Source organism: Enterococcus ureasiticus (genome assembly GCF_001730285.1).
GTDB lineage: Bacteria > Bacillota > Bacilli > Lactobacillales > Enterococcaceae > Enterococcus_L > Enterococcus_L ureasiticus.
Map to the genome: position 1 here is coordinate 115,343 of NZ_MIJZ01000013.1, position 57,671 is coordinate 173,013.

The window sequence follows — 57,671 nt, forward strand, 5'->3', positions numbered from 1 at the left end:
TCAATTTCTATTCTAACATTGATTCCTAAAAAAATCATGAATCTTTTTCTTTTTTGCGACAAAGATTTGAACTTTTAGCGACTTTTAGGCGAAGAAAATTTGTACTTACAAAACTGTTCGTAAAATCGTATACGATCGTCTTGTTTTTCTATACGATATGAGTAAAATAAGGACTAATCGGAGGTGCTCAATCCATGCATCAAAAAAGACACCATAAAAAAAGCAATCCCTTGGTTCCTCTTACAGTTGTATTCATTCTGATGATTCTTGTGGGGCTAGAAATATATCTTTTATTTTTTAATAATAATACTGCCCTTCTTTCTCAAAAACACGAAAAAAATTCTACAGTTAGAACAGGCCAACAGACCACTAAACTCACCAATGACGCTCAACAAGTGAAAAATTTTAATCAAGAGGTTCAACCCACTTCAAATTTAGCGAAACAATTGAATCAAAAGCTAGAAGATGGGCAATTTATTGGCACTGCTTTAATGATTAAAAACGGACAGATCATTCTTCAAAAAGGCTTTGGCTATGCAAATTTCGAAAAAAAACAACCGAATACCTACCAATCTCTTTTTCAGATTGGTTCAATTCAAAAATCTATGACAGCAACTCTCATTTTACAACAAGTTCAATCCGGAAAACTTTCGCTAGATGAGACCTTAGAACGCTTTTATCCAAACATTCAGGACAGTCAGGAAATCACCATTAGGCAATTACTTTCAATGTGTTCTGGTTTATACCAAAAAAGTAAACCTGAAACTATGATGACTGATGAGGCTTTCCTCCAATATGGGATTTCTAATGCGATCATGGGTACTTATGGCAAATTTAGATACGATGCGACTAATTACTATCTCTTAGTAGGTATCTTAGAACAATTAACAGGTACTTCATACCATACATTGTTCAATCAAACATTCATTCAAAAGCTGCAATTATCACATACTTGTTTTTACAACGATTTCTTGCATTCAAATGAACGTACTTTTCCTTACGAAAAAAAGGAAGACAACAATTATAAAACTAAAGTTGCAGATAAACCAATACTATTTAATCGAGAAATTGGCACAGGCAGCATTGGTATGACTGTCGGTGATTTATATCTATTTTTCTCCCATTTTTTATCAGGAAGTATGATCAATAAAAATACATTTGACTCGTTTTGGACGCCAAAGACACTAGAGAAATTTGCTGGTGGTATTTATATGTATCAAGACTACATTCGGGCTCATGGGGTCGAAGAAGGGTTTGAAACAAATAGTTATATTTCAAAAGATAAACAAAACGCTGTCATCTTATTTACAAACCAATATCCTAAAAATCAATCTTATACTCTTCTAGGGAAAGAAGTGTTTGATTTATTAGTGACTTAATTAAAATAGAACGAGCTAAACTAATTATCTAGAAAACAAACCAATGTTTTCTAGATAATTAGTTTTTTTAGGCTAACCTAAAAAATGGATTGATTTTAATTCAAGTTTATCTTATACTAATTTTATGGCAAACCTAAAAAGGAGGTTTTTTTATGTCTATAAATAATAATAACATTACAATCGAACATTTAACCGTTAGTTATCAAGGGCAAAAAGCCTTAATCGATATTTCTTTACAAATTCCTGCTGGAAAAATCACTGGGATCATCGGTCCAAATGGTGCAGGTAAGTCCACTTTTCTAAAAGGAATGCTGGGATTGATTAAAGCAGACTCTAAAACGGTGGTTATAGGGGAAGACTCTATTGACACTCAAAAGAAAAGAATCGCTTACGTAGAACAACGTAGCGCATTAGACCTATCTTTTCCAATCAATGTTATGGAGGTTGTTCTTTTAGGAACTTATCCGAAACTAGGATTGATGAAACGTCCTAAAAAACAAGAAAAAGAACAAGCATTAGCAGCTCTTAAAACCGTTCAATTAGAAGAATTTGCTAAGCGTCAAATCGGTGAATTATCTGGTGGACAACTGCAGCGTGTCTTCATCGCTCGCGTTCTCGCTCAAAAAGCAGATATTATCATCTTAGATGAACCATTTGTAGGAATCGATATGACAAGCGAAAAAGTCATCATGGACATTTTAAAACAATTAAAAGAAGCAGGAAAAACCATTTTGATCGTCCATCATGATCTTCACAAAGTCGCTCATTATTTTGATGATGTGATCATTTTGAAAAGAAAATTGATTGCAAGTGGTCCTGTCGCAACAACGTTTACCAACAAAAATATTCAATTGGCCTATGGTGACACAATGGGCGATATCATTATTAAAGGAGTGGCTGACGCATGATTGCAAATTTTATTGATGGTTTAGTTCGTTACCAATTTTTACAAAACGCTTTGATCACTTCGATCATTGTTGGATTGGTTTCAGGAATTATTGGATCATTTATTGTTTTACGAGGAATGTCCTTGATGGGGGATGCGATTTCACATGCAGTACTTCCAGGGGTAGCCGCTTCTTATATGTTTGGCGTCAATTATATCTTTGGCGCATCGATTTTTGGTATTTTAGCTGCCTTATTGATTGGGTTTATTACGCAAAAAAGTCAGTTAAAAAATGATACAGCGATTGGTGTCGTTTTCAGTTCATTTTTTGCTTTAGGAATCATTATGATCTCTTTCGCTAAAAGTTCGACTGACCTTTATCACATTCTCTTTGGAAATGTTTTGGCTGTTCGAGATTCTGATATTATGATCACGGCAATCGTCGGAATCATCGTGTTGATCTTTGTTGGATTATTCTATAAAGAATTGCAAATTACCTCTTTTGATCCAACCATGGCACAAGCTTATGGATTAAATGTTCAATTTTTTCATTATGCTTTGATGTTTCTATTAACGTTAGTTGCTGTTTCATCTTTACAAACCGTTGGAACGATTTTAGTGATTGCTATGTTGATCACTCCTGCTGCTACTGCTTACTTGTTAACGAATCACTTGCCTACAATGATTACCTTAGCTTCTCTTTTTGGAATACTAAGTTCGATCATCGGCTTATTCTTTAGCTATTCGTATAATTTAGCTTCCGGCGCTACGATCGTTTTAACTGCTGCAGCATTTTTCGTTGTCGCATTTCTATTTTCACCTAAAAAAGGACTATTTTTTGTCAATAAACAGAAAACGGAGGAACAAATTTTATGAGAAAAAAAATACTTTTTATCACAGCACTAGCCAGTTTATTTTTACTTGCCGCTTGTCAATCTAAGTCTGCAGATACCTCAGATAAAGAAAAGATCAACGTTGTTGCAACTAACTCGATTCTTGCCGATATGATCGACAATGTAGGGAAAGATTTAGTTAATTTACACAGTATCGTCCCTGTTGGAACAGACCCACATGAATATGAACCACTGCCGGAAGATGTTGCAAAAGCCTCTGAAGCGGACGTTTTATTCTTCAATGGACTGAACTTAGAAACAGGTGGAAACGGTTGGTTCAATAAGCTAATGGAAACAGCTAAGAAAAAAGAAGATCAAGACTTTTTCTCCGTAAGTAAAAAAGTCGAACCCATGTACCTAACCAGTGCTGGACAAGAAAACGAACAAGATCCACATGCTTGGTTAGACATTCAAAATGGGATTTCTTATGTAGAAGCAATTAGAGATACATTGAGTGAAAAAGACCCCAAAAATAAAGAAACTTACGAAAAAAATGCCAAAGAATACATTGAAAAGCTCTCCGCTTTAGACAAAGAAGCCAAAGAAAAATTCGCAGATATTCCAGAAAATAAAAAACTACTAGTCACAAGTGAAGGTGCTTTTAAATATTTTTCTAAAGCATATGGATTGACCGCTGCCTATATTTGGGAAATCAACACAGAAAGCCAAGGAACACCTGACCAAATGAAGCAAATCATCGATCAAATCCACAAAACAAAAGTCCCTGCTTTATTTGTTGAAACCAGTGTAGACAAACGTAGTATGGAACGTGTATCAAAAGAAACAGATCTACCAATTTACAGTACTATTTTTACCGATTCCATTGCTAAAAAAGGAGAAGATGGCGATAGCTATTATGCCATGATGAAGTGGAATTTAGATAAAATCCATGATGGATTAATGAATTAAATAAAAACGGCTTCTGACACTTTAAATAATGTCAGAAGCCGTTTTTTTATTGGATCATTTCTTCAATATTGATTACACGGTCTGTAATATCCGTATAAAATTCTTCTTCATGGGAAACAATGATGACTGTTCCTTGGAATTGCTGAATTGCTTGCCGCAAGCTCTCTTTCGCTGCTGCATCAATATGATTCGTAGGTTCATCTAAGAAAATAATATTACTTGAGTCCATCGTCAACGCACTTAGTTTTACCTTGGTCTGCTCCCCTCCACTTAATAAACGCAATTGCTGATTGACTAACTTATCAGGTAATCCGCATTTTGCTAAGTACGTACGAATTTCCTTTACCGTTTTTTTAGGAAAGCAATCACTTAAATAAGCTAACGGAGTCAAATAATCGTTTTCCCACGTCAAATCTTGCGAGAAATAAGCAATTTTTGTATTTGCGGGATACTGATATTCACCACTGATCGGTTCGATTTTTCCCGTTAATGTTTTGATTAATGTCGATTTCCCAATTCCATTAAAGCCTTTGATTGCCACTTTTTCTCCACTATGAACAGATAGATTGATCGGCGCTAAAAGTGGATTAGTGTAGCCAATCGTCAATTCATCTGTGATCAACGCTAAACTTGCGACGATCGGTTGATAGGGAAACTGAATTTGTGGTTTTACTAAACTCCCTGGTGGTGCCATGCGTTCCACTCGGTCTAATTGTTTTTGACGACTTTTCGCCATAGTCGCACGATTTCCTGCTTTGTATTTACGAATATAAGCTTCTGCCTTTTCGATTTTTGCTTGTTGGGCATGGTACTGTTTTAAGTAACTTTCTTTGTTTTGTTCTTTTTGGGCAAATGATTTTTCCACATTCCCAGTATATTTCGTTAATTTACCAAATTCAATGTCACAAATACAATTAGTCACGGCATTTAGGAAATGGTAATCATGAGAAACTAGAATAAACGTGCCAGCAAAATCATTTAAGTAATTGACCAGCCATTGAATATGGGTGTCATCTAAATAGTTGGTTGGTTCATCCAGTAGTAAAACATCGGGTTCCTCCAAAAGAAGCTTCGCTAAAATAACTTTGGATCGTTGTCCACCACTTAATTCGTTCATCGGTCGATCTAATCCAATTGCTTCGATTCCTAGACCATTGGCAAGGTCGTTGATGATCATATCGATTTGATAAAAATCACTTTCATCTAGCTGTGTTTGTAAATTTCCCGCTCGTTCTAATAATTTGTCTGCACCAGTTTCGCCATATTCTCCGTATAGTTCATTGATTTTGTCTTCGATTTCATATAATGGTTTGTATGCTTGGTGTAAAAATTCATTGATCGTACTATTTCCGATAATTTCAACGTATTGATCCAAATAACCGATTTTAGTATTATTTTGCCATGTGATCGTTCCATCATCTGCCAAAATTTCACCTGTTAAGATCTTAACTAAGGTAGATTTCCCCACTCCATTTTGACCCGTTAACCCCATATGGTCCTCTTTATTGACACGAAGAGATGCATCTTCATAAAGAATTTTTTCGCCAAAGCGTTGGGTTAAGTGTTCGATTGTTAATAAACTCATTTTTCTTCCTCTTTTCCATTTTCACAAAGAATTTTCTGATATCTTTGTTATTATTCGTTGTAAATTGTAGTAAGTTTCTGTTTTATCTATTCAACATTTAAAGTTGCTTAAACAACGATTTCATACATTTAATCGAAAGGTCATTTGCTTAATCAAGACAAAAAAACAAGCGATCAAATAGGCCCAACCTATCTTATCCCTTGTCATTATCAACAAAGGACAACGTACGAAACACGTTGTCCTTTCATCAGCACTATAAAAATCAAGATCATCGTCAAAAGCAACACTAAATAAGACTACAGCTTAGTCTCAAAAATTCAGTATTTGTTTAGACGATGAAGCATTCATTTTATTAAGCTCCACAACAATGCTTCATCACATTCATTTGTCGGGAGCTGCTTCTTTTCACAAATTTATCTGAAAGAAAAAACATTCTTAATCACCTTTCTTTACAAAAATAGTTTAACATAATTGTTTTGAAAAGCAAGAATATTGCTAAATTCTCTATCCTCTTTGTACAATATGTTGAATTGTTTTATTTTTATCTTTAGTCAACTCTTTTAAAAATGCTGGCCTGATATCCGCTTGTGGAAGTTGTTCAAAAGGTACCCACCTCAACTGTTCTTGCTTATCAAATTCATTATATGAATGGCATGAAACTATGCTATTTTCAAGTTCTACATAATAATAAAACGAGATTTCATGGTAGTTTTCGCCAGTTAAATCAGATGTAAAAAAATTTTCATGAATAAAACATAACGTTTTTGCTTCTATTTTATTACCTGTTTCTTCAATAACCTCTCTTTCAATAGCATCATCTACTGTTTCATGCATCTTCACTCGGCCGCCGACTGAATAAAAGTAAGGTTCTTTTGAATTCGATACTACTAATAAACCTAAATCACTCATAATAATCGCACCTACACGATAATTGAACCTGCCTTCTTTGGTTTTAAATGTACAATCCATTTTGCCAACTCCTTATCTTTAGGTTTTTCTTTTATTATAATTGACCATTCTACTCTTACCAAGTGGAAATAAAAAAGCATAAGGATTGAAATCTGTTTCTCTTCAATCCCTATGCTTTTACACATAACTATTCAATTGAATTTAGATACGTTAATGCGTAGCGAACATGAAATTCTGTAGCCAACGCCAAGCCTGCTTCATCGATATCAAATTTTTCATGATGATGCCCATATTGTGTATCAGGATTATCTAAATTACGAGTTCCCACTCGTCCATAAACACCAGGTGCTTTTAGTAAAAAATCAGCAAAATCATCTGCACCTAAACTTTTAGTATGATCTGTGACGACATTCTCACTTCCAACTATTCCAGCTGCTATTTTTTGTGCTAATTCAGTTGCAGTATCATCATTGATCAGCGGTCCTGCTGCATCATGAATATGGAAAGACGAAATTTTGGTCCGATGAGCTTCAGCAATTTGATTTGCTATCTCCTCAACACGTTTTAAAACAAAGGCTCGTGTTTCATGACTGAATGCCCGAACTGTCCCTTCGATTGCAGCATGATTAGCCACAATATTATATCTGGTGCCTGCATCGAGCACGCCAATACCAACGACTACAGGATCTAACGGGCTAACTTCTCGTGCTGCTATTTTTTGTAATTCTACGACGATGCTTGCCGCCGCTAATACAGCATCCCGACCAACATTTGGTTGCGCCACATGACTGCTTAATCCTTCAACTTCAATTTTAAAAATATCACAAGAAGCATTAGTAGCCCCTTTAGTTGCAACTAATTTTCCCACAGGAACACTTGAATCTAAATGGATCCCGAAAACTTGATCGATGTTTTCTACGAAACCGCCATCGACAAACTGACAAGCGCCAGCTCCGATTTCTTCCGCTGGTTGAAACGCTAATTTGATCGTTCCAACAAAATCGTCTTTATGGTTTTTCAAGACTTTTGCAGCACCTAACAATGCTGCCGCATGACCATCATGGCCACATGCATGATTTAATCCAGGATTTTTAGATTGGTACTCTTTTCCTGTCGCATCTTCTAATTCTAGCGCATCGATATCTGCTCTTAAAATAATTGTTTTACCAGGTTTTCCTCCAACGATTGTGCCAAGTACTCCTGTTTCTCCTACTTCTTCAAATGGAATATCCAGCTTTTTTAGCTCTTCTTTGATTCGTTTGATTGTTTCAAATTCCTTTAAACTGGCTTCTGGATACTGATGAAAATGCCGTCTTAAAGCGATCACTTCATCTGCATTTTGCTGAATTTCTTCTTTGATCGATTGCTTTGTTAATGTAGTCATTTTATCGTCCTCCTTTTATTTTCTGCCAAATGTTTCCCAAGCTGGAATACTTGAACCTTTTGATGTTTCCTCGATGACTTTTTTAGTCTCTTCTTGTTGATAAGTGTCGACTACTTTATTATACGTTTTATTATCTTCATCAGCTTTACGAGCAACGATGATATTCACATAAGGTTTAGATGTTTCGTCTACGGGTTCTAAGAAAATCGCATCTTTTGTCGGGACAAAACCAGCATCTACAGCCATTCCGCTATTGATCACGGATGCATCGATATCTTGGAGTGCTCTAGCCGTTTGTGATGCATCTAATTCTGTTATTTTTAAATCTAATTTGTTTTCTGTCACATCACTTACGGTTGGTGTTTGCTTCTTGGCAGGATCTACTTTGATCAACCCAGCACTTTGTAATAACAATAACGCACGGCCACCATTTGTTGCGTCATTTGGAATTGCGATTTCAGCACCTTTTTTTAACTCTTTGATATCTTTGATTTTAGATGAATAAATACCTAATGGCGCGCTGACCGTATTACCGATTGAAACAAGATCCGTTTTGTGTTCTTCATTGTAGTTATCTAAGAAAATCTGATGCTGGAATGAGTTCAAATCAATTTCTTTTTCCGCTAATGCCGCATTTGGTTGCGTATAATCAGAAAATTCAACAAGTTGAAGGTCGATTCCATCATCTTTCAAACGTTCCTTTACGGATTCTAATACTTCATTATTCGCACCCACAACCCCTAATTTTACGACTTCATTCTTTTCACTTTTGGCACTTCCAGCAGAACATCCTGCTAATACAAATCCAATTGTTAAAGCTAATCCGATAATTTTAATTGTTTTTTTCATTTACATTTCCTCTTTTCATTTTTTAATGTGATGTTTTCTTGATCAATGTGTTACTTATAAACTGACTGGCAAAAACTAAAACTAAGATGATCAATGTCGCAACCACGGTCACATCCGTTTGAAACCGATTATAACCTCTGGTGATCGCTAAATTGCCTAAACCGCCGGCGCCTATTGCACCTGCCATTGCAGTTAAACCAATTAAGTTGATGATCGTAACTGATGAAACTCGAATGATACTTGGTAAGCCTTCAATTAAATAAACTCTAAAAATAATTCCCAAGGGACTCGTTCCCATTGATTCTGCGGCTTCAATTACACCTGGATCAACTTCTAATAAGGCGTTTTCGATTTGACGTGCAAAAAATGGAATCACCCCTATCACCAGCGGCACTAAGGCAGCCGTGGTCCCAATCGTTGTTCCTGTTAAAAAACGAGTGATCGGCTGAATCAATGCCAGCATGATGATAAAAGGAATGGATCTACAAACATTGATGATTTTTTCTAAAATACTATAAAGAACACTATTTTTTAAGATTCCTTCTGGCCCTGTCGCAACTAGAATTACACCAAGTAAAGTTCCTAGAATTCCGGCAATAATTGCTGTCCAAAAGACCATATATAATGTTTCAATCGTGCTAGTGATAAACTCCTGTTTTAGTAATAGAACATTTGGAAAATAGCGTTGTAAAAAGTCTTGCATGTAAGTCACTCCTTCTCTATATTCGGTCTAGATAACATGTAATGGTATGATTTTTTCTTCTGGTTCATTTTTTTTCAATACTTTGATTTTTACACCTTGTTTTTGTAAAAAGTCCAATGCTTTTTCTCGCTGATGTTCTTCTCCCGAAAGAATTACGATCAAATTGCCAATTGGGACTTGCTGCAAGATTTCTACATTTCCATATAAAATATTCGTAACCACGTGGTATTTGCTATAAAGCTGAGCAATCAAAGGTTCACTTGTCTGATCCCCTACATAAGAAAATTCTACCAACACTTCATTTCCACTCAGATTCGTCAAACTTGGATGTTGAATAATTGTTTCCAACGCTTGATCGATATGTGTTGCTGTTCGGATAAAGTCCTTCGTCAAGGCTTCTTTTGGTTGACTGAAAATCGAAACAATATCATTTTTTTCAATTACCCGTCCATCTTCCATCACAGCGACTTTATTACAAATTTCTTTCACAACTTGCATTTCATGCGTAATCAAAACAATCGTCAAACCTAACTCTTTATTTAACTTCTTCAATAAGTCTAAAATCTGAATCGTTGTTTTAGGATCTAATGCGCTAGTTGCTTCATCACATAATAATATTTCTGGATCATTCGCTAATGCTCTGGCAATAGCTACTCTTTGTTTTTGCCCGCCAGATAACTGGCTAGGATAGGCGTCCTTTTTCTCCGAAAGACCTACCAAATCAAGTAATCGTTCAATTTTTTCTTTTCGTTGTTCTTTCGAAAGGCCAGAATATTTTAGGGAAAAATCAACATTGGCAAAAATCGTTCGTTCCTTCATCAAATTAAAATGCTGGAAAATCATACCGATATTTTTACGCTGCGCTCTTAGTTCTTTGGCTGAAAAATCAAGGATATTTTTGTTATTGATAATAACTTCACCTTTAGTTGGTCGCTGAAGTAAATTGATGACTCGAACCAAGGTACTTTTTCCTGCCCCTGAATAACCAACAATGCCAAATACATCTTCTTTTTCAATCGTTAAGGAGACATTTTTTACTGCATTGATTTCTTGTTTTTTCTGATAAAAGGTGACATCTATATTTTTTAATTCGATCATTTTTGTTCCTCCTATAATTCTTTTGATATAAATCGCTATCTTCCTATGTTTCGTTCATTCAACTTCTTTCTGTCTCAGCCTTCCAATCTTGTTATTTATAAAAAGAAAAAAGCGTCCTCAAATGTATATCATTATACATTTGAGGACGCTTTTGCGTGCTACCACCTCTATTTGATATCTACTCGCATAGATATCCTCATCAAGTACGTCGATCAATGATCGATTATACTCTAGCATAGTAACGGGTGCATCCGTCGCTGTCTTATGAATTACTCACTCGAAGCGCTGCTCAATGGCCATTTTCCAGATTTCGTTTATCGCTTGTTTTCAGCTACCCAAGCTCTCTGTTAGATATCGTTTTATCTGTACTTTCCATCTCATTGCTTTAATTATTCAGTTGTTTGAAGAATCAATACTTTCTTCGTTAGTCTCATACTGTTATTCTTGATGAATATAAAAATAGCCCTCTACCAGCTTATGCTAGTAAAGGGCGAATAATCGCGGTACCACCTTTGTTTTAAAGTAATTTATGATTACTTTTCTTAGACCAAGTCTTATAACTTGTCGCTTTGATAACGGGTGCTTCCCGAAGCTGCTTACGTATCAACAGCTTATCCTCATGAGGCCATCTTCAACTCTTATGCGCTTATCTCTTTTCACCAACCGAGACTCTCTAATAAAGCACGTCCAAATTTACTCTTCTCTTCAACGGACTGTTATTCATTTGTTGTTATGTTGTATTCTACTGGAAAATAAATTACATGTCAAATCTTTTTTTAATTAATTTACTCAGTAACTGTTTCAGCAGAACTCACTAAGTATTGTTCCAAGATCTCTTTAGGCATTTCTTTTCCATATCCACAAATTGGACACAACAAGTAATGACTAGAAGATGTGGTAAAAATTGGAATCCAAAATAACGTGAATTTCCGTCCTATTTGTTTTCCTTGCATGATTACTTCATTGTTACAATGACTACAGTCACATTGGATCACTGTATCTCCTAAATCGCGTTCAAATCCTGTACTACCCCAAACAATAAACATATTTATTTTCTCCCCTTTGTTTTAGTCTAACAATTTGAAATGGCTTGTGTCAACAAGTTTTTTTGATCGATAACAAAACGAAAATTTATTGACAAGTTTTACTATCTACGGTAATCTATTATCTGTATTACTAATATTGCCGCCTTAGCTCAGCTGGTAGAGCACCACCATGGTAAGGTGGGGGTCGACGGTTCGAATCCGTCAGGTGGCTCTTAAAGAACCTTTATAATAGGGTTCTTTTTCTATTTTCAATCGAAAGATACACATTATTTTTATAAAAAATATAGAAAAAAACTGTGTAGTTGTCTCACCTAAAATCAACAACTTACACAGTTTATATTACAGACTCACGATCAATTCTATTTCAATTTTTATGGTAGCTACATTATTCTGTTGGTAATTTCGCCTCATAATCCTCTAGTAATATATCAATTAACCGTTCACCTTTTTGGACTCTTTCCTGCCAATCTAAATTATCATTATGTTTTTCTAGTAACATCCCTGCAAAACCACCAAGCTCATAAGCTTCATCTGGACCTCTTATGTCTTTTTCTTCTTTAAAATCCAGCGTTACCATTTTTTGATACGCTTTAAATATTTCATCTTTTGGTGCATCCATTCCAAGGACAGAACGCACACTCATTGCATCATCAAAATATCTTGCCGAGCCTTCATGAATATCTGAACCTTTTACAAACTCTGCATCTTCACTATGCTCTGTCTGATATTTGGTATTCCAATACTTCGCTGTCTCTAAATATTCCTTTTCCTTTTCTGGAAATACAATTGCTTTTCGTAAACTCTCCATAAGATTTGCTCGTATTTTTCTCGCTTCTTTGTCTTCATTCGACTTTTCTAGACTCTCTTGATAATCTGAATCCATAATGTTCTTGTACTTTTGACCGCTTGTCTCCCATGACGCTTGAAAACCATGAAACATTTCATGGCTACTAATAGCAAAATGAACAGTTGACTTGGGTAAGGTTTCATACTGAGTATCTTGATAAGGTTGGTCAAAATAGTTATCCTTTTCAATAGTTCCAGCGATGTCTTTCCCCTTTAAAGTATCTTTATAAAAAAGAATTGGAATTTCTACTTTTTCACGTATATCCTTAGGTAGGTCTTTGCTATACATTTTTTCAATCTTTTTATCAGGATAGGCAATCCAAGTATACGTCTCAGTTGATAGGGCGTATCCATACTTAGAATAATCTGCCCCTTGCCAAATTTCTCCTGCGCGTGGCCATGTTTTCCATGCTTGTTGAGCGCCCATCAAAAAATACTTATCAAAATTCACAGAATTCCAATCTTTCTTCAAATCTTCATAAGGTGGTTTGTTTTTATCTAAAGTAAATTTTAATGAGGATGTTTTCTTGCCTTCTGTTTTAGGCTCTGAGGTGGTAGTTCCTTCTGATGAAACTGTTTTACTATTCGGGCTACATGCTGCGATGACTAGAGCTGATAGCGTTATTGTTAGACTTACATAAATACTTCTTTTTTTCATAAATAACATCTCCTTATAAAATAGATTTTAGGAACATACAATCGACTTTCTAACGTTTAACAAATAAATTTTTACAATTTATTTTAGTATTAGGTAATAACTACTACGTTTCCATTAAAAACTAATTAGGCAATTTAATGCTACTGCGCTAACAATTTTGTGGCTTAGAACAGAAGGAACCCCTTACATAAATTCAATTTGAGAAGTGATGTCATTTAACCTCCTTTAATCTATTCACTTCGTTTCTTTCCTACATCTGATTTTTGATACATCCTTATAAAAACAATAATAACCCTTATATTCTCCTTTCAACTTCAACCATTATTCTTTATAAGCAATTCTATAATAACAATTTCATAGTAAGATTCCGGTTAGTTTTTTAAACTATTTCGACTGTATATTTATATTTCTAATTTGATTTAAAACAAGTATAATAAAAGAATATTTATTTGTTGAAAGGGGAAAAATAATGACGAATCACAAAAATTTAACATTCGATTTTTATCAAGAAAATGACCAACAACTCTATTCTCTTCTCACAAAAGATATTCGTGTCATGCGTTATATCACTGAAAAAGCAGAACCTGAGACTGAAGCCGTTGAAAATTTCAAAAAGATTTTGGCTTATAATAATGCTCATAATGACCAGACAGGTTACTACAAAATATTTGACCAAGAAACCTATATTGGTTTTGGTAAATTGTCTTGGGATGAGGAAAATAAAATAGAGATAGGTTATATGTTGTTGCCCGAACACTGGGGCAAAGGTTACGCAACACAAATAATTGCGATATTATTGGACTTGATAAAGCAATCGGAAATATTATCAGATGCCACGATCTATGCCATTATCGATCCAAAAAACGGTGCATCAAAACATCTTTTAGAAAAATTTCACTTTGTTTCTGTTTGGCAAGGAATCGAAGATGGACTACCTTCTGAACATTTGGTTTGGCAAGCCTAGTTATTTTAATTACCTCTTGAATCTGCACCTAAACTTATGGTAATATGCTTACAAGCATAAATTTAAAAGCGTTGATAAGAAGAGTACTTTTGTTTGATTATTTAAAGAGAGCTTCGGTTGGTGGGATGAAGCAATAAACAGCAGAACGAAAAAAGACTTTGAGCTTAGCACGGATTCACTTTGTTGATGATACTGCTACGGGATCTCCCGTTATAGAGATAGGGTATAAATAACTGTACCCGAAGAGGTTACTGTAGTGATGCAGTAACAAACTGAGGTGGTAACGCGATGAATGAAACTTTCGCCCTCAAGAGATATTCTCTTGAGCGGTGGAAGTTTTTTTGTTTTTGTGCAAAATATTTTAGGAGAGTGAATGGTATTATGACAAACGAACAAATGAACAGACGCCAAGAAAAACGAAACAAATTACAAGAACAACAGGTAGAAATCTATCCCGAAAGCTATAAAATAAATCATGAGCTCTCTGAATTAGCGTCACTTGACGATGGAACTCAAAACATTAAGGTTGCTGGAAGAATTCTCACTATGCGAAAATTCAGCAAATTGATTTTTGTTCACTTAGCTGATGTAAACGGTCGTTTTCAAGTCTTACTAACAGAACAAGAATTAGGTGAAACGAGTTTAAACCAATTTCGAACAACTATTGATATCGGAGATTTCATTGGTGTGCATGGTTCTATGTATACAACAAATTCGGGAGAAAAGACACTACGAGCAACAGACTATCAATTTTTAGGTAAGGCTCTTCGTCCACTTCCAGAGAAATGGCACGGCTTAACTGATATTGAAACGCGCTATCGGCAACGTTATCTGGATTTATTGATGACAGAAGTAACAAAAGAACAAATGCTTTTACGAATTCAACTCATTCGACAAATTCGTTATTTTTTAGAAGCTAAAAACTTTCTAGAAGTAGAAACACCTATTCTCCAAAATACATCATCGGGAGCGATTGCCAAACCATTTCATACACATCACAATGCCTTAGATATTGAACTTAATTTGAGGATTGCACCGGAGACTTATTTAAAACGATTGATTGTCGGTGGTTTCACTAAGATTTTTGAATTTGCTAAAAGTTTTAGAAATGAAGGGATCAGCCCTCAACATTTACAAGAATTTACCATGGTTGAAGGGTACGCTGCTTACTGGAATTACCAAGATTCTATGGTGTTGATGCGGGAATTGATTTTACATGTACTAGAGAATGTTTTCCATACAGCAACGATAAAAATTGGTCAGTCAGCCGTCAATTTCGCCGAAGATTGGGCGATCGTTTCGTTCAGGCAACTTTTGTTGAAGGATACAGGAATTGATATCGATCAGTTTCCACAAGCAAAAGAGCTATACGAAGAAATTGTAAAAAAAGGGATTCACTTAAAACATGAAGATATTCATTCTTTAGGTCGCGGTAATTTAATTGATTTACTTTATAAAAAAATCAGCCGTCCTCATATTGTAAAACCAACATTTTTGATTCAGCATCCTATTGATTTATCACCATTAGCTCGGTCTAATGATCAAGATCCAGCCTTAACTGACCGCTTTCAATTGATCGTAAATGGGGCAGAAATCATCAATGGTTATTCTGAATTAGTCGATCCGATAGAACAACGAGAAAGATTGTTACAACAAGCACAGCTAAGAGCACATGGTGATACAGAATCAATGGAAATGGATGAAGATTATCTGTTGGCGATGGAATATGGTCTACCACCGATATCTGGTTGGGGTTTTAGTATTGAGCGGTTATTGATGGTTCTTACTGATAGCGATACAATCAAAGAAACAGTCCTTTTTCCATTGGTTAGAAAATAAAAAAAGGAAGAGCCCACTTGACGGCTCTTCTTCGCTACTTAAATTTAATCATCATATCTCTTTCGTTTAGACGAAGCAGGGATTCCCAAAGCCTCTCGATACTTGGTTACGGTACGACGGGAAATTTCGATTTCTTGTTCCTTTAACAAGTCTACCAATTTTTGATCAGAGAGAGGTTTTGCTTTATTTTCATTATCAACTAAAGCTTGTAGTTGTTTTTTGATGCTATTTGTTGAGGTTTCTTCTCCTGTGGCTTCATTAGACAAGCCATTAGAAAAAAATGAACGAAGCTCAAAAACACCAAATTCTGTTTCTAAATATTTGCCATTGACTGCTCGGCTGACGGTTGATTCATGGATATTCAATGATTCTGCAATTTCTTTTAAGGTCATCGGTTTTAGCGGGCGGTCTTCTTGAAAAAAGAATTGCTGTTGGCGTTGAACGATTTCTGTGCCGACTCTTAAAATAGTATCACCACGTTGGATGATCGTTTTCTCTAGCCATTCAAATTCATTTTTCTTTTCCTTGATGTACTCTTGCACTTCCTTATCCTCTGTTGCTTCCATTCGTTCAAAGTAGGCTTGTTGGAACTGAATCGTCGGAGTGCCTGTTTTATTTGAAAGAACCTTTAGTTGGTTCTCTTTGATTCGTAATGTTAAATCTGGACGTATATACAATCCAGAAGTGGATTCAAAAATACTTCCTGGCGCCGGGGTCAATGTCTGAATGTAATCAAAAATCGTTTGAATCTCTGATAACTCTACATCAAATTTTTTAGCAATCAATCCCCACTTGCGATTAGCCAAATGATCAAATTCTTCTTCAATTACAATATAGGCTAATTCTGGTGCTGTATCGTCACGCTCTACCTGCAGCAACAAGCATTCCCGCAAATCTCTTGCGCCAACACCTGCTGGATCTAATTGCTGAATCAACGTCAAAGCATCTAGCATTTCGATTGCTTTTGCTCCTGTTTTTAAAGCAGCTTCATCTAGGTCGATCATCAAATAACCATTTAAATCAATATATTCAACTAAAAATAAAACCAGCGTTCGTAGATAAGTATCGCGATAATTTAAGTGGATTTGATCAATCAAATATTCAAAAAGTGACGTGTGGTTATCAGGAATTTGATTTAAGTAGTTGTTTTCTTCATTTGTATAAGTTCGGCTGCCAGAACTTGGAAAATCTCCGTAGTTGGTCTCAGTTTGAATGTCGATCAAAGGATTTTCTAACGACTTAGCTTCTATGTATGCAAAAAGTTCTTCTGAATTGTATTGTAAAATCTGGATCGATTGTTGCAATTGTTGCGTCATTGCAAGTTTTTGAACTTGTTTTTGTTGTTGTGATAGATGTTGTTCAAATTTCATTATTTTTGTCCTCCCCCTTGTAATTTATCGAAATATCAGCTAAACTAGTAAACGTGCTTGCGCCCTTAGTGTAGTGGATATCACGTAAGATTCCGGTTCTTGAGACGGGGGTTCGATTCCCTCAGGGCGCGTCATTTTTTGGACCATCGATTTACTGCTACATGTAGAATTATAGCATAATTTAAAATCAGATGTTGCCATAAACAAGAGTCTCTCACCTAAACACTACAAATAAGCAGTGTTTTTTATTTATTCCAAAATCTTCTTAACAATAAGATTTAAATTATAAACAATATTCATATTTTCTCATTTATCTATCGATTCCATATAAAACTTGATAAAAACCACCTTTTTTTTATGTTATTATAGCTTTTTAGTAAATATTATCGTTAGGTAGTGAATTGTATTGAGTCAGCATCATACAAGGCTATTAGTTATTTCACTTCTTTTAGCTCTCACAGAATTTATTTTTAATCGTTATCTTAATCAATTTACGATGATCGATTATCCGCTCTTATTTTTAATCATCACTTTTATTCAAGGATGTATTCTTTTATATTTCCTACTCTCGTTTCTATTGCTATTATTTATTAATCATACAACTAAAAAATAAACATATAGCTTATTCGTATCTAAAAAAGAGTAAAGGACTTTTTCAGCCCTTTACTCTTTTCATCTCTATAAAACCATCTTTTCTAGTTCAAAGCGGATCTGGCTTTGAATCTTCTGGATTTTTTCAATTTCTAAGCGTTCTTCATCTACCTGATACTTTTGTGCAATAGAATGGTTATAAGAAATAACATAACTCACGGCCCACAACCTTGGATCTTTAATGATTTCATCTGCCAAAGGATAAAGTAGCGCAAAATGTAGCCGAATTTCTTCCATTATATCTACAAGTAAAATAGGATCGTCGTTGATCAATTCTTTTTCTAAAAATAATAAGATTCTTTGGTACGCTGCACTATCCAATGGTGTACCCACAGAAGCTGGAACGACGGTATACTTTTTGTTATCTCTCCACAAAAATTCAACTTCTTCTTTAACGTGAAGTCTTACAAGTTCTTCAAGTATCCACGAACGAACCAAATTATGTACTCGCTCATCTAATAAAAATTTTTTTCCAATCACAATAAATTCATCTTGAGGTAGCTGTCCCGCTTTTTTTACTATCGCCATTTGCTCATAGTAATTGTGCTTATTTAAATGATCTAACTCGTCCTTTAATTCTTTGATTTTTCCAACTTCAAACTGCTGATACATCAATTCAAGATGACGGATCTTTTTCTTCAAAGAAATCAACTTTCTCATTTCTCCGCTTTGCTCCATCAAAATTCGTTCATTAATAATACTATGTGCTTGAATAAACATATGATTTTGGATCAAAATTTGGATATACGTCTCCATATGATCTAAGTAAGCAAAATACTTTTCTTTCATTTCTGAAGCTAATGATAATGCTTGCTCGTTTTCACCTGTTTCTAAATACATATTTACTAGCACTAAATTCAATGGAAAATCTTGTCTGATGGCATAAGCTTGCTCATAATAATCAACCGCTTCAATTAAATGATTATTTTTTATTGCTTCTTGTCCCAACTCAATAAACCGCTCATAGTTCTTTGGAAATGGAATTTTATTTGTCAAAAGAAACACCACCTTCCTAATGATTATTTCCCATGATATAACATCATATCAAAAAAAGAAATAGTGAGTATCCTATAAAAAGGAAAAACTTTACTTGAAATTTGATGCACGAAAAAATCAACGTACGTTTAATATAAATTCCTAATAATAACAGCGGTTTCTGCTTGACCTTGTGCCTGCATCCGTTCCGCTTTTTCTGTCAATGTATACCCAACATAGAAATCTTTTGTCAACTCATCTTGTACTTTAAATTCAACAACCTCTTCTACATGAAAAGCGTTTGGCTCAACTTCTTGAACACTATCCCACCCGGTATCAATAAATACTTTCGTATTATCATGGATTGAATTATTTGTTTCAAGTTCTTCCACAAGCTTCTTTAATTGTGAAAATGTCATTACTTCCACTCTATTATCCATTGTACTGCCTCACTTTCTGCTGTTTTATTTTTTTCTTATACCAAGCATATGTATATCCAACCATTTACTTTTCTCCACTATCATCATAACCCAAAATCGAATTTTATCATACTTAAAATTAAAAAGAAGTGACTGAAACATAACTCTATGAGTCATATCACAGTCACATGGAATCCTGATAAACGATGGAACCAAAACTTTATTTCAATCACATCTAATTCTAAGTGCTAAAACACTCAGATTTGAAGGTTTCGGAAATAAGCTTGAAATTTCTACGAAACAAAGCGATGTATTAGCTTATTCGGAGTTAAAAACTTATGCCTCAACCTCTTCTTTTATTTTTTATCACTCTTTTGTTAACTCACCATCTTCAATCCGATAAACATTATCGCTCCACTCGATCATTCTCGGATCATGAGTAACCATGATCGTTGCTTTTTGTTTTTCATGCGCTTCTTTTGCTAAAATCTTTACAACTTCATACGCATGTTCTGTATCTAAACTAGCAGTTGGTTCATCCGCTAAAATCAAACTTGGTTCATTGAACAATGCACGAGCAATCGCCACTCGCTGGCGTTCTCCGCCAGATAAATCTCTTGGAAATTTATGAAGTAAATCGGCGATATCTAAAGAAGATAATAACTCGTTGATACGTTGTTTCTCTGTTTTTTTCTTTTCGATTTTATCAACTAAAGTAAACTGATTCTCCACAGTCAAAAAAGGGATCAAATTGGATGATTGTAAAATAAAACCAATTTCTTCAAAACGTAATTTTGAACGCTCTTTTTCCTTTAGATGTGTAAAATCTTTGCCGTTGATCTTAATAGTCCCAGATGTAGGTGTTTGCAAGCCTCCTGCAATTGTTAAAAAAGTACTTTTACCTGAACCAGAAGGGCCAATGATACTGACAAACTCTCCTGCTTTAACCTTTAAATTGATTCCTTTTAATGCTTCAACTTTTGCATGACCTGTACCAAAGGTTTTACGGATGTCATTCATTAATAAAATATCAGTCATTTTTTACCCTCCTATCGCTTTCATCGGATCAACATGAGTCACTGTGCGGATCGAGAAAACCCCGCCCAATACAGCAACAATGATCAACACTACACTATAAATCAGGAGATTCATACTATCTAGTTCAAACGGCATAGCAGATGGTAAAACAAGATTTGTCAATAAGGTCAAGACTACACCGATCAAGACACCGATCACACCTAAAATAAAGGTTTGAGCAATGATTGATTTAATAATATACCCGTTTGAGATTCCTTGCGCTTTCATTACTCCGAATAAGCTTGTTTTTTGTAAGGTCATCACATAGATAAAAATCCCAATGATCGCAGCAGTGATCACAAACAAGAAATAGATCATCGCATTCAGCGTGAGATTTTGCTCGCTGTAACCAGGTAATTTTTCAATAAAGGCTTCAATTTCATATTTTGCCAAATGATCATCTGTATCTTTCAACTTAATGTCATTTGTTTTAGTAGAGCGGACAACTATTCCATTGATTGGCGCTTTATTTCCTTCGATGGTTTTGCCAAATTTAAGCTCTTGCCATTGATCTAACGATGTATAAATCAGCGGTACAATACTAAAGCTGTTTTGTTTCGTAATACCAACAACTTTCAACTCTTTATCTAGTTTTCCGATTTTTACGATATCTCCTAGCTTGATTCCTTTATCCACTAAGTTTTGCGGAATAATTATTTCGCCTGATTTTTTAAAATATCGTCCTTCAACTAATTTAGGTTTGATTGAACTATTTTCAGTCACACCAAAAAGGGAAATATTGATTTTATCCGCCTCTTTGTTTTGGCCGACTTTATTTAATGCACCGGCGTATTGCCCAAGTGGTTCTTTTTGTTTTGCTTCCACCTGATTTAAATCATCCATAACCAAACTTGAAGCATTTAAACTCTTATTCGCATCTTCAGATAACACAATACTCGTCGCATCCCATTGATCGACACCTTGTCTCACCCCTTGGGCAAGCCCATTTGCTAGACCTGACAACATAAAAGCCACATAAGCAACCAATACAATAACACCAATTACTAATGTATACCTAAGCTTAAAATACTTCATCTCTTCTAAACCTAAAAACATTGATTCCACCTCTTTTTTATCACTTGATAAAAAAATGCTTAAAAAAACAAACATTTTTTATCGATTGATAAAATTTTACCATGAAAAAAAGAATTAAACAATATTTTTTATCACATGATAAAAAACAATTTAATTCTTTAAGAAATAACGCCGTGCAAAACCATGTCCATCAATTCAGTAATCTGTTCTGAACGCTCTTTTTCTGTAGAAAGTTGGTGAACCGTTGAAAACAATAACGACAAACTCATAAGATAAAACTGAGCTGCTTTTTTCGATGACACTTTGCTGTTTAACTGTGTTTGGCTTGTTTCAAAAATGGCTTGTAATGGTTTTAAATAATAATCATTCAGTATATAAAACAATTGTTGTTTGTTTTCTTGCTCCATTTCAGCTGCACTTTGATGAATAAAAGAAAAAATATCTCTATGATAGACATTCAACAATGCATTAGTACAGTTGATCAGTTGGTTTTCAAGCGAGTCAGTCTCATTTTGTATTTGCTCTATCTCATGTTTCAGCTGCTTGCCAATTTGTTTATTTATTTCAATAAACAAAACTTCTTTATTGGAAAAATGATAGTACAAGGCTGGCTGTGTGATATTTACAGCTTTCGCAATGTCGCGAGTAGACGTATTTTTATACCCGTTTGCCAAAAAAAGCGCCTTAGCTGTTTCTAAAATCGATTGATGTGTGATCTCAAAGACTGTTTCTTTTTTCATTGCCCTACCTCCTATTTTCCAGCTATTATACTCATTGACTTTATGAACTATTTTAAATCAAAATCAGGAAAAAAGATAGTCAATAAGAATAGCACGTTAATTACCGACCACAAGAACATTGAACTTTAGCGTCATAAAATTAAAAAATGTATGTTATTGAAATCTAATCGCACTTTTATTACAACTAACTAGCATTTTGAAATAAAAGTACCTTTTTTGTAAACCAAGAAATAAACATTTAACCTACCTTTTACAGACTTTTTGCTTTCCCTATGTTTAAATGTTAACTGGCCTTAAAATAGCAACTCTATATTTTAAGCAATCTCAACGAATTACCAGAGAAAATTTGAATACTTAAGGAGAGTTTTTTTGAAAAAAAATAAATTCATAACTAAATTATTTCTCGGCTGTTTAACGCTTTCAACAGGTTTACTGCTAAGTGACCATGCCTTTGCAACTTCAACAGAAGCAACTACTCAAGAGAAATTTATTACCGAATATTCACAAAAATTATCGCAATTAAAAGAAACGAAACAGCGCATTTCCGAACAAAAAGCCGAGAAAAATAATCAACTTTCTAGCATAGAGAAAAAAATTCAAAAAATCCAAATCGACCTTGATCAGTTAGAGAAAATCGAATCCATCGGGACGATTTCTGAAGCATCTGAACCTAATGATGACATATCCCTAACACTTGCGGCACACGTTTCACCGCTAACGGTCAAAGAAGGTTCAACAGACGATAAAAAAGAGCAATTGACAGAATTAAAACAAAAACAAGTCACTCTAAAATTAGATACCAAAACCATTTCAAAACAAGAGTCCGAAGCAACTAAACAAGAAACTCAGTTATCAGAAAAAATAGCTCAGGTAAACAAACAAAAAACGGAGCAAGCAAAACAAACAGATGTACGTTCTGCTATTGTCACCGCTGCAAAAACGCATTTAGGCAAACCATACGTTTATGGTGCTGCTGGTCCTGACGCATTTGATTGCTCTGGTTTAGTTCAAGTCGCTTTTGCTTCTGCCGGACGTTCTATAGGTCGAACAACCGTTGACCAAGAAACGGCTGGTGCTACAATTTCGGTTGGTGAAGCTCAAGCTGGTGATTTAGTTTTTTGGGGTAGTCATGGTGGAACATATCATGTAGGGATCTCAACTGGTGATGGTTCATACATTCATGCACCTGTTCCTGGAGATGTGGTACAAGTCGCAACAGTGGCATCTTATGCTCCTGATTTTGCTGTAAGAGTTTTATAAAATCATCAAAAAAAACATTGCTCGCTTCAAGTGAGCAATGTTTTTTATTCATTTTTCTGAGTTTCTTGGCGATTAACTGACAAAAACCATAATATATTGAATAAAGCATGTTTTACTCCTAAAAAATTTCTCATTTTTTTAAATAAAAACCGAAATTGTTGAGAATTATGAGGAAGTGTGGTATTTTATGGTTGTGTGTAATTTGATTTGTGTTCCCTCCATCTTTCCGATGGGGGAATATTTTTTTTATTCAGCTTTTTCACCATTTTGCCAACAAGAATTGTTCATTCTGCCATGACGGCTTTGTCTCACTCCTCCCATATGGTTTCTACGAAAATTTTCTCTTCTACAATACGTATAATCATTTGATTCCTCTTGATTTTTTTGAATTTCATTCCCCTCTTTTTTTGTTAATTCGTCTGTCTTCAATTTTCGTTCTAGTTCAGTTGGTTTATCATTCCTAGTATCTTGACGCCATTTATGTCCCATTTCGAACCTATTCATTTGGTCAAGATTTGGACTTTTAACAGCCTCACTAACGGTAACAAAACCTAGACCTCCTACAAACACTACTACAAGTAATCCGCTAATTATCTTCTTCATTTCTTAATTCCTCCTAAATTTAAACGTGAAGCGAGCTAGCATAGCTCTGCCAGAAAATAAGTAAAAATAACTGAGATGCTTTTTGTCTCATTCAATTTTTATCTTTTTCTTAAATGACTAGTTCATGGAACTAGATAACATATAGCTAACACCTTTCCTTTAGTTTAATGAATAATTGTGTCAAATATGTGTCGAAAATAAATTCCCAAAATAGGCAATTATTGACTATAATAAAAGGAGTAACTAGGAGGATATTTCATGAAAAATATTTTGATCGTGGATGATCATTTACAAATTACAGAAGTTTTAAAAGAATATGTTTTAAAAGAAGGATTTTCTCCGATCGTAGCTTCTGATGGACAGACTGCGCTTGACACATTTTTTAGCCATTCAATCGAGCTGATTTTATTAGATGTTATGCTTCCAAAACTTGATGGATTCGACGTTTGTAAAAAGATCCGGGAAACATCCAATGTCCCAATCATCATGGTCACTGCCAAAGGTGAAGACTACCATCGAATCATGGGGTTAGATATCGGCGCGGATGATTATATTGTTAAGCCCTTTTCCCCAAGTGAAGTTATGGCACGGATTCGAGCAATTCTAAGAAGAATCGAACGCACAGAAGAAAATCAATTTACGATGGAGCAACTGACTTATGATAACTTGATCGTCTACTTAGAAGAAAAGAAAGTTATCATCGCACAACAAGAAATCATGTTAACAAAAAGAGAATTAGAACTTCTATGGTTACTCTTAGCGAATCGGGAAAAAGTATTTTCAAGAGATAACTTATTGGATAGTCTATGGGGCATCGATTATTTCGGTGATGCCAGAACTGTAGACACTCATATCAAACGATTGCGGGCAAAATTAGACGAAGTCGCTCATCCAAACTGGGAAATCGCCACGGTTTGGGGCCAAGGGTATAAATTTGAGGGGAAAAATGAAAAATAAACTAACTAGAAAACTCATCCTTTACTTTTCACTTACGTTGTTACTCTTTTCAGTAGTGATTGGTATTGCATTTAGCACGTTATTCTCCAAACAAACAGTTACTATCCATACTGAAGAAATGACTCGACGTGCGACGGTTATCGCAGAAACTTTAAATGATTATTTTACAGAAGAAGAAACAACGAACGATAGCAGTTCTTCTATGCACGGTATGATGGGCTCTGGCTCCTCTATGAAAATGGGTATGGGTTATTCTTCCTTCCTTAAATTTATGGATCAATTTGCAATGGATGATATTTGGATCGTTGATGAAAATGCTGATACAATCACTGTAGGTCATGGTATGCACAGCAAAGAGTACGGTGAATTACCTGATAATGCTCGAGATGTAATCAAGAAAGTTTATACTGGTAAAACTGCCACCAGCGATGCATTCAGCAACGTTATTGGGGAACCAACTGTTACGGTAGGTGTACCAATTAAAAATAACAATGGCGCTGTTCTCGCTGTTGTTTTACTTCATTCAGCGATTTCCAGTGTTCATAAAGAAGAAAAACAAGGGTTTTTATTACTATTTATCAGTATTTTGATTGCTTGGATCATTGGACTTTTATTATCCATTCTTTTATCGAAAAAATTTATAGCTCCGATCAACAAAATGAGTCACTTCACTGAAGAACTTGTTATCGAAAATTATGATGAATCACTAAACATCGATACCAATGATGAAATAGGCCAGCTGGGAGAAAAGTTAACGATTTTAAAGAACCGTCTTGCTAAAGCAAAGTTCCAGCGGGAAAATCGTGAACAAGCTCAAAAAAATTTCCTATCCACGATTTCTCACGAATTACGAACACCCGTAACGGTGATTCGAGGTTCACTGGAATCATTGAATGACGGTTTGATTGATCAGCCAGAAAAAATCGAGCAATATTATCAACAACTTTTAGCTGAATCTATTGTTTTAGAACGGTTGATCAATGATTTGCTAGAATTATCCAGACTAGAAAATTCCGAGTTTACTATCACAATGGAATCTGTTTCGATCAATGATATTTTATCCGATAGTTTAAGAAGTCTTCGTTTAAAATCATCAGAAAAAGAACAGCAATTACAATTGCATACTTCGGTAGAGCAACCTATTATTGTTAATGGAGATTATGGCAGGATTCGCCAACTTTTTGTTATTTTGATCGAAAATGCGCTTAAATTTTCGCCAAAAAATGCTATCATTTCAGTTCAGTCTAAAGTAGAAACAGACAACATGATCATTAGTATTCATAATCCTGGCTCGTACATCTCTCAAGAAGAACAAAAAAAAATCTTTCAACGTTTCCATCAGGCTCGTTCAAAAGAACAATTGGATGGCACTGGGTTAGGTTTAGCAATTGCTAAAGAAATTGCGGAACGACATCATTTTGGTTTAGATGTCAGTAGTGACAAAAAGAGCGGAACAACGTTTTTTGTTAGAATACCACTAAAATAGAAAAAGAAGCTGAGACTTAACTATTAAAGTTATATCTCAGCTTCAAGGAGTTCGAATAAACGGTGGGGGAGCAGAAGCAACCTCTTCTTTAATTCTTATTCAACCGTAACACTCTTAGCTAAATTACGTGGTTTATCTACATCATAGCCTCTTTGTAATGTCGCAAAGTAAGCGATCAATTGTGTTGGGATGATACTAACTAAAGGAGTTAGTAATGGATGTACATCAGGTATGATCAATTGATCCGTCTCTTTAGCTAAAGATGCCAAGGCGATCACAAAATTATGAGCCCCACGACTTTCAACTTCTTTTAAATTCCCACGTGTATGTGCCGCAGTTTTTTGATCTGTAATTATACCGAAAACAGGTGTCCCATCTTCAATCAATGCTATTGTGCCATGTTTTAACTCTCCAGCCGCGAAACCTTCAGCTTGAATATATGAAATTTCTTTTAATTTCAATGACGCTTCCATCGATACATAGTAATCCACACCACGCCCGATATAAAAAGCATTTCTCGTTGTTGATAAATAGTCTTCTACTAGCTGACTGATAACCATTTTTTCATCAATGATCGTTTCCATAACTGCTGCAATTACACTTAACTCATGAGCGATATCAAATTCTAAAGATGACTGATTGCCTTTTTTATCGCCCACAGCTTTGGCAAGAACTGCTAAAACAGCGATTTGCGCAGTATAAGCTTTTGTTGAAGCCACGGCAATTTCTGGTCCAGCATGAAGTAGTAATGTATAGTCGGCTTCTCTGGATAAAGTAGAGCCGGCAACATTCGTTAGTGTCAGTGATGGCAAACCAAGTTCATTTGTCTGCACCAATACTTGACGGCTATCAGCTGTTTCTCCACTTTGACTTAAGAAAATGAAAAATGGTTTTTCTGATAATAACGGCATATTATAACCAAATTCGCTTGAAAGATGAACTTCAACTGGTATCTTCGTCATTTTTTCAAGAATCGCTTTGCCAACCCAGCCAGCATTATAACTAGTTCCGCAAGCGACGACATAGATACGATCACTGCCAGTTATTTTTCCGATGATTTTGTCATCGATCACAGCATCGCCTACTGTATTCGTATATTCCTGAATAATTCGACGCATAACGGTTGGTTGGTCATCGATTTCTTTTAGCATATAATACGGATATGTCCCTTTTTCGATGTCACTTAAATCTAATTGCGCTTCATATGACTCACGATAAACTAGATTGCCTTTTTCATCTTCGATTTCTATCTTATCTGCTTTTACAATAACCATTTCACCGTCAGCGATTTCAACAAAATGATTTGTTTCAGCAAGCATTGCCATCGCGTCACTGCAGATTACATTAAAAGTGTCTCCTAACCCAATCAGTAATGGACTTTTATTTTTAGCAACATAAATAGTATCTGGATCATTTTTATCAATCAAAGCGAAAGCATACGAACCTTTGATCACTGTCAATGCTTTTTTGAAGGCTTCTTTTGTTGCCATTCCAGCTTCTGCAAAACACTCGATCAAATGAACCACGATTTCTGTATCAGTTTCACCTTCTAGTTGCTTATTTTGAAGAAATTCCTGTTTTATTTCTTCAAAATTTTCGATCACACCATTGTGAACTAAAATAAACTGTTGGTTACTCGATGTATGAGGATGGGCATTTCTTTCACTTGGTTTTCCATGGGTTGCCCAACGTGTATGACCAATTCCAACTGTACCTTGAACTTCTGAGCTAATTTTACTCTGTAAATCAGCAATTCTTCCTAGTGATTTTACTAAATGATCTTCCTTATTTTTCCCTGTTACGAAAATGCCAGCTGAATCATATCCTCTATATTCCAGTTTTTCTAATCCTTGGACTAAAATATCTGTTGCATTCTCTTTTCCAATAATTCCTACTATTCCACACATACTATTCTTTTCCTACTTTCTCAATTGTCTTAGGTCTTTGTTCGAGAAAAAAGAAGTTGAGCAATAAAAAATGAACCTCCAGCTATTTTTGTAAAAAAGACTGCGTATTTTTTATTATCAGTACATTCTATTTTCTTGATTCTTCATCATAGGTTTCTATTCTGCGTAGTTGGATTTTTGTTATAATTTTACAATTATTTTTTCTTTCCAGCTTGTAGAGTGCAGTCCCTAGAGCTATCCGCCGAATCTTTCGATAAGCTCTTTCCTCGTCACCTGAACACTCAGGCCTGGCGCTATCCTTTATTGGTCTAACTATCCTCCTTTTTGAAATATCAAACAGAAACTGCATTAATAATACAATACACCAAATATATATGTCAACACTTTTATACAAAAACTAAATTGGTCTAGTCATAAAAAAAGACAATAAAAAAGCTTACTAAAAGTTTTAGCAAGCTTAAAATGTATTAATTAAACGGATTATAAAATCTGCCACCATTGACTTTAAATAAAGCAAAACTCAAAATAGTCAATAAAATTGCCAATCCAATAACAAGAAAATCAAAGCGATGAAATGGCTGCTGAGCGTACCAAGTTCTTTTCTTTTTTTCCCCGAAGCGACGTAGCTCCATCGCAGTACTGATTATTTCAATTCGATCTAAGCTAGAAAGGATCAAAGGAAAAACAATTTGGGCTGTTCCTTTCAATCTTTGTGTCAGTTTCCCCTTCTTAGACATTTCAAACCCACGTGCTTGCTGTGCTAAAGAGATATTGACAAAATCTTCTTGAATATCTGGAATATAACGAATCGCCAAAGCTACGGCATAACTGATTTTATAGCTAACACCGATCCGATTTAAACTAGACGCAAACTCACTTGGATTCGTCGTCAACAGAAAAATCAGCACTAACGGAATCGTGCAAAAATATTTTAAAACTAAATTGAATTCATAAAATAATTGCTCTTGTGTTACTGTAAAACGACCTATTCCTTCCCAAATAACCGTTCTAGACTGGTATAATTCCACACCATATTCTGGGGCAAATAGATAAACCGCGATAATATTCAGCAATGAAAACACAAAAATAAATTTTACAACAAATGAAATCTGGTGCCACTTAATATTCGATAGCTTAAATAAAACCAGCGAAAATACTGTCATACCAATCAAAAAACGGGTATCATACGTTGTCATACACGCAACAGATAACAGTATCAAAAAAATTAATTTAGCTGTTCCATTCAATTTATGAATCACTGTATTATCAGGAATATAACCTAACATTTGATGTTCATTCATTTCAAACGCACCTCCTGATCATAGGTCATGAAGTTCTCTGTAAATAAAAATGGCTCGTCCATTCCTAAATGTTGTGCAAAAGTAAATAAGCTTGTCTCTTTCAAAGACGCTCGTTCCACTAATTGAGAATCAGTCAAAACGTTAACTGGTGTTGTATCCGCGATGATTTTTCCATCATACAAAACGATTGCTCGATCTGTATATTCCAACATAAGATGCATGTCATGAGTGATCATTGCGATCGTTACACCCAATTCATTTAGTTTTTCTAAAAATGTCATCATTTCAGTATAATGCTTAAAATCCTGACCTGCTGTTGGTTCATCTAAAATAATCATTTCAGGTTCCAGAACTAAAATTGCCGCAATCGTGACTCTTTTCTTTTGACCAAAACTAAGCGCCGAAATTGGCCAATGGCGAAATGAATGTAGGCCGCAGATTTTCAAAACATGTTCAACACGTTCATTAATTTCTGCTTCTGGCATCCCTTTCAAGATCAAACCTAAGGAAACCTCTTCAACTATCATTTTTTTTGAAATCATTTGATTCGGGTTTTGCATAACAAAACCAATCTTATCTGCTCGTTCTTTAATAGAAAATTGAGTAAAGTCTTGTCCTAACCAACTCATTTTACCTGATTGCGGCGTCACAAATCCACATATAGCTTTACTTAAAGTAGATTTACCAGCACCATTTTTCCCAACAATGCTCAGCATCTCTCCACGATTGAATGTAACGGAAACATCGTTTAAAACAGATCGATCATTTCGGTTATATTGGTAAGTAATATTTTCAAGTTTCAATAAAGGCTGCAGTGGTTCTTGCTCTGACGTTTGGGATTGTTTTTTCATCCATTTTTCCATTTGTTCCTTCAAGTTAGGTGCTTGGACCTTTTCAATATCATCTAAATACTCAACTGTTTCTAAATCCACGCCAGCATACTTCATCGCTGTGATATAAAGAGGTTCTCGAATGCCTTGCTCTGTTAATATATTCGTTTTTAGTAGATCATTTGTAGGTAAATCTGCAACAACTCTTCCATCATTAAAAACGATCACACGATCAACTGAACGATATAAAACATCCTCTAAGCGATGCTCAATAATCAAAATAGTTGTTTTTGTCTTTTGATGGATTTCTTCAATCAAAGCGATTGTTTCTTTGCCAGCTTTGGGGTCAAGATTAGCTAGCGGCTCATCAAATAATAAGATGGGTGCTTCATCAATCAACACACCAGCCATCGATACTCGCTGCTTTTGGCCGCCAGACAGATCTTGTGGTCGATGTTGTAAAAAATCATTCAATCCAACGATTTTAGTCCAATTATCGACCTCTTTTTTCATCTTATTTTGCGGTACTTCGTCATTTTCTAAAGCAAATGCAACATCTTCTCCCACTGTTAACCCGATAAATTGACCATCTGTATCTTGTAAAACCGTTCCAACATCAAAAGATAAATCAAACAGGCTGGTCTTTGTTAATTCTTTGTCGCCGATCATTACATTTCCAGTTATTTCCCCTTCATAACTATACGGAATCAATCCATTGATACACTGGGCAAAGGTTGACTTACCACTGCCACTTGGTCCTACGATCAAGACTTTTTCTCCTTCATAAATCGTTAAATCAATATTATGTAATGTAGGTTCAGCCTGACTATGATATTGAAATGTAAAATTGTCAAAAGTTATCAGTGGTTTTTTCATCGATGACGCTCCCTCATTCTATGTAAAAAAGGACAAGAAAAGGCTGTTAAGCTTTGAAATCAAGCTTGCTTTTTCTCGCCCTTAATTTTATTTCAGAAACTATATTTGTGCTAATTTCATTTTACTACATAATCAGTCTTTTGTTAAACTACCTTTTTTAGTTCGCGTTGCGGCATAAGCTGCCATCAATAACGTACCAATGATGCCGACTGCAATAATATTTAATACAACAGCGATCACACCTTGTGTATAGACTTTACTAGCGGGTTCGCTATAAATCAATACGTCTAATGTCGGTGCAATCAAACCCCAAACTACGGCATTTCCAATTACTTGATAAATATTAAAATAAATAATGTCTTTTTTATTGAATTCGCCATGTTGAAGATCGATCTTTCTCCCCGCTAAACCATAGACAACTCCTATAATACCAGAACAAATGATCCAACTCCACCATGCGCTGCCATACGTTGTAAAGTCTTTTAGAGTATGACCAATCAAACCGATTAAGCCACCTGCAACAGGTCCAAAAATAACAGAAATCAATGCTAAAAATGGATACGCCGTTTCTAAATTTGTGTTAGGAAATCCTGTTGGAATTACTACAAAACGACCTAAAATAACAAATACCGCTGACCCAATACCAATTGCTACAATTGTTTTTACTGAAAAATCTTTTTTCATATCCCCACTCCTATTCAAAAATGATCTTCGGTGCTTTTCTTAATTGGATCGTCCAATCTGTTCCTGTACCAATATGATACAGTTTAGAAAATGAGTCTTGATTGACTGCTACACCAATATTTACCAATGAATTTACATAAACTAAGGGTTCACCAACATTCACATCTGCAAAAGATTTAGCAAATTTCATAATATTTTGGTAGACTTTTTTCCCTTTATGATAAATCGTTACCTGTAGCTGATCATCATGTACAATTTTTTCTTCCTTCATAAATGCCAACGGAATATTTGTCCACAGAGAACCAAATCGAATATCTAAAACATCAATACTACCTTCCAAAATATGTTCATCACGCTTCGCTTCAATCAATGGCAATAGTTCGATTGAATCAATACCAACAATACTTCCTAGTTCTTCAAACGAAATTTCACCACTAGCCAAACGTGCTCCATTATAAGCATAAATATCCCTGCCATGAAATGTGTGACTTTCTTCTGAATGAGGCAAACGGCTTGTTACTTCGTCAATCGAACGAATCTCTTCAATTCCTTGATAATGGGAAATGTGCGTTAAAGATCCATTGTCCGGTGTAATAATATAATGTCCGGACTTTGTCTTCGCTACGATACTTCGTCTGGTACTCCCCACACCTGGATCGACAACAGAAACAAAAACTGTTCCTTTGGGCCAGTATTTTACTGTTTGATATAGACGATATGATGCCGCCCAAATATCATACGGAGGAATTTCATGGGTCAAATCGCCAATGATGATTTCATCACTTACCATATGGGCGACACCATACATCGCACTCACTGCTCCGTCGCCAAGGCCAAAATCTGTTTGTAAAACTAAATAGCTTCCCATCTGATTACTCCTCTCTAACTATTTCCATACATTATTTTTTCAGAAAAAATAGGTTGAATATCGATTATTTCCCTATCAATTCTCAAACATAGTACCTTTTTCTGTTTATTCTGTCAATAATAATATCGAACAATCATCAAGAAATAGCAATGAATATTCGTCCTTTATAAAATCAGAAAAATAACCTGCCACATGTTCTCATGCATACAGGTTATTCTATACATTTTTACTAACCTATGCCGATCTCAGCTTTCACGACATCTGCGATTCTATCTACGTAATAATCAACTTTTTCTTGCGTTGGTGCCTCAGCCATCACACGTAATAAAGGCTCTGTCCCAGAAGGACGAACTAAAATGCGCCCATCGCCATTCATTTCTGCCTCCATTAATTCAACAACTTCTTTGATTGCAGGAACGTCCATCGCACCGTGTTTGTCAGTTACGCGAATATTCACTAATTTTTGTGGATAAACAGTCAACTCGGAAGCTAATACAGACAATTTTTTCCCTGTTTGTTTCATTACATTCAATAACTGAATACCTGAAAGCATTCCGTCACCTGTTGTATTGTAATCCAAGAAAATCATATGTCCTGATTGTTCTCCGCCAAAATTGTAATCATTTTTACGCATTTCTTCAACGACATAACGGTCACCAACTTGCGTGATCACATCTTTCATTCCAGCCGCTTCTACCGCTTTTCTGAAACCTAAATTACTCATGACAGTTGTAACGATCGTATCTTTTTTCAAACGGTTCTTTTCAGCAAGATATTTTGCGCAGATAAACATGATCTTATCTCCATCAACAATATTCCCTAATTCATCGACCGCAATAATTCGATCGCCATCACCATCAAAAGCCAGACCCACATCAGCACCTTTTTCAACGACCATTTCAGCTAATTTCTCAGGATGAGTAGAGCCTACTCCGTCATTGATATTCAATCCATTTGGGCTTGTGCCCATTGTGTAAAAATCTGTTTCTAAATCTGCAAACAAACGATTTACAGAAGTTGCTGTTGCGCCATTTGCAGCATCGATACAAACCGTTAACCCAGATAAATCACCAGGAATTGTTTGTACTAAGAATTGAGAATATTTTAATAATCCTTCTGGAAATTCATCTAGCGTACCTAGACCTTCGGCTGAAGGTCTAGGTAAATTGTCGTCTTCTGTATCTAATAATGCTTCAATTTCAAGTTCTTGATCATCCACTAATTTAAATCCATCTGAACCAAAAAACTTGATGCCATTATCTTCTGCAGGATTGTGTGATGCTGAAATCATGACACCAGCTGATGCTTTTTGCAATCTTGTTAAGTAAGCAACTCCTGGCGTTGAAATAACACCTAGCTGAAATACTTCGATCCCAACAGACAAAAGACCTGAAATCAAAGCTTGCTCTAGTAATTGACCTGAAATACGTGTATCACGACCAACTAATACTCTTGGACGGCGTGTAGAATCTTCATGCTGACTTAATACATATCCACCAAAGCGGCCTAATTTAAATGCTAATTCTGGCGTTAGTTCCTTATTTGCAATTCCTCTAACACCATCTGTTCCAAAATATTTACCCATTATAACTCTCCTTCTACTTACTAAGATAGCCTCAATTATTTTTGTGAGTTATACCCAGTAAAATAATTGATTTCCTTAGTCAATCAACTTAATTTGCAGGAACTGAACTGCTCCCATTGTCTATTTCATCTTCGGCAGTACTTTCAATGCTAGACGTGCTTGACGAGCTTGATGTACTGGAGGAACTTGCTGGCTTTTCACTAGAAGGCACAGACGTTGGTAACGCTTGACTTGAATACGATGTTGTTGTGCTTTGTCCGTTAGTTTCAGATGAACTGTTATTCGTTCCTGCAAAGACTGGATTGATCGTCACTTCTATTTCTTCAGGTGAAACAATATAATCTGCGTTTGTCGGGATTTTTATTTTTTGTTTGGTTGATGATTTTATGTTACTTACATCTACAGGTAGCTCAATTGTATCGATTATATCTAGGACTGATTTAGTTCCTCTAATTTCAACTTTTTGCTCTGAAAGATTAAATACATAATGCTCAACCCCAGAAGGTGGTGAGCCAGTTGGGCTGATTGTCAACCCTACTTCTTTTGAAGGCAATGTTAAATCTACGACGACTTTTACTTGAGGTGCTGGATTTTCAATACTTAATATTTGCCCTTTACTATCAAGTGCTTGAACATTGACCGTTTGTTTGATTGCGTCAACAGATTGTTTGACATTTGATAATGGCGCGATCACACGTGTAATCGCTTTTGCAGTCTCTTCTCCTGTTGTGATCTTAACTGTTTTAGGACTTATAGCAATTTTCTCTACTTTGTAGCCTTCTGACTCGATAGATTCAGGCAGTTGCGCTTCTACATCAAACGATTTTGTTACTTTTTTCTCCATTGTCACAGTGATCGTTTTAGGTTCAACTTCAGCCGTCACAGCTGTACTCAATCCTTTGACTCGCAATTGTATTTCTGACGTTCCAAGCGGTGTTTTAGTCAGATCAGCAACCACTTGAAAATTTCTTGTATCTTCATTCGATTCTAAATTCAGTTGAATTCGATTGGCACTGCTTAAATGAACATTGACTCTTTCTTCATAACCAGACACAAAATACTTATCTTGATCATAATTTAATTGAACAGGAATATTATATAGCATTTCATCATAAACTTGACTGCCACTATCCATATTAGATATATTCACCGATGAATTGGCATTAAAAAATAGTAACAAGGCAAAAAGTAATGCTAATAGTCCTGAAAACCAATTACTTTGGTAGGGCTTTTTCATTTCTTTTTCGCCCCTTTCGATACACCTTCAATAAAGTGCTGCAAAAGATTTTTTTTGTCTTTCCGTTCTTCTTTTGGAACTAATTCTGCTCGAAGAATTTTCAGATATTCTTCCTGTGTTAATCTAGGAATCAAATCATTATTCAATGTCAGACTGACGTCACCTGTTTCTTCTGATACAATAATTGTCACAGCATCACTGACTTCACTTATCCCAACAGCCGCTCTATGTCGAGTACCGAATTCTTTAGGAATCAAATTACTTTCTGACAAAGGCAGATAAGCACTAGCTACAGCAATTTTCCCTTGTTTAACTATCACTGCACCATCATGTAATGGTGTGTTAGGAATGAAGATATTAATCAGCAATTCTCCTGTAATATCAGCATCTAAAGGAATACCCGTTTCAATATATTCATCTAACCCAGTATTTTTTTCCACGGTAATCAGTGCACCGATTTTTCGTTTAGACATATACTGAATCGCTTTATCAAAAGCAAGGATCATTTTTTCATCTTCTTGTTGTTCAGATCTACTCGTACGGAAAAATGAACTTCGGCCCAGATGCTCTAAGCCTCGCCGGACTTCTGGCTGAAAAATCACAACTGCAGCAATAACACCATACATGATAACTTGGTTCATCAGCCAAGATAACGTGTGTAAACCAATAAGTTCACTCACCATTCGAATCCCAATAAAAACAGCGACCCCTTTTAACAGTTGAACAGCTTTTGTTCCTTTAACAAGCATGATCAATTTGTAAACGAGATACCATACTACCAGAATATCTATAATATTGATGATATAATCACGCGACAAGAAATCTGATGAGATTATTTGTCGCCAATAATTCAAATCAAATAATTGACTAAGTTGAAAAGACATCATAAACCTCACTTCTCTCTGAAGAATTCTTAAATAAGTATACCATAATCTCTTACTTGATTACAGGATGAGTATGAACGATAGAAAAATTTAAATAAAAAAGAATGAAAGAAGAAGATATCAGTATCTCACTTCTTTCATTCTAAACCAAATCACTTTATTATTCTTCTGCTTTTCCGCGTTTTGCGGCACGTTCTGCTCGTCTAGCCGCTCTTCTTGCATCAGCCTCTGGATCAGCTACCCGTTCTTTTTTGACACGAGGTGTTTTTTCACTTACTACTTCCTCAATTGTTTTTTCTAATTTTGCTCGAATTTTTTCTTCTTGACCAGCCATACGAGCATAATTGTAAAAACGATTTTTCGCATCATCTACCGTTTTTTCAAACAGTTTACCCGCGAATTCAGGTTGTGTAGATTCTAATGAAGAAAAACGAACTTGTTTACGCATAAATTCTTGCATCGCTTCAAAATTCGGCTTTTTGTAGTCTAAAGTCATTGGATTTTTCCCTGACTCTCTTAATTCTGGGTTATAGCGATACAATGACCAATAACCAGAATTAACCGCTTCTTTGGCTTCTTCTAAGGTTTTACTCATTCCACCTGCTAAGCCATGCGTAATACAAGGCGTATACGCGATAATAATAGAAGGTCCCGGGAAGCGTTCGGCTTCTTCAAAGGCTTTGATTGTCTGCATTTGATTTGCACCTGATGCGATTTGCGCCACATACACGTTGCCATAGGTCATCGCCATCATACCTAAATCTTTTTTAGAAACATATTTCCCACTTGCGGAGAATTTTGCAATTGCGGAAGCAGGAGTTGCTTTTGATGTCTGACCGCCAGTATTAGAATAGACTTCATTATCTAAAACTAACATATTAACGTCGGCGCCACTGGCAAGAACATGATCGATTCCGCCATAACCGATGTCATAGGCCCAACCGTCCCCACCGATCATCCATTGGCTATTTTTCACAAACAAATCATTGTCTGCATAAATTGCTTCTAATAATGGTTGATTGTTTTTTTCATCAAGCAAAGCAGCTTTTAATTTTGCAGCACGTTGTTGTGTACCTTCACCAGTATGCATATGGTTGATCCAATCTTCCATTAATAGTTTTAATTCTGGAGAAGCAACGTTCATCGCTTTACTCATTTTCATTGCTAAGTGTTCACGACGTGTTTGACTGGCTAACAGCATGCCATAACCAAATTCTGCATTATCTTCTAATAATGAGTTAGACCACGCAGGACCTTGTCCTTCATCATTTGTCGTATAAGGAGCAACAGGCGCTGCTCCACCCCAAATAGAAGAACAACCTGTCGCATTTGCGATCATCATTCGATCACCAAACATTTGCGTCAATAATTTCACATAAGGCGTTTCACCGCAACCAGAACAAGCACCTGAAAATTCTAATAGTGGTTTGTTAAATTGCGTTCCTAAAACAGTATTTGGTTTGGCTGGATTTTCTTTTTGTTTCAACGTCATAGAAAAAGCCCAGTTCATAGCTTGCTCTTTTTGCTCTTCGTAAGGTTTCATAACTAAGGCTTTGCCTTTGGCTGGACATGCGTCCACACAAAGTCCACAACCCGTACAATCTTCTACAGAAACTTGAATACGGTATTTTAGACCATCGGCTCCGCGCATTTCTCTTACGATATAGCCAACTGGTGCTTCTTCCATTTCTTCATCATCTACCAAAAATGGACGAATCGCAGCATGTGGACAAACAAACGCACACTCATTACACATTGTGCAACGATCACTGTTCCATTCAGGTACTTCAACAGCGATTCCACGTTTTTCCACAGCTGTTGTGCCAAGTGGCATCCGGCCATCCGTCATATCATTTTTGATAAGCGCACTAACCGCAAGATCATTCCCTTCTTGGCGATTGATTGGTTCGACGATATCATGAACATAATCAGAAACGTTATCTTTACGGACTTTTGTTTTTAGTTCAATTGTTTTCCAAGCAACTGGCACTTCGACTTTATGCAGAAGTTCAACCGTACGTTCAATTGCCTGAACATTTTTTTCAACAACAGACATCGATTTTCTAGCATAGCTTTTGAATGCTTCTTCTTTTAAGATCGGTAGCACTTCATCAAACGGCATGATATCCGCTAATTTGAAAAAAGCTGTTTCCATCGCTGTATTGATTCGACCACCTAATCCAACTTCACTGGCTAATCGAACAGCATTGATCGTATAAAAATTAATCTCATTTTCAGCTAAGTAACGTTTTAGTTTACTTGGCAAGAAGCGCTCTAGTTGTTCATCATTCCAAACTGTATTTAGTAAAAAGGTGCCGCCTTTTTTCAAACCCTTAACTAAATCATACGTATTTAAGTACGCTGCAGTATGACACGCAACAAAATCCGCATGCTCGATCAAATAAGTCGAACGGATCGGTGTCTCGCCAAAACGTAAATGAGAAACCGTCAGCCCACCAGATTTTTTTGAATCATAATAAAAGAATCCTTGAGCATATTTATCCGTGTGATCTCCGATGATTTTGATTGCTGATTTATTTGCACCAACTGTACCATCTGAGCCAAAACCCCAGAATTTTGCTTGATAGGTTTTAGGATTGGTCAAATCAAGTGCTTCTCCGCAATCAAGTGAGGTGTATGTTACATCATCTACGATTCCGATCGTAAAACGAGATTTTGCCGATTTTTTATCTTTTAATAACTCATCATAAATCGCAACGATTTGGTTCGGTAAAACATCTTTTGAGCCTAGCCCATAACGTCCACCAATGATCATTGGACGTAAATCAGATTCATACATTGCGCTTTGAACATCTAAAAGTAACGGCTCACCGCCTGCACCTGGTTCTTTTGTACGATCCATTACGCCGATTGCTTTAACCGTCTTAGGCATTTTTTCTAAAAAATTCTCAATTGGGAATGGACGGTACAAATGAATATTTAAGAAACCAACTTTTCTGCCTTGCTTTGTTAAGTAATCGATTGTCTGCTCAATTGCTTGAGCTGCTGAGCCCATGGAAACAATCACTTCTTCAGCATCTTCTGCTCCATAATAAGTGACTAAATCATAATTGGTTCCTCTAAGCTCATTGATTTCATCCATATATTTTTTCACAACAGCTGGGATTTGTTCATAATAGCTATTGATCGTTTCACGTTGTTGGAAATGGATATCTGGATTTTGGTTCGTTCCACTAACGGAAGGATGGTTGGGGTTCATACTTCTGCTACGAAAATCGCTTAATTTTTCTTGATCTAATAATGGTGCTAATTCATCATAATCCAATACTTCGATTTTTTGAATTTCATGACTTGTCCGAAATCCATCGAAGAAGTTGATAAATGGGACACTTGATTCAATTGATGCTAAATGAGTGACCGCTGATAAATCCATGACTTCCTGCACACTGCTTTCGCATAACATGGCAAATCCAGTCTGACGAGCCGCCATAACATCTCCGTGATCACCGAAAATATTCAACGCATTCGTTGTCACGGCACGACTAGCGACATGAAAGACTGACGGAAGTAATTCTCCAGCGATCTTATACATGTTCGGTATCATCAATAATAATCCTTGTGAAGCAGTATATGTAGTTGTTAATGCACCTGTTTTCAACGATCCATGGACTACGCCTGCCGCGCCTGCTTCTGATTGCATCTCAACAATTTTAACAGGTTGTCCAAAAATATTTTGCTTCCCTTCAGCCGACCACTGATCGACAAGTTCAGCCATCGTTGAGCTTGGTGTAATTGGATAAATAGCGGCTAATTCAGTAAACGCATATGAGATGTATGCGGCTGCTGTATTTCCATCCATCGTCTTCATTTTTCGCATTATATAGTCATCATCCTTCTATCTAAAAGTAGAATAGTTGCACGCATATTCTTCTTCATTATAACGGAAGCTAGTCAATTTTGAAACAGTTTGTGAAAATATTTCACAAACTTATTGTTTTTTTGGCTTTCTTTCTTTAGAATAACTAGAATTTTTGTGAAAAAATTCTAGTTATCTCTTTTTTTATACCTCATCCCTTTTTCTGCAAACCTTCTGACTAGTTGATAAAACCAATTATCTGTTGGAGAAATCCAGTTCCGTTTAAGTTGATTCCGTTTGTTTGTGTCAAAGTATCTGGGGGGATTTCCATCCAATTTATCGTGTGTTTGATACTGATCAAATCTAGGGCGTTCACCATAATTAAAAGATTCTCCATTTGCGATTGTGCATTCTAAGTAATCTCTTTCTTTGTTCTGTTCGCTCCATTGACTTAAAAGCTGACCTTGTTCATCTAAAATAAATTCACTATGATAATCTCCAGATAAAACTTTTCGATAGAAACCTCGTTTTCTGATCTTCTTTACTAAGCCTTTATTTGTAAGGGTTCGACTTTCTTTTTTTAGATCAGCTGCCGATATCTCTACACTATAATGAGCGCGATTATGATACTGTGGATCTGCATAAAACCAATTACCTTTGAGGATTGTCTTTATTGCTACTTCATCATTTTTTAAATTGTACCTTTTTTTATACTTTTCCACATATTCAATAGCACATCTATCTAATTGATTTCTAAATTGATGAATTTTTGTTTCATTTACGTATTTTTTCTTGAGGGCTGTTTTTGTTAATTGTTTATCTACTTCTGCTATGATCAAGCCATTTGGATATGCACGTTGTACAGCTTTTGCATAACAATCAAAAAAAACTGCTCCCGGCGGCATTTGGTCATAAAATTTATATTCTGTTGACCCAAACTGTAAATCCCCTGAATCATCCAAATAACCACCCAGTTGATCGATGACTAAGATGACTTTTTCTCGGTCTGAAAGCTGACTTTTTTCAAACATTTCAGTGTAGATATCAGAACCAACTAAAAAAACTGCTTGATCGTTGCTGATTTTATTTTCATTTCTATTATTTATGTAAACAATCAGAGCCGCTTTGTCCCAGCCCTGTTGCTGAAGTTTTTCAAAGATAGTTGGAGAAAAATTTACTTTTTTCATTTTTATTCTCCTTAGTGTTTGTTTGACTTCTACTATACCTGCTTTTTTATTAAGTTTACACTCACTTGGAATCCAGATAAACGGTTGGAGCAGAAGCAATCCCTTCTGTCCCATCCTCCTAAGATTCTAGAAGTTATTTTTAAGCAGAAACGTCGTAACTCTTTCTGATTTTTTCTATAACGATGGACGGTTTGGTGTCTTTATTTTTATGTGCATCTCGATGCTCTTGTAAATGCTCTGGACGTTTCAGCCAGCTTTGGAAATCTTTTTTGCTCTCCCATTTAGAAACTAGCATAAACTCACAGGTATCCTTATCTTCTGTATACCAACATTCACTTGATATACATCCCGAAAATCCCAACATTGAAACAACATCTTTACTTGTTTTAGCTTCGAACATTTTTTTGCCTTCTTTTTTTATAATAAATGTTACGGTTTGAACGATCATGATTTCCTCTCCTTTTCAAGTTCAATTGATAATAATTCTCACTTAGAAGTATAGCATACTTCTTCATTATTAACTCAACAATATAAAAAAGGTGGATAAACCAGATTATGGTTTATCCACACGATTCTTAATACAACTCTAAATATTGTTCTCTTTCCCATTCAGAAACAGTTTGACGGAAAGCGGCCCATTCCATACGTTTCGCTTCAACAAAGTTCACATAAATGTGCTCACCTAATGCATTGATCATCACATCATCTTTACGTAATTCTTTGATGGCATTATGCAATGTTGAAGGTAAATCATGGATTTGTGCTTCTTTTCGTTCTTCTTCATTCATCACATAAATATTGCGATCAACTGCTTGTGGTGGTTCGATTTCATTTTTAATTCCATCTAAGCCAGCTTGTAAAAGAGTTGCCATTGTTAAATATGGGTTTGCTGACGGATCAACTGAGCGTAATTCTAAACGAGTAGATAAACCACGCGATTCAGGAACACGGACTAATGGTGAACGGTTGCGACCACTCCAAGCAACATAAACTGGTGCTTCATATCCTGGTACTAAACGTTTATATGAATTAACAGTTGGATTACAAACCGCTGTATAAGCACGAGCATGTTTCAATAATCCACCAAGGAAATGATAAGCCGTTTGACTTAATTGCATCGGGCCATTTTCATCATAAAAGACATTTTCATTTCCTTTAAATAATGACATATTGCAATGCATTCCTGAGCCGTTGATACCATATAATGGTTTTGGCATAAATGTTGCGTGCAAGCCATGTTTTCTAGCTATTGTTTTAACAACTAATTTAAAGGTTTGGATATTATCACACGCTTCGATAACATCTGCATATTTAAAATCGATTTCATGTTGACCTGGTGCTACTTCATGATGTGATGCTTCCACTTCAAATCCAAGACTTTCTAGCTCAAGAACGATATCTCTACGGCAATTTTCACCAAGATCGGTTGGTGCAAAATCAAAATAACCACCTCGATCATTTAAATCCGTTGTGATTTTACCATCGTCATCTAATTTGAATAAGAAAAATTCCGGCTCAGGTCCAAGATTGAATGAAGTAAAACCTAATGCTTCCATATCTGCCAATGCTCGTTTTAAATTACCACGTGGGTCTCCAGCAAATGGCGTTCCATCAGGATTATAAATATCACAAATCAGACGAGCAACTTTCCCGTGTGCGCTCTCCCATGGAAAAATCATCCATGTAGATACGTCTGGATATAAATACATATCGCTTTCTTCAATTCTAACAAAACCTTCAATAGAAGACCCATCAAACATCATTTTGTTGCTTAACACTTTGTCTAATTGGCTCACTGGAACTTCCACATTTTTGATTGTTCCCATAATGTCTGTAAACATTAATCGTAAAAATCGAACATTTTCTTCATCGGCTATTCGTTTGATATCTTCTACTGTGTTTTGTTTTTTCGTCATTGTATCCTTCACGTCCTTCATTTTTTGTGTAAAGCTCAACTGTTACAATTTTGGTCCTCTGGATTGGAATGGATTTTGTTGAGTAAGTCCGCCTTGAGAAATAAGTTCATCATACAAAATCTTCCGAACATCTTCGTCAGTCAGCGGTTTGTTTGATTCTTGCGCATGCATTTGTTCTTCCAATTTCATTTCATAGACGCGTTTGATTCCTGCCATGTTTAGACCATCTGACAAATAATCTTTGATTTCCAATAAGACATCGATATCATTCAGTGAATACATGCGTCGGTTTCCTTCGCTTCGTTCAGGATGAATCAAATCTTGCTCTTCGTAATAACGGATTTGACGTGCTGATAAATCAGTCAGTTTCATAACTGTACCAATTGGAAAAACTGACATTGATCTTCGCAGTTCCTTTTCTCTCATATCCACCCCCCTCTCTTATTTAAAAAGCACAGCAGGCTGTTTAGCTCTGAAAGAAAAACCTGAAAATATATTTGTGGTGATTTTTGCCACTAGTATACTATACGTTTTTTCCGAGAATCTAGCCTGCGCAGCTAGATAGATTAGATATAGAATATCAAGACTTTTTTCTGTTGTCAACGATTTATGTTAGGTTTTCTAACATAAAAATAAATAATCGAGTAAAAAACAGTTAAATCAAGGTAATTCCACATAATTTGTAGCTAAATAAAAAAATTACTTTTAATAAATTTTTGCAACTCTAAATACCGCTTTAAACTCTAATTTTTTTAGTGTACCCTTACACAAATTAAATAACTACAACTAATAAATAAAAAAGCTGAGAAGGAAAACCGCTACAAAAGTTTCTCTTCTCAGTTATATAATATAGAATTATCTTTTAAAATCATCCACTTTTAACGACTGATATTGTTATTTATTCATCTAACTCACGTGTCCATTTAGAGTTCTTTTTAGCGAATCCCTTAACATGATAGACATTTTCCATTTCTTCAAAGGTTTCCGATAAAAGTAAGGTATGACGTTTCAATTCACTTAATTGCTGACCTTGGTCAGATGAAATATCAAGCTCATATGGAACTAATAGTTCCATCATTTTCTCTCTGACAGCTTTTGTTAGTTCTTCTTTTCCTAATGTACTCTTAGCTGAAACCAAAATATTAGGAAACAAAGTAGGTACAAAGTCAGCTTCATCGATTTGATCACTTTTATTGTAAACTGTTAAAACTGGAATCTGCTCTAAATCTAGATCATTCAGTAAGTCGACAACTGTTTGTTCATGCTGTAAACGATCTTCTGCACTTGCATCGACCACATGTAATAACAAATCCATGCCTCGACTTTCTTCTAAGGTTGACTGAAACGCTTCTATCAGCTGCGTCGGTAAATCTTGAATAAATCCTACAGTGTCTGTCAACGTTACGATCATTCCTTGCGGTAGTTGCCATTTTTTAGTTAAAGGATCAAGCGTAGCAAATAATTGATCTTCTGAATAAGTGCCTGCTGTTGTCAGCAAATTTAAAATCGTTGATTTTCCAGCATTCGTATAGCCGAGCAAACCAATTTGAAACAGATCTGATGATTGACGTTTTTGTCTGCTTCGCTCACGATGAGCCGACACTTCCTTTAGCTCACGCTTGATTGCGATAATCTTATCACGGATATGTCGGCGGTCTGATTCAAGCTTGGTTTCTCCTGGACCTCTAGTTCCGATTCCCCCGCCTAAACGAGATAACTGTTTCCCTTGTCCAACCAATCGAGGCAACAAATAATTCAACTGAGCTAGCTCAACCTGTAATTTTCCTTCTTTTGAGCGTGCCCGCATCGCAAAAATGTCTAAAATCAATTGTACTCGATCAATTACTTTTACACCGATAGCTTCAACAATCAATTGATTTTGTCTTGGTGTTAATTCATGGTTGAAAATGACGATATCTGCTTCATAAGCATCGACTAACTGAACTAATTCTTCTACTTTCCCCTTACCAATCACAGTCTGTGAATCTACTCGAGGACGCTTTTGCGTTAAAGAAAAGACAACTTCTCCTTGTGCGGTCTTCGTTAAGTTTTTTAGTTCTTTCATAGAACCTTCAAATCGAGTGTAATTCCTCTCTGTTTCTACTCCGACTAAGATAACCTTTTCTGCTATTTTATCCATTTTTTGTCCTTCCTAAGTTTCCAGCCAATCCTCTATGTCCTGTTCCAAAGTTAAAATAGTATCAGGCGCTTGTACTAAGTCCCACCAGCTGGCATTCATGCGATTTCTAAACCAGGTCAATTGCCTTTTCGCATATCTTCTAGAATTTTGCTTTACTTGTTCAATTGCTTCATCTAAAGTTTCTTTGCCTTCAAAATAAGGAAAAAACTCTTTATATCCAATCCCTTGAATCGATTGTTGTGTTTGCCTTTTATAAAGTAGTTCCGCTTCTTTTAAAAGACCTTGTGTCATCATTATATCAACACGCATATTGATACGATCATAAAGTACAGCTCGATCAGTTTCTAACCCAACCAAGAAATAATCGTATAATTTTTTTGGTTTTTCTTTAGGAGTTAAAATACTAAATCCTGTTTTATCAAATACTTCTAGTGCCCGAATCACTTTTTTACGGTTATTAAAATGGATACTTTCAGCTGCTTGGTTATCTTTTTCCTGTAGTAACTCCCATAAGCGCTGGTTTCCATGCGTTTCAGCAAATTGTTCATACTTCTCGCGTATTTCAGTTGACTCATCTTTGGCGCCTAATTCAAAGTCATAAAGCAATGCTTGAACATACAATCCTGTTCCACCAACAACAATGGGTAATTTTCCTTTTGCTGTGATCGAGTCGATTGCTTGACGCCCTTCTTTTTGAAAATCTGCTACAGAATAAGTCTCAGATAGGTCTCGGCAATCTAACAAATGATGCCTTATGCCTGCACGTTCTTCTTTGGTTACTTTTGCTGTGCCTATATCCAAATCTTTATAGACCTGCATTGAATCTCCACTAATGATTTCTCCATTTAACTTTTTAGCTAACTCAATACTCAAAGAGGTCTTGCCAACTGCTGTTGGTCCTACGATTACTAATACTTTTTTCAATCTTTTCATCCTTTATTTTGTATCAATTCGCGTATTTTCAATGCCTTAGCTGGATAGTCTGTATGAATCCCAGCCAAATGATGACTAAAGCAAAGTATCATCTTTTCTTCCTCATTGACTGTCCAAGGACGAATTGCTTTTGGAAATTCCGCTAAATCCTCTACATGTTCCAACACCCAATCGATTTTAGGATGAATCCCTTCAATAAATTCTGATTGAAGCGCTCGTTTTTCCTTTTCTTCTGACATATCAAATACTGAAGCAATAGTTTGATTTTTTTCTATTTCCCAGATTTTCTCCAAGCTTTTAAAATAAAAACTTGAATACATATACTCAAAAGGCCAACGCTGTGACTTCATGAGCTGAACAATAATCTGTTCGATTCCTTTATAATGAATTTTATCTGTTTTTATTTCAATATTCAATAATCCTTGAAAGTTCTCTTTTCTAAGTAACATGACCACTTCTTCTAAAGTAGGAATTTCTTGAACCATTGGATTTTTTTCAAACCAGCTTCCGGCATCTAATTGCTTTAATTCTGCTAATGTTAGACTGCCAACTTCTCCATGACCATTGGTAGTACGATCAATCGTTTCATCATGCATCACAATCAGCTGATTATCTTTTGATAACTGAACATCTAACTCGATTCCATCAGAACCAACACGAACAGCTTCTTTAAATGCGGCTAAGGTATTCTCCGGATGGGTCCCTTTACTACCGCGGTGGGCGATTACTTTTGTCATATTGGCCCCTCCAGTCGAAAATATTGTATCATTGATAAGAACGGGTATCAAATAATTAAATATATTTCGATCATATATTAAACTGCTTTCGAATTAATAGTGACATTTTCTTCATCAATCATTCTGTCTTTAATTTGTATCAAATATTCTCTAATAAGTTATAAAATATCGAAGCCATCAAGAATTAGAAAAAATATTAAAAAATCTATTGAACATTACAAGGCTTCATGTTTAGAAGAGCGATTAGATTGAAAACATCCAATTCATTTCAGAAAATAAGCTATCCACATAAAAAATAGAGTGGAAAAATCCACTCTCTAAAAATTATAACTTTTTGTGTCACTACAAAATCATTATAGCTTCATAGCTGTCCTGATTTTTATATTACTACAGAAAATTTTTCTATGAATTTATTCTTTCAACAGTTCCTAAAAGCAACGGTAAGATTAAATTAAAAATTGGATAGATAGCTAACATCATCAATAACGCATTATTAGAAATTTTAGCTTCACTAATCTTTTTACTTACTAAATCAAACGCTACAATTAAAAATAAAACTCCTGCACACACAAACACTCTACTACCTGAGGCAAAAAGCGTAGGTGAGAACCACAACATAATAATTGAAAATAAAGCCGCTATCATGCATAGTAATGAGAATATTCTATATGAAGCCCCTTTATAGACTGCTAGCATGGTAACTCCATATAAAACAATCGCGACAAAAAAATTCTTCATAACCGCACTAAAGGCTTCCATACTAAAAAGTTGTTTTGCTGAATAATTATAAATTTGAGCAAGCCCGCTTGAAAATCCTGGAAATAAGTACATACAAGTTAAACAAGCAATGATAAGACTGATCAAAAGAAAAGAATATCTATTTAAATTCAACAAAAGTATTGAGGACAAGATAACTAAAAGCAATAAAGAAAAAATATTATTGTAAATACCTGTGACCATAAAATTCAATCCAACTTTTATATGAGAGAAAATAGATAATTCCTTGAAATCAGGATACCATTTTTCAGTCTCCCTTTGAAGACGTAACTCATTACCTGGAGCAAAATACATGAATAAAATTCCTGTAAACATAATAAACGTTTTAACTAAAAGAAGTATTGACTGTTTTTCTTTTTTCAATAATAACGTTATATGTCCACATAAGGCTGCACAAAATCCAACAACTAAATACTGTTCATTACTTATCGAAAATAAAAATGAACAAATTATGCTCAGCAAAATCCAGCTCTTTTTTTGCCATTTGTTCCCTCTAAACACATAATCGGCATATGGAATCATTGAAAATAATCCTATAGCTAATGGCCATAAATAGTTAACTGCTCCTGTAATCCATAAAAACGAATGGAAAAACATTTCAAAATTCATAAAACCGAATAAGATACATACAAGAAAAATATCAAACGTCTTTACTTCCTTCTTTGTAAAACGAGCAATAGAATAGGCACTTAAGATCATAGCTAAGGAAGTAATTGACCAATACAAAATCATTGGTAGTGAAAAGATAAAATACATGATACTATCAGGAAAAATTCTTGCGGACCAAGTCATATATCGATTTGAAATATACGTAAGATAATCCTTTTGATGACTTATCCGTCGAAACCATTCATCATCTGTTCCTTTTTGAAAACCAAAAAAGGATAAATAGATTGTAATTCCTAAAAATAAAACGGCTAGAGCAAGTAAATCTTGATTTACTATAAGCCAATTTTTAACCTGCTTTTTTTTATTCATTTAAACCTCCTTTTTTTATATGAATTATCTACTACCAATTAACTACCAACCACTCTTATTTAATGATTAAAATTGAGAAGTCAATTTTTTTACGATTCGATACGAATCGTAAAATTACCAGTTCCTCTTGTTAGATTGGGACTATAGAATGGATCATTATCAATATATTTACGCCACTTCTTTTGTAGTAATTTTTTTTCACCATCAAAACGTGTTATTTTTTCTGGAGTATTCTCATATCCTCTAGATTTTGATTCAAAATGATACAACTCAGCTTGATGAGCCCACACATTATAACGACCTAACTCATAGACCTTCATACAAAGATCAACGTCATTAAATGCAATCGTAAATTCTTCATCAAACCCTCCAACCATTTCAAAGTCTACTTTTTTTACTAGTACACATGCTGCAGTAACAGCTAAATAATCAACATCTAAATATAATCGTCCAAAGTAGCCTAAATCTTTATCTGGAAAATAATGATGGCCATGTCCGGCAACATCACCCAATCCCATAATAACACCAGCATGTTGAATTGTACGATCTGGATAATACAACTTGGCTCCAACACACCCAACGCGCTCGAATTGCCCATAAGAAACCATCCGTGTCATCCAATCAGGGGCAATAACTTGCGTATCATTATTTAAGAATAACAAATATTTCCCCTTTGCTTTACTGGCTGCAATATTATTGATACGTGAGTAATTAAAGGGGATATCTATCTCATCTACAATAAATCGACTCCCTAGCTTTTGTTGATAACTAGCATATAATTCATCCATTTTAGGATCATCGCTATCATTGTCTGCGATGATTATCTCATAATTGGAATAAGTTGTTTTATCGATTATGGAGTCAACACATGTTTTGACATCTTCATAACCATTTCTTGTTGGAATGATAATACTGACTAACTCTTCATTCATTACGTCATAAGAAATAGCATAGAAACCAGGAGCGATGCCTTTAGAGACATTTCCAAGGATTCCTCTACGATGCAAAGCATCTTTCAAAACTTTCACACCTACTTCATCTGCATACGTTTTTTCCGAAGCAGATGAAGCAGTTGAACTGGGGAGTGTGCGCCAATGATACAAGACCTTGGGAATATGTTTAATATTCTTTTCTGCAATCTGTTCAGTGTACCGCAAAACTAAATCATAGTCTTGCGAGCCTTCTACTCCAGTTCTAAACCCTTCTAAATTCAGCAATAAATCACGACGATAAACGCTTAGGTGGGAAATGTAGTTCGTTCCCATCAACAAATCCGGAGACCAGTCTGGCTTAAAGGCTGGTTCAAATCGATTTCCATCCTCATTGATTTTATCTTCATCACTATAAATGAACTCAACATCCGGGGTTTGATTGATTACCTTAACCACTTCTGACAGTGCATTAATGGCCAGCTCATCATCATTGTCTAATAATGCAACGAATTCACCCGAAGCTAATTCCAGCGCATCATTACTTGCTAAACTTATGTGACCATTCGTTTGGCGATAAACAATTTTTATTCGTTCATCTCTTGAAGCAAATCGCTCTAGTGTTTTTTTTACTTCAGTATTAGTAGAAGCATCATCACAAATACAAAGTTCCCAATTTTTATATAATTGTTTTTGTACAGACTCTATACATTTAGCCAGCCACTTTGTCTCAATATTATAAACCGGCATAACAATAGAAATCAGTGGTTTGATCTTGAATTGCTCTATCTCAGCTACTAGTTCAACAATAGGCCTATTTTCATTTTGAGTAATCCACGCTCGGTACTCATCGCCATTGATAAATTTTTCTAATTTATAGCGATTCAAAGCACTTTTTAGCCCATTACGTCTTAAGTAACCTAAGCCTTTTCGAATTTTACTTATTTTCAATTGAGTAGGTGTTTCTGTTCCTAGCTCAATTGAATATTTTTTACCCAGTTTAACTGAATACTCTGTTATTACTTCGTTTGCCGCAAACTGAACAATGACCTTGCCTTTTGATGCTCTGGGCTTAATAATGATTTCAAATCCAACATTCATCTCATTTGATAAATCAAACAAAATGTTAACATCCATTCGATAAAACTGAACGATTTCAACCTCTGCATTCGGACTTGATTTTACCGTGATAACTGGTGCTACCTTATTCTCTTGGTCAAAAGCCCAGCCTTTCACAGTAATTGTTTTATCTTGTCCATTTCGGAGGATGCTATCAATAGTGATTGTTACTTTATTTGTCATGATTTCCTCCAAAATTTAAAATGATAATGGATTTCCATAAGGATCAATCAATCCATCTTTTGTCCACTTTTTCTCCAATTCCTTTAGCACTTCTGGAACAAGATGAATGTCAATTGGCTCTGATTCTTTTAATTTAGCATATGACGTATATACGATATCTTTTCCTAACTGCTGTCTAACTTTTAAGCTAAAATCCAATCCCATTAATTGAGAACCAAATTCTTCTGACAAACCTTCAACTTGTTCAAAATCATTTTTTCTAAAAATCATGCAATCTTCAGTAGAAGCGTGTATTCCTCTTGGAAGCCCGGCACGATAATAGTAACCAAGATTTTGTGCAGGATTATTTCTTTCTGGATAAATGAGTTTATTATTTTCGATATCATAAGTAACACCAATATTTGAAATTAGATTATCAGTGCTACTAATTTTGCCACAGACAATACCACTTTCTTCTAATTGAGCGTAATTCATCAATTCATTTAACCATGCTCCAGATAATGGTGAAAGTTTTTCATTTAGTAATAAAATAAATTCCCCTTCAGCTTGTTTCACACGTGTATTGACATCTCCATCTACAAACCGAACTCTAGCATCTTTAATAGATACAGTGAATTTAGAAGAAGTAGGGACCAAAATTTCAAAGTTAGGATAATACGTTTTACTTAATAATATTTCTAAGTTACTATTTAGATTTTTGCTATCTCCCACATAAACAATTGAAACTTTCGGTGTCGTATCATGAATAAAATCAATTTTATAACATCCATAGAATTCTGCAATTTTAATATTTCCTTTTAGATTTCTTCGCTTCAGTGCAGCTTCTAAGGCATGTTGACCAGCTACATAAGCATAGGTTTTACTTTCAGGATTTAAAGCCGTTGATGTCTCAATTGCTCGCCAGTGATATAAAATACCTTTGATATGGTGAATTTTTTTTGCTTCTTCAGTTGCGCGTAAAACAAAATCATAATCTTGACTACCGTTATATTCAGTTCTCAAGCCACCTATACGGCTTAATAGTGCATCTTTTACAACAACAAAGTGCGTGATGTAATTATGTTGTAGGATTAATTGTCGATTCCAATTTGGCTTAAAGAATGCATCAAATCGTTTTTCTTCAAGAGTCATTTTATCTTCATCTGTATAGAAAAACTCTATGTCTTTGTCCTTATTTAGCGCTTTTACAATCTCGTATAATGCATTAGGTGCTAATTCATCGTCATTATCCATGAAACCTATATAGTCTCCTGACGCAATCTCTAAAGCAGAATTCGTTGCTTCTGAAATATGTCCATTTTTTTCTCTAAATACTAATTTTATTCTTTCATCACTCGCAGCGTATTTTTCAAGTAAAGGACGGATATAGTCTTTAGGAGAGGCATCATCTGCCAAACATAATTCCCAGTTAGTATAAAATTGATTTTTTAAGGAACTAATACATGCATCTAACCATTTTTCTTCAACATTATACACGGGTACCGCAATCGATATTTTAGGTTGATACTCAAAACTTTCTATTTCAGAATGAATTTTTTCCATATCAAATACTTCATGTTGCACAATCCATTTTTCATAGCTGTTTTTTTGTACTTGACGATTTAGTAACCACTTCACAGAGCCTTTTAATCCTTTGCGTTTCACAGCACCTAAAACTCTACGTACCCTTGAAGAAGGTTTAGCAGGAAAATATAAACCGATATGACGGTTGATAATCACATCACATGATTCACCATCCTCAGTAGATATAACAAAATTAAAAAATTGTTCTAACTCATAATCCGCTACTTCAATTTCGAAACCATAATCTAAATATTCTGGAAACCCAAAGCCTTCATTTATTTCAGAACGATGAATTCTTTTTACTTTAAAATAGGGAGCATTATTGGCTTCTAACTCAAATTTTAATGGCATTTTGTCTACATTAGAAACGCCCCAACCTTTAATAATCGATGTCTTGGTTACTTCATTTCTTACAGTACCATCAATATTTAACGCCATTACTCTATTCAATTCTTCAATTGGAGTCTGCAAAAAGGCTTTATCTGATTTACGTCTTGTTGGCTCCCATTGTTCACCCGCGACCAAATCATAATATCGATCGACAATCATTTGTTTTTCTACTTCAACTTCTTTTAATCTTTCCATCATTAAATTGATTTCATGCAAATACTGACCTTGATAAATAAAATCAAAATTTAAAACAAGTGACTTACCAGCAATATCTTCTCCAGATAAAATAAAATACGCTGGATGCATATTCGTAAAAACAAATTTTTCATTATGCTCAAAAACAGCACTAGTTTGGATGTTATGACTTTGTTCTCCGTTTATATCAACAAAGAAGCGCATAATCCCACCAATATTTTCTGGGAAAGGCATAATTTTTAACGATTTTACCCCTAAAGGAACTTCAATAGGATAATTTTTGTTTTCACCAGTAAATGTATTAACAGAAACCGTGGTTTCTTCTACACTATTTTCTAATTCATACTGCAGTACAACACGTCGGTGATAATATGAATTTTCAGGTAAAACTCGTATAGGTGATTTCACTGGATTTTTCTTTAATGCATAAAAGTACTGATACACTTCAGCAAATGGTCTTTTTCTAAATGCATCCACTATTTCTATAGGTAAGTCTTCATAGTGAGCATCAATTTCATTATTTCCAACAACATTTATCGTAAAGTCTTCTTTACTAATATATAGACCTAGTGAATCAAATACTTTTTCAAAACCTGACTGCGTATAAAATGTTTTATGGGTTCCATCCAGTAAACCATACTTTGTCCAATCAAGTTTATTATTAAACAAATTAATCAACACTGAGTTATGAGCAATATTAGGAAATGTAATTAAGATTTCTCCGTCCTCTTTTAGGAACTCTTTTACGATTTCCAAAGTCTTGACAGGATCCATCAAATGCTCTAAAACATCTGCAAATAGAATATAATCATATTTTTTACCTTTATAGTAATCTGTCCATTTATATTCCTCTATATTTCCGTAAAAACCATCATTCGAAAAAGTGATAACATAATCATACAATTCCTTATCTAACTCAACGATTGAAACATCGCATTTTTTAGCTTCAATCAGATAGTTTGTCATCCTTCCGTTTCCCGGTCCAAACTCTAATACAGAACTCTGCTCTTTTATGTGAGAAGCAATCTTTCCAACACTAGTACTTTCATCAATATCCATTTCAAAATCATACTTCATTTTATGGTATCCTTCCACTCATGATCTAATATAACAATTCCTTCACCTGTATATTGGCCACTAATGAACATTTTCAAGTATTTTGTTTTATACTCTAAAGGAACCGTTGCATGTTCTTCAAAGAAAGCAATATCAAAATAATACTCGCCAGTCAACAATGACATCTTTTCATATTCAATATAAAATGTATTTTCTCCTTGTTCCCAAGGAATAGTTACTTTATCCAATAGTGTATTTAATCCGCAAACGTAGTGGTTATCTACTGTACGAATGGCAACGCCACAAACTGGGTTCTTTATCGACACTCTTTTTACTGTATAATTTATTTTGACAATTACTTTTTGATCTTGCTCAACAATTTCAACCGGAGATAAATCTGAATTTAGAAGTTCCGCACTATTAACTTCAACAATATCTGGAACTGTATTTTCTTGATCTGTTTGCTTTGCTTTTTCAGTATCAATTGTTTTGATGGATTTTTTCTTCAAAAAATTCTCATAATTTGAAGATACATCCATCACATCGCCTTCTTCAATAACTTCACCGTTCTTCAACCAATAAACTCGATCACAAAAACGACGTACAGAATTGATATCATGGGAAACAAATAAGATTGTTTTCCCGGAATTTTTTATTTCTGTAAATTTATCCATGCATTTTAATTGAAACTCCAAATCACCAACAGCCAAAGCTTCATCAATAATTAAAATATCTGGATCAACATTAATCGCAACTGCAAATGCGAGACGAACAAACATACCGCTAGAATATGTCTTTACGGGCTGATACAGATGATCCCCAATATCAGCAAATGTAATAATATCATCGACCATTTCGTCAATTTCTTCTTTTGAGAAGCCTAAAACCATTCCATTCAAGTAAATATTATCGTATCCACTATATTCTGGATTGAATCCTGAACCTAGTTCTAATAAGGCAGATATCTTTCCTTCAATCTCAATTGATCCAGAAGTAGGTGTTAAAACTCCTGTAATGATTTTTAGCATAGTTGATTTACCAGAACCATTTTCTCCGATAAAACCAATCATTTCTCCTTTTTTCACATGAATATCGACATCTTTTAGTGCATAGAACAAATCATGGTAGCTTTTGCGTCGTGGATCTAGTGCTTCTTTAAAACGATCGGTTGGCTTAGCGTACATATTATAAGTTTTAGTAATTTTGTCTATTTTGATTGCATAATCTGACATAACTGATTCTCCTTAAGTTTCTTATAGAACGTCTGAAAAATGAGGTTTCAATCGTTTAAAAATAATTGAACCAACTAGTAACATTCCTAAAGTAAATATCCAAAAATAAAGCCCTAATGCCCAATGCTCCCAAAACCATCCCTCACTCAAGAAAGATTCTCGGTATCCTTGAATAACGTAATAGAGAGGATTAAATTTCAAAAACTGAACAACTCTTGGAGAAAATTGGCTTGGTGACCAAAGAACTGGAAGTGTCCACATAACTGTTTGTAAAATAATACTTATAAATTGCATTACATCAGGTAAAAATGGTTGAATTGAAGCTGTAATCCATGTAAGACCTGTTAAAAAAGCACCTAAACAAAACAAATAATAAAGAAGTTGAACTGTTTGTAGAGTAGGTGTAAAGCCATTTAAAATACAAATAATCAATGTAATAAATATAAAAAATAGATGTGTATACAAATTAGCTAATATTTTCGTTGTTGGTAAAATACGAATATTGAACACAACTTTTTTTACTAGATACGTATATTCTCTAAAAACATTAGTGGCTGACGTCAGTGAATCTGAGAAAAAGAACCATGGGACAATACCCGTGATTAGAAAAACTATAAAAGGATATTTTCCGTCTGTTAGACCGGCCTTAATTCCATAACCAAAAACAAACCAATAAGTTAATACTGTAACCAATGGGTTAATAAACGCCCAAAAGATACCAAAAAATGAACCCGCATACCTAGCTTTAAAATCATTTATTGAAAATTGTAATACTAAACGCTTGTTTCTGTAGATATCTCTTACAAAAGAAAATAGATCTTTAATCATTTGAATTTATTCCTTCCGACACAAATTTATTTGTCTTTTTTTTTAGCTTTAGCTATCGTTCGCAAATCTCACCTTCTCAACTTACTTTTATATTATTTAATTGGCAATAATCCTTTAAAAAAAGAAACTTTCCGTTTATAGATTAACAGTACCATTCTACTTAAAAATGCACTATAAATCAAGTTTTCCTATTAATATAATAGGGTAGGCTTAAAGAACTCTTATCTTTTTAGCTGTTTTTTGTGTTGCTGATCAAAGCAAAAAAAGAGCTTGGGCCGTAAGTTCTAATGAAAAATCCAGATACCAGTCAACTTGATTGGCATCTGGATTATTTTTTTATACAAAAATAAGAACACCTTTGCTAAAATAAAAGTGACTAAACCAATAAACTAGCGAGTTGTTCTTATGTTTAAGAATTATACCACAAATCAAGTCGATCTTCCTCTAGATTTTAGTTTTCCGTTAGAAAAAAATGATATTGCGTTTGCTTAGATCAATTAGTTGAAAGTATTCCGGAGGAACGCTTTCTTCCTTTTCACCATCAAAAGGGTCCTTCTTCTTATCATCCAAAGATGATGATGAAAATGATTTATGTTCCTACACACAATCTGTATTTTCTGGTCGCAAGATTGAAGCGTTGACGAAAGACAGTATTCGCATGATGTGGCTCTCTCAAAGTTATCAACCTAGTTATCGAACCATCAATCGTTTTCGAGTGAATCCTTTAGTGAATACACTTCTTCGGGAGTGCTTCGTCCAGTTCCCCAGTCAATTAGCCAAAGAACAATTGATTGAAGAAGAAGCAATTTTTATTGATGGCACAAAGATTGAAGCCAACTACAAATGCCACTTTTATGGCGTGAAACACGAGCACATGAAAAATGGTCAGTTGAAAGCAAGTTATAATCTTCAAATCGCACGACCATTCAATACATTTTAGGCTATGATCTTTTCTCAAATCCAACAGATACACGGACATTGCGCCTTTTTTTTACCAC

General features: G+C 35.1%; 45 protein-coding genes, 2 tRNA genes, 1 pseudogene and 3 other annotated features (1 of these 51 cut by a window edge). Of the genes and pseudogenes, 12 read left to right on the forward strand and 36 right to left on the reverse strand.

Features of this window, described 5'->3' with window-relative positions; all coding sequences use genetic code 11:
• Window positions 1–194 precede the first annotated feature (194 nt).
• From BCR21_RS08960 to efaA, 4 genes are all read left to right on the forward strand, one after another.
• Entirely contained in the window at window positions 195–1,379 is a 1,185-nt protein-coding gene (locus tag BCR21_RS08960; RefSeq protein WP_069646129.1) for a serine hydrolase, read from the forward strand.
• A 152-nt stretch (window positions 1,380–1,531) separates the two neighbouring features.
• Window positions 1,532–2,287 carry a metal ABC transporter ATP-binding protein gene (locus tag BCR21_RS08965; RefSeq protein ID WP_069646130.1) on the forward strand — a complete coding sequence of 252 codons (756 nt, stop codon included), beginning with the start codon at window positions 1,532–1,534 and terminating at the stop codon, window positions 2,285–2,287.
• A complete protein-coding gene (locus BCR21_RS08970; protein WP_069646131.1) occupies window positions 2,284–3,141 on the forward strand; it encodes a metal ABC transporter permease in 858 nt (285 codons plus the stop codon). The genes BCR21_RS08965 and BCR21_RS08970 overlap by 4 nt, the downstream gene beginning before the upstream one ends.
• Window positions 3,138–4,067 carry an Mn/Fe ABC transporter substrate-binding lipoprotein EfaA gene (gene efaA / locus BCR21_RS08975; protein ID WP_069646132.1) on the forward strand — a complete coding sequence of 310 codons (930 nt, stop codon included), beginning with the start codon at window positions 3,138–3,140 and terminating at the stop codon, window positions 4,065–4,067. The genes BCR21_RS08970 and efaA overlap by 4 nt, the downstream gene beginning before the upstream one ends.
• A gap of 46 nt (window positions 4,068–4,113) precedes the next feature.
• Here efaA and BCR21_RS08980 read toward each other — a convergent pair whose 3' ends face one another.
• The 7 genes from BCR21_RS08980 to BCR21_RS09010 all read right to left on the reverse strand — a co-directional run bounded on the left by BCR21_RS08980 (window position 4,114) and on the right by BCR21_RS09010 (window position 11,641).
• Window positions 4,114–5,652: an ABC-F family ATP-binding cassette domain-containing protein gene (locus tag BCR21_RS08980; RefSeq protein ID WP_069646133.1), complete on the reverse strand. Its 1,539-nt coding sequence runs from the start codon at window positions 5,650–5,652 to the stop codon at window positions 4,114–4,116.
• Between the two features lie 504 nt (window positions 5,653–6,156).
• Complete coding sequence (locus BCR21_RS08985; RefSeq protein ID WP_069646134.1) at window positions 6,157–6,621, reverse strand: NUDIX hydrolase; 465 nt, start codon at window positions 6,619–6,621, stop codon at window positions 6,157–6,159.
• Window positions 6,622–6,748: 127 nt separating this feature from the next.
• Window positions 6,749–7,945 carry an amidohydrolase gene (locus BCR21_RS08990; RefSeq protein WP_069646135.1) on the reverse strand — a complete coding sequence of 399 codons (1,197 nt, stop codon included), beginning with the start codon at window positions 7,943–7,945 and terminating at the stop codon, window positions 6,749–6,751.
• 15 nt (window positions 7,946–7,960) lie between these two features.
• Window positions 7,961–8,794: a MetQ/NlpA family ABC transporter substrate-binding protein gene (locus BCR21_RS08995; protein ID WP_069646136.1), complete on the reverse strand. Its 834-nt coding sequence runs from the start codon at window positions 8,792–8,794 to the stop codon at window positions 7,961–7,963.
• Between the two features lie 22 nt (window positions 8,795–8,816).
• Complete coding sequence (locus BCR21_RS09000) at window positions 8,817–9,497, reverse strand: methionine ABC transporter permease (RefSeq protein WP_069646137.1); 681 nt, start codon at window positions 9,495–9,497, stop codon at window positions 8,817–8,819.
• 27 nt (window positions 9,498–9,524) lie between these two features.
• Window positions 9,525–10,595, reverse strand: a complete 1,071-nt coding sequence (locus tag BCR21_RS09005; protein ID WP_069646138.1) for a methionine ABC transporter ATP-binding protein — start codon at window positions 10,593–10,595, stop codon at window positions 9,525–9,527.
• A 138-nt stretch (window positions 10,596–10,733) separates the two neighbouring features.
• Window positions 10,734–10,985, reverse strand: a binding site (T-box leader).
• A 93-nt stretch (window positions 10,986–11,078) separates the two neighbouring features.
• Window positions 11,079–11,313 (reverse strand) — a binding site (T-box leader).
• Between the two features lie 67 nt (window positions 11,314–11,380).
• A complete protein-coding gene (locus BCR21_RS09010) occupies window positions 11,381–11,641 on the reverse strand; it encodes a zinc-ribbon domain-containing protein (RefSeq protein WP_069646139.1) in 261 nt (86 codons plus the stop codon).
• 138 nt (window positions 11,642–11,779) lie between these two features.
• On the opposite strand from BCR21_RS09010, the gene BCR21_RS09015 reads away from it, so the two are divergent.
• Window positions 11,780–11,852, forward strand: a tRNA-Thr gene (locus tag BCR21_RS09015).
• Window positions 11,853–12,026: 174 nt separating this feature from the next.
• Here the strand turns inward: BCR21_RS09015 and BCR21_RS09020 are convergent.
• Window positions 12,027–13,145: a hypothetical protein gene (locus tag BCR21_RS09020; protein ID WP_069646140.1), complete on the reverse strand. Its 1,119-nt coding sequence runs from the start codon at window positions 13,143–13,145 to the stop codon at window positions 12,027–12,029.
• Window positions 13,146–13,614: 469 nt separating this feature from the next.
• Here BCR21_RS09020 and BCR21_RS09025 point away from each other — a divergent pair, with 469 nt between their 5' ends.
• Together BCR21_RS09025 and lysS are read left to right on the forward strand one after the other, a co-directional pair.
• Entirely contained in the window at window positions 13,615–14,109 is a 495-nt protein-coding gene (locus tag BCR21_RS09025; protein WP_069646141.1) for a GNAT family N-acetyltransferase, read from the forward strand.
• Window positions 14,110–14,171: 62 nt separating this feature from the next.
• Window positions 14,172–14,421 (forward strand) — a binding site (T-box leader).
• 69 nt (window positions 14,422–14,490) lie between these two features.
• On the forward strand, window positions 14,491–15,948 hold the full coding sequence (gene lysS / locus BCR21_RS09030) for a lysine--tRNA ligase (RefSeq protein ID WP_069646142.1): 1,458 nt from the start codon (window positions 14,491–14,493) through the stop codon (window positions 15,946–15,948).
• A gap of 44 nt (window positions 15,949–15,992) precedes the next feature.
• Here the strand turns inward: lysS and rpoN are convergent, their stop codons facing one another.
• Window positions 15,993–17,318, reverse strand: coding sequence for an RNA polymerase factor sigma-54 (rpoN, locus tag BCR21_RS09035; protein ID WP_069646143.1), 1,326 nt, complete (start codon window positions 17,316–17,318; stop codon window positions 15,993–15,995).
• Between the two features lie 59 nt (window positions 17,319–17,377).
• Between rpoN and BCR21_RS09040 the strand changes: the two genes are divergently transcribed.
• Window positions 17,378–17,449, forward strand: a tRNA-Arg gene (locus tag BCR21_RS09040).
• Window positions 17,450–17,996: 547 nt separating this feature from the next.
• Here BCR21_RS09040 and BCR21_RS09045 read toward each other — a convergent pair.
• The 5 genes from BCR21_RS09045 to BCR21_RS09065 form a co-directional block, all read right to left on the reverse strand.
• A complete protein-coding gene (locus tag BCR21_RS09045; RefSeq protein ID WP_240488083.1) occupies window positions 17,997–18,974 on the reverse strand; it encodes a tetratricopeptide repeat protein in 978 nt (325 codons plus the stop codon).
• Between the two features lie 119 nt (window positions 18,975–19,093).
• Entirely contained in the window at window positions 19,094–19,384 is a 291-nt protein-coding gene (locus BCR21_RS09050; RefSeq protein ID WP_069646145.1) for a hypothetical protein, read from the reverse strand.
• A 345-nt stretch (window positions 19,385–19,729) separates the two neighbouring features.
• The gene (locus tag BCR21_RS09055) at window positions 19,730–20,401 is read right to left on the reverse strand and encodes an ABC transporter ATP-binding protein (RefSeq protein WP_069646146.1); all 672 of its coding nucleotides are present in this window, start codon (window positions 20,399–20,401) and stop codon (window positions 19,730–19,732) included.
• A 3-nt stretch (window positions 20,402–20,404) separates the two neighbouring features.
• Complete coding sequence (locus BCR21_RS09060) at window positions 20,405–21,496, reverse strand: ABC transporter permease (RefSeq protein ID WP_069646147.1); 1,092 nt, start codon at window positions 21,494–21,496, stop codon at window positions 20,405–20,407.
• A gap of 137 nt (window positions 21,497–21,633) precedes the next feature.
• Entirely contained in the window at window positions 21,634–22,215 is a 582-nt protein-coding gene (locus BCR21_RS09065) for a TetR/AcrR family transcriptional regulator (protein WP_069646148.1), read from the reverse strand.
• 369 nt (window positions 22,216–22,584) lie between these two features.
• On the opposite strand from BCR21_RS09065, the gene BCR21_RS09070 reads away from it, so the two are divergent.
• Window positions 22,585–23,475 carry a C40 family peptidase gene (locus tag BCR21_RS09070; protein ID WP_069646149.1) on the forward strand — a complete coding sequence of 297 codons (891 nt, stop codon included), beginning with the start codon at window positions 22,585–22,587 and terminating at the stop codon, window positions 23,473–23,475.
• Window positions 23,476–23,721: 246 nt separating this feature from the next.
• Here the strand turns inward: BCR21_RS09070 and BCR21_RS09075 are convergent, their stop codons facing one another.
• Window positions 23,722–24,078 carry a hypothetical protein gene (locus BCR21_RS09075; RefSeq protein WP_069646150.1) on the reverse strand — a complete coding sequence of 119 codons (357 nt, stop codon included), beginning with the start codon at window positions 24,076–24,078 and terminating at the stop codon, window positions 23,722–23,724.
• Window positions 24,079–24,336: 258 nt separating this feature from the next.
• Here BCR21_RS09075 and BCR21_RS09080 point away from each other — a divergent pair, with 258 nt between their 5' ends.
• Together BCR21_RS09080 and BCR21_RS09085 are read left to right on the forward strand one after the other, a co-directional pair.
• On the forward strand, window positions 24,337–25,035 hold the full coding sequence (locus BCR21_RS09080) for a response regulator transcription factor (RefSeq protein WP_069646151.1): 699 nt from the start codon (window positions 24,337–24,339) through the stop codon (window positions 25,033–25,035).
• Window positions 25,025–26,521, forward strand: coding sequence for a sensor histidine kinase (locus BCR21_RS09085; RefSeq protein WP_069646152.1), 1,497 nt, complete (start codon window positions 25,025–25,027; stop codon window positions 26,519–26,521). The genes BCR21_RS09080 and BCR21_RS09085 overlap by 11 nt, the downstream gene beginning before the upstream one ends.
• Window positions 26,522–26,616: 95 nt before the next feature.
• On the opposite strand, the gene glmS is transcribed toward BCR21_RS09085, so the two are convergent.
• The 21 genes from glmS to BCR21_RS09195 all read right to left on the reverse strand — a co-directional run bounded on the left by glmS (window position 26,617) and on the right by BCR21_RS09195 (window position 56,673).
• Window positions 26,617–28,428 (reverse strand): glutamine--fructose-6-phosphate transaminase (isomerizing), encoded by a 1,812-nt coding sequence (gene glmS / locus BCR21_RS09090; protein ID WP_069646153.1) that lies wholly within the window; start codon window positions 28,426–28,428, stop codon window positions 26,617–26,619.
• A gap of 467 nt (window positions 28,429–28,895) precedes the next feature.
• Complete coding sequence (locus BCR21_RS09100; protein ID WP_069646155.1) at window positions 28,896–29,729, reverse strand: energy-coupling factor transporter transmembrane component T family protein; 834 nt, start codon at window positions 29,727–29,729, stop codon at window positions 28,896–28,898.
• Window positions 29,726–31,435 carry an ABC transporter ATP-binding protein gene (locus BCR21_RS09105; protein ID WP_069646156.1) on the reverse strand — a complete coding sequence of 570 codons (1,710 nt, stop codon included), beginning with the start codon at window positions 31,433–31,435 and terminating at the stop codon, window positions 29,726–29,728. The genes BCR21_RS09100 and BCR21_RS09105 overlap by 4 nt, the downstream gene beginning before the upstream one ends.
• 132 nt (window positions 31,436–31,567) lie before the next feature.
• On the reverse strand, window positions 31,568–32,119 hold the full coding sequence (locus BCR21_RS09110) for an ECF-type riboflavin transporter substrate-binding protein (protein ID WP_069646157.1): 552 nt from the start codon (window positions 32,117–32,119) through the stop codon (window positions 31,568–31,570).
• 10 nt (window positions 32,120–32,129) lie between these two features.
• Window positions 32,130–32,987, reverse strand: coding sequence for an SAM hydrolase/SAM-dependent halogenase family protein (locus BCR21_RS09115; RefSeq protein ID WP_069646158.1), 858 nt, complete (start codon window positions 32,985–32,987; stop codon window positions 32,130–32,132).
• A gap of 229 nt (window positions 32,988–33,216) precedes the next feature.
• Entirely contained in the window at window positions 33,217–34,572 is a 1,356-nt protein-coding gene (gene glmM / locus BCR21_RS09120) for a phosphoglucosamine mutase (RefSeq protein WP_069646159.1), read from the reverse strand.
• Window positions 34,573–34,660: 88 nt separating this feature from the next.
• The gene (locus BCR21_RS09125) at window positions 34,661–35,809 is read right to left on the reverse strand and encodes a CdaR family protein (RefSeq protein WP_069646160.1); all 1,149 of its coding nucleotides are present in this window, start codon (window positions 35,807–35,809) and stop codon (window positions 34,661–34,663) included.
• Window positions 35,806–36,693, reverse strand: coding sequence for a diadenylate cyclase CdaA (gene cdaA, locus BCR21_RS09130; RefSeq protein ID WP_069646161.1), 888 nt, complete (start codon window positions 36,691–36,693; stop codon window positions 35,806–35,808). The genes BCR21_RS09125 and cdaA overlap by 4 nt, the downstream gene beginning before the upstream one ends.
• 160 nt (window positions 36,694–36,853) lie before the next feature.
• Entirely contained in the window at window positions 36,854–40,531 is a 3,678-nt protein-coding gene (gene nifJ / locus BCR21_RS09135) for a pyruvate:ferredoxin (flavodoxin) oxidoreductase (protein WP_069646162.1), read from the reverse strand.
• A 167-nt stretch (window positions 40,532–40,698) separates the two neighbouring features.
• The gene (locus BCR21_RS09140; protein WP_069646163.1) at window positions 40,699–41,697 is read right to left on the reverse strand and encodes a DUF3114 domain-containing protein; all 999 of its coding nucleotides are present in this window, start codon (window positions 41,695–41,697) and stop codon (window positions 40,699–40,701) included.
• A gap of 139 nt (window positions 41,698–41,836) precedes the next feature.
• Window positions 41,837–42,145 carry an antibiotic biosynthesis monooxygenase family protein gene (locus BCR21_RS09145; protein ID WP_069646164.1) on the reverse strand — a complete coding sequence of 103 codons (309 nt, stop codon included), beginning with the start codon at window positions 42,143–42,145 and terminating at the stop codon, window positions 41,837–41,839.
• A 127-nt stretch (window positions 42,146–42,272) separates the two neighbouring features.
• On the reverse strand, window positions 42,273–43,613 hold the full coding sequence (glnA, locus tag BCR21_RS09150) for a type I glutamate--ammonia ligase (protein ID WP_069646165.1): 1,341 nt from the start codon (window positions 43,611–43,613) through the stop codon (window positions 42,273–42,275).
• Between the two features lie 42 nt (window positions 43,614–43,655).
• Window positions 43,656–44,039 carry a MerR family transcriptional regulator gene (locus BCR21_RS09155; protein ID WP_010764139.1) on the reverse strand — a complete coding sequence of 128 codons (384 nt, stop codon included), beginning with the start codon at window positions 44,037–44,039 and terminating at the stop codon, window positions 43,656–43,658.
• A 472-nt stretch (window positions 44,040–44,511) separates the two neighbouring features.
• A complete protein-coding gene (gene hflX, locus BCR21_RS09160) occupies window positions 44,512–45,753 on the reverse strand; it encodes a GTPase HflX (RefSeq protein WP_069646166.1) in 1,242 nt (413 codons plus the stop codon).
• Window positions 45,754–45,765: 12 nt separating this feature from the next.
• Window positions 45,766–46,677, reverse strand: coding sequence for a tRNA (adenosine(37)-N6)-dimethylallyltransferase MiaA (miaA, locus tag BCR21_RS09165; protein ID WP_069646167.1), 912 nt, complete (start codon window positions 46,675–46,677; stop codon window positions 45,766–45,768).
• A gap of 5 nt (window positions 46,678–46,682) precedes the next feature.
• Window positions 46,683–47,423, reverse strand: a complete 741-nt coding sequence (locus BCR21_RS09170) for a glycerophosphodiester phosphodiesterase (RefSeq protein ID WP_069646168.1) — start codon at window positions 47,421–47,423, stop codon at window positions 46,683–46,685.
• A 402-nt stretch (window positions 47,424–47,825) separates the two neighbouring features.
• Window positions 47,826–49,178, reverse strand: a complete 1,353-nt coding sequence (locus BCR21_RS09175) for a DUF6056 family protein (RefSeq protein WP_069646169.1) — start codon at window positions 49,176–49,178, stop codon at window positions 47,826–47,828.
• Window positions 49,179–49,267: 89 nt separating this feature from the next.
• Window positions 49,268–51,412, reverse strand: coding sequence for a glycosyltransferase family 2 protein (locus BCR21_RS09180; RefSeq protein ID WP_420809827.1), 2,145 nt, complete (start codon window positions 51,410–51,412; stop codon window positions 49,268–49,270).
• 12 nt (window positions 51,413–51,424) lie between these two features.
• Entirely contained in the window at window positions 51,425–54,634 is a 3,210-nt protein-coding gene (locus BCR21_RS09185) for a glycosyltransferase (protein ID WP_069646171.1), read from the reverse strand.
• Window positions 54,631–55,845, reverse strand: a complete 1,215-nt coding sequence (locus BCR21_RS09190) for an ABC transporter ATP-binding protein (RefSeq protein ID WP_069646172.1) — start codon at window positions 55,843–55,845, stop codon at window positions 54,631–54,633. The genes BCR21_RS09185 and BCR21_RS09190 overlap by 4 nt, the downstream gene beginning before the upstream one ends.
• A 21-nt stretch (window positions 55,846–55,866) precedes the next feature.
• A complete protein-coding gene (locus tag BCR21_RS09195; protein WP_069646173.1) occupies window positions 55,867–56,673 on the reverse strand; it encodes an ABC transporter permease in 807 nt (268 codons plus the stop codon).
• A gap of 405 nt (window positions 56,674–57,078) precedes the next feature.
• Between BCR21_RS09195 and BCR21_RS16650 the strand changes: the two are divergent.
• Window positions 57,079–57,671, forward strand: a pseudogene (locus tag BCR21_RS16650) (transposase); it runs 321 nt beyond the window's last position.

Excerpts from the sequence above, each read along its gene's own strand:
- BCR21_RS09100 (WP_069646155.1), bottom strand. The coding sequence starts at position 29,729 with ATGAATGAACATCAAATGTTAGGTTATATTCCTGATAATACAGTGATT.
- BCR21_RS09055 (WP_069646146.1), bottom strand. The coding sequence starts at position 20,401 with ATGACTGATATTTTATTAATGAATGACATCCGTAAAACCTTTGGTACA.
- BCR21_RS09050 (WP_069646145.1), bottom strand. The coding sequence starts at position 19,384 with ATGGATAATAGAGTGGAAGTAATGACATTTTCACAATTAAAGAAGCTT.
- glnA (WP_069646165.1), bottom strand. The coding sequence starts at position 43,613 with ATGACGAAAAAACAAAACACAGTAGAAGATATCAAACGAATAGCCGAT.
- BCR21_RS09145 (WP_069646164.1), bottom strand. The coding sequence starts at position 42,145 with ATGATCGTTCAAACCGTAACATTTATTATAAAAAAAGAAGGCAAAAAA.
- glmM (WP_069646159.1), bottom strand. The coding sequence starts at position 34,572 with ATGGGTAAATATTTTGGAACAGATGGTGTTAGAGGAATTGCAAATAAG.
- BCR21_RS09075 (WP_069646150.1), bottom strand. The coding sequence starts at position 24,078 with ATGAAGAAGATAATTAGCGGATTACTTGTAGTAGTGTTTGTAGGAGGT.
- BCR21_RS08990 (WP_069646135.1), bottom strand. The coding sequence starts at position 7,945 with ATGACTACATTAACAAAGCAATCGATCAAAGAAGAAATTCAGCAAAAT.
- lysS (WP_069646142.1), top strand. The coding sequence starts at position 14,491 with ATGACAAACGAACAAATGAACAGACGCCAAGAAAAACGAAACAAATTA.
- rpoN (WP_069646143.1), bottom strand. The coding sequence starts at position 17,318 with ATGAAATTTGAACAACATCTATCACAACAACAAAAACAAGTTCAAAAA.
- BCR21_RS09000 (WP_069646137.1), bottom strand. The coding sequence starts at position 9,497 with ATGCAAGACTTTTTACAACGCTATTTTCCAAATGTTCTATTACTAAAA.
- BCR21_RS09085 (WP_069646152.1), top strand. The coding sequence starts at position 25,025 with ATGAAAAATAAACTAACTAGAAAACTCATCCTTTACTTTTCACTTACG.
- BCR21_RS08980 (WP_069646133.1), bottom strand. The coding sequence starts at position 5,652 with ATGAGTTTATTAACAATCGAACACTTAACCCAACGCTTTGGCGAAAAA.
- BCR21_RS09140 (WP_069646163.1), bottom strand. The coding sequence starts at position 41,697 with ATGAAAAAAGTAAATTTTTCTCCAACTATCTTTGAAAAACTTCAGCAA.
- BCR21_RS09175 (WP_069646169.1), bottom strand. The coding sequence starts at position 49,178 with ATGAATAAAAAAAAGCAGGTTAAAAATTGGCTTATAGTAAATCAAGAT.
- BCR21_RS08995 (WP_069646136.1), bottom strand. The coding sequence starts at position 8,794 with ATGAAAAAAACAATTAAAATTATCGGATTAGCTTTAACAATTGGATTT.
- BCR21_RS09170 (WP_069646168.1), bottom strand. The coding sequence starts at position 47,423 with ATGACAAAAGTAATCGCCCACCGCGGTAGTAAAGGGACCCATCCGGAG.
- BCR21_RS08960 (WP_069646129.1), top strand. The coding sequence starts at position 195 with ATGCATCAAAAAAGACACCATAAAAAAAGCAATCCCTTGGTTCCTCTT.
- BCR21_RS08965 (WP_069646130.1), top strand. The coding sequence starts at position 1,532 with ATGTCTATAAATAATAATAACATTACAATCGAACATTTAACCGTTAGT.
- BCR21_RS09155 (WP_010764139.1), bottom strand. The coding sequence starts at position 44,039 with ATGAGAGAAAAGGAACTGCGAAGATCAATGTCAGTTTTTCCAATTGGT.
- efaA (WP_069646132.1), top strand. The coding sequence starts at position 3,138 with ATGAGAAAAAAAATACTTTTTATCACAGCACTAGCCAGTTTATTTTTA.
- BCR21_RS09110 (WP_069646157.1), bottom strand. The coding sequence starts at position 32,119 with ATGAAAAAAGATTTTTCAGTAAAAACAATTGTAGCAATTGGTATTGGG.
- cdaA (WP_069646161.1), bottom strand. The coding sequence starts at position 36,693 with ATGTCTTTTCAACTTAGTCAATTATTTGATTTGAATTATTGGCGACAA.
- BCR21_RS08985 (WP_069646134.1), bottom strand. The coding sequence starts at position 6,621 with ATGGATTGTACATTTAAAACCAAAGAAGGCAGGTTCAATTATCGTGTA.
- BCR21_RS09195 (WP_069646173.1), bottom strand. The coding sequence starts at position 56,673 with ATGATTAAAGATCTATTTTCTTTTGTAAGAGATATCTACAGAAACAAG.
- nifJ (WP_069646162.1), bottom strand. The coding sequence starts at position 40,531 with ATGCGAAAAATGAAGACGATGGATGGAAATACAGCAGCCGCATACATC.
- BCR21_RS09105 (WP_069646156.1), bottom strand. The coding sequence starts at position 31,435 with ATGAAAAAACCACTGATAACTTTTGACAATTTTACATTTCAATATCAT.
- BCR21_RS09020 (WP_069646140.1), bottom strand. The coding sequence starts at position 13,145 with ATGAAAAAAAGAAGTATTTATGTAAGTCTAACAATAACGCTATCAGCT.
- BCR21_RS09185 (WP_069646171.1), bottom strand. The coding sequence starts at position 54,634 with ATGAAGTATGATTTTGAAATGGATATTGATGAAAGTACTAGTGTTGGA.
- BCR21_RS09060 (WP_069646147.1), bottom strand. The coding sequence starts at position 21,496 with ATGTTTTTAGGTTTAGAAGAGATGAAGTATTTTAAGCTTAGGTATACA.
- BCR21_RS09115 (WP_069646158.1), bottom strand. The coding sequence starts at position 32,987 with ATGGGAAGCTATTTAGTTTTACAAACAGATTTTGGCCTTGGCGACGGA.
- BCR21_RS09010 (WP_069646139.1), bottom strand. The coding sequence starts at position 11,641 with ATGTTTATTGTTTGGGGTAGTACAGGATTTGAACGCGATTTAGGAGAT.
- BCR21_RS09125 (WP_069646160.1), bottom strand. The coding sequence starts at position 35,809 with ATGAAAAAGCCCTACCAAAGTAATTGGTTTTCAGGACTATTAGCATTA.
- BCR21_RS09190 (WP_069646172.1), bottom strand. The coding sequence starts at position 55,845 with ATGTCAGATTATGCAATCAAAATAGACAAAATTACTAAAACTTATAAT.
- BCR21_RS09080 (WP_069646151.1), top strand. The coding sequence starts at position 24,337 with ATGAAAAATATTTTGATCGTGGATGATCATTTACAAATTACAGAAGTT.
- glmS (WP_069646153.1), bottom strand. The coding sequence starts at position 28,428 with ATGTGTGGAATAGTAGGAATTATTGGAAAAGAGAATGCAACAGATATT.
- BCR21_RS09025 (WP_069646141.1), top strand. The coding sequence starts at position 13,615 with ATGACGAATCACAAAAATTTAACATTCGATTTTTATCAAGAAAATGAC.
- BCR21_RS08970 (WP_069646131.1), top strand. The coding sequence starts at position 2,284 with ATGATTGCAAATTTTATTGATGGTTTAGTTCGTTACCAATTTTTACAA.
- hflX (WP_069646166.1), bottom strand. The coding sequence starts at position 45,753 with ATGGATAAAATAGCAGAAAAGGTTATCTTAGTCGGAGTAGAAACAGAG.
- BCR21_RS09065 (WP_069646148.1), bottom strand. The coding sequence starts at position 22,215 with ATGAAAAAAGAAACAGTCTTTGAGATCACACATCAATCGATTTTAGAA.
- BCR21_RS09005 (WP_069646138.1), bottom strand. The coding sequence starts at position 10,595 with ATGATCGAATTAAAAAATATAGATGTCACCTTTTATCAGAAAAAACAA.